Raw genomic sequence first — 57,050 nt, 5'->3', positions numbered from 1 at the left:
CACGTGCACGGCCGCCGCTACGGCCGGCCGACCGCGCTCGCCGTCGACTACGCCTCGGTCGCCACCGGCGTGCTCGCCGCCCAGGGCGTGCTCGCGGCCTGGCTCGCCACCTCCCGGGGCGTACCGGTACGCCGAGTGTCGACATCGGTGGCGCAGGCGGCACTGCTGTCGGTCGCGCAGTACCTCGCCGCCGCGACCGCGGGCGACGAACCGGGCGAACCCGGTGGCCCGCCGTTCACGTCCGCCGACGGGGTCCGGTTCGAGATCGAGACGCTGGCCGCGGAGGACTGGCAGCGGTTCTGGGCCCGGATCGGCGCCGACCCGGCCGCGATCCGCGGCGGGTGGCGGCCCTTCCAGCACCGGTTCGCCACCGCCACCTGCCCGCTGCCGGCCGGCCTGCACCATGCCGCCCACGCGGTGGACTTCGCGGCACTCATGGAGGTCGCGGCACGCGCGAACGTCAGCATCGTCCCGGTGGCCGACGAGTTCCCGGCGGAGCTGCCGCCGTGGCGCCGGACTCCGGTCGGTCGCCCGGCCGCCGGAGAGCTGCCAGCGGCCTGGTCGGCGACCCGGCCGCTGGACGGCGTGGTCGTCGTCGAGTCGTGCCGCCGGGTGCAGGGACCGCTCGCCGGCCACCTGCTCCGTCTGCTGGGCGCGACGGTGATCCGGATCGAGCCGCCCGGCGGCGACCCGCTGCGCGGCGTGCCGCCGGTCGTCGGCGACTGCTCGGCCCGGTTCCTCGCGCTCAACCGGGGCAAGCGCGTCGTCGAGATCGACATCACCACGGCGTCCGGCCGCCGTGAGGTGCACGAGCTGGTCGCGGGCGCCGACGTGTTCCTGCACAACTGGGCGCCAGGCAAGGCCGAGACCCTGGCGCTGGAGGCGGACGCGCTGGCCGCGACCCGCCCCGGGCTGGTCCATGCCTGGGCGTCGGGGTGGGGCGACCGGCTCGGACCCCGGCCACCGCTGGGTACCGACTACCTCGTCCAAGTCCACAGTGGACTCGCCGCACGGCTGGGCCCGGACCGGACGCCGTCGCTGATGACCCTCACCGACGTGCTGGGCGGGTTGGTGGCAGCCACGGGAGTGCTCGCCGGCCTGCTGGCCAGGGCGCGGACCGGGGTGGGGCAGCGGGTGGACTCGTCGCTGCTGTCCGCGGCGGTGCTGTGCCGTGACGCGCCCGCGACGAGCCGCGCGGAGCCAGGTGTCGACATCCGCACCGATCTCGCCGAGCTGGCCGCGGATCACCGGTTCGCCGGTGCCCTGGAGTGGGACGGCTGCTGCCTCGTGCGGGCGCCGTGGGAGTTCGGGTGACCTGGGTTTCGCGGGACGGGCTCGCCGTGCGTGACCTGGTGCCGGCGGACCTGCGCCGCCAGTGGGTCGAGCGGGGACACTGCCCGAACCGGGACCTGTACACGCTGTTCCGCGGGCACGTCGACGCGCACCCGGAGCGGGTCGCGGTGGTCGACGGCTCCGTCGACCACCCCGGCGAGCTGACCTACGCGGCACTCGACGCACGTGTGCGCCGGCTCGCCGCGACGCTCGCCGCCGCGGATCTCGGGCCCCGTGACGTCATCGCGATCCAGGTGCCGGGCGGCCGGCACGCCGTCGTCGCCGAGCTGGCCGTCGCCGCGCTCGGCGCACTCGCCCTGCCCTATCCCGCCGGACCGGGAACCCGTGACACCGTGTCGCTGCTCGGCCGCTCCCGGGCCCGAGCGGTGATCACGGGGACCGCCGACCTCGCGGCACAGGTGCGCTCGGTTCGGCACGAGCTGCCGAGGCTGCGGCAGGTACTCGTGTTCGGCCCGGCGCTGGACGGCACGCGGTCGCTGGATGAGCTGCCGACCGACTCGTCCTGGGCGCCGGAACCCGTCGACGCCGAGGCGCCGGCCCGCGTGCTCGTGTCGTCCGGCTCGGAGGCCGAGCCGAAGATGGTGGCGTACTCGCACAACGCGATGTGCGGCGGGCGGGCCAACTACCTGCGCGCGGTGCGCGGCGCGAACCCGAGGGACCTGGTGCTCGTGCCGCTGGCGTCGTCGTTCGGCTCGTTCGGTGTGCCGTCGACCATCGCCGCCCACGGTGGAACCCTCGTGCTGGCCGGCACTTTCGGCACCGCGGGGGCACTGCGCACGATCACCCGGCACCGGCCGGCCCACGTGTTTGCCGTGCCGACGATGCTGCGCCGGATGGCCGAGGCGGCACCGTCGCCGGGGGAGGACCTCTCGTTCCTGCGTGCGGTCGTGGCCAGCGGGGCCGACCTGCCCGCCGCGACGGTCGAGGCCTGCCGGCGGCGGTTCGGGTGTCCGGTGATCAACGTCTACGGGTCGTCGGACGGTGTCAACTGCCACACCCGTACGCCGGGAGACGGGGTTGGGGTGCCGGACCCGGCGGTCGCCGACGTCCGCGTGATGGACGGGGAGATCCAGGCGCGCGGTCCGATGACGCCGCTGTGCTACGTCGGTTCCGCCGAGCTCGACGCCAGGTACCGGCTGCCCGGCGGCTGGGTGCGCACGGGGGACCGCGGCGCGTTCGACGAGCGCGGCACCCTGCACGTGATGGGGCGGCTGCGGCAGGTGGCCGTCCGGGGCGGCCAGAACATCAGCCTGGCCGAGGTCGAGCGGCACCTCGGCACCCACCCGGCGGTCGCCGAGGTGGCCTGCGTGGCGGTCGCCGACCCCGACCTCGGCGAGCGGGTGTGCGCATTCGTCCAAACGCGACGGTCCGGGCCGACGCCGACCCTGGCCGAGCTCGTCGGCTTTCTCGAACGCACCCGCGGGCTGGAACGCCGAAAGCTGCCCGAGCACCTGGTGATCGTGGCCGAACTACCGCTCGGCCCGACGGGAAAGGTCTGCCGGCGCACGCTCGCGGACCGATCCACCGCGATTTTGGGAGGGCGTGAGGCCGCGGTCACCTGATCACCGGCTCGGTGCCCGGCGTGCCTTGAGGACGATGTCGTTGACGTGACCGGAGCCCGGCGGTGCGGGTGAGACACGCGGCCGGGTCTCGTCGACCTGGACGGTCCAGGTGTCGTCCAGCAGCTTGGCGATCTCGTCCGGCCGGTAGAAGTCGTCCGGGTCGATCGCCGGGTCCGGGTCGTGGTGGTGGCGCGTGCCGTCGAGGTCATGCCCGGCCACGAGCAGCGTCCCGCCGGGCGCGACCGCGGCGAGCAGGGCGCGCAGTGCGGCGGGTGCGGTGCGGGGGAGCGGGAAGTAGAGCGCCGACACGAGGTCGAAGGCACCGGCCGGCGGCCCGTACCGGGTGACGTCGCCGTGCGTCCAGCACACCGAGACGTCGCCGGCCGCGGCCGCCGCCCGCTCGAGCGCGACCCGCGAGATGTCCACGGCGGTCACGAGCCAGCCGCGACCGGCGAGCCACAGCGCGTCGGCGCCCTCGCCGCAGCCGAGGTCGAGTGCCTGACCGGGCGACAGGTCGGCGACCTCCGCGACCAGCACGCCGTTCGGCGCACCGCTCCAGAGCTGGTCCTGCTCAAGGTACCTGTCGTCCCAGAACCGTTGGTCCATGACGCACACGATGACCGTCGCCCGGCGACTCGGCAACATTCGTTGCCAAGATGGCAATGGCCCGTGGCTCGCGACACCCGCCAGCTGAAGCTGGCTCGACCATTCGAGCGGGTCCGCTGAGCCGGGCGGTGCTCACCCACATGTCAGTCGCGGACGAGCTGGCGCGCGATCGAGGTGATGTCGCTGTTCTCCTGCAGCCGATGGGTGTCCGCCAGCAGGCGCTCGCGCGCCGGCTGGGACAGCACCCGAGCGGACAGGCGGAGGAACTTCTCGTCGAGCTCGGCCGGGGTCTGCTCGCGGAGGTTGCGGACGGTCGCCTGGAGCGAGCGGCCCGAGCGGAGCCGCACGGTCACCCGTGCGCCGCGCGGCCGGGTGGCCTGGAAGTCCTGCTCGATGTCGTCGTCGATGTGCAGCCGCACCCGCTCGCTCAGCGCGCGGATCGCCGGGTCGTGCAGGTTGTCCGGTGTGTACTCGTCGATGCCCGCGCCGCCGGTCACCAGGTGCAGCGCGACGCTGAAGTTGGCGCTGAACTGCGCGTCCGTGAGGTCCCTCGGGTCCCGGATGCGGCCGACGATGTCGTGGTAGGCGTGGCTGTTCGTGCCCACCACGACCTCGTCGACCTCCTCGACCGCGAAGTCGTGTGACACTCGGATGCGTTCCAGTGCCTCGGACATCGGCTGGATGTAGCCGTCCTGCGCGTAGATCTTGTAGTGCGCGTCGAGGAACTCCCACGTCCGCCCGAGGTCGCGGGTCAGCGCCGCGGCGGACTCCGTGTCCACGTCGAACGCCCGGAACAGCCCGCACCCGTCGTCCAGCATGGACTCCGGGCCGGTGAGTCCGGCCTCCGCGAGCAGGGCCGCCCGGATCCCGCCCGCGGCCGCCGCGCCGCCGAACGTCCGCTTCAGGTGGCCCCGGCCCTGGGGCGGCGCCTCCGTGGACCCGATGACGTGCCTCGCCGCCCCCGCCAGCGCCTGGGCACACGTGTCCTCGTCGAACCCGCTCAGCACCGCCACCACCGCGGCGGCACCGAGCGCACCCGCCGTCCCGGTCGCGTGCCCGCCGCGCCGTGTACGCCCGTGCCTGATCGCGAGGCCGACCCGGACCATCAGCTCGCACCCCACGGCCAGTGCCGTGATCACGTCCCGGCCGTCGCTGCGGTGGCGCTCGCCGATCGCGAGCGCGGTGGGCACGGCGACGCAGCCGACCTTGACCCCGGTACGCGCGTGGTTGTCGTCCAGCTCGAAGCCGTGCGCGAAGGAGCCGTTGACGAACGCGGCGCCGGCGGCGGGGATCTTCCCGCCGTGGTTGACGACCGTGCTCTCCGGCGTGCCGCCCTCGGCCGCCGCCACCCGGTGGACCAGCGACGACCACGGCAGCGTGCTCGCGGCGAGCTGCACGCCCCACGAGTGGCGGGCGAGCTCCTTGGCCTTCGCGACGACCTCCGCCGGCAGCGCGGCGAAGGTCGTGCCGGTCGCGAACCGGGCGAGCGTCCGGATCCGGGACACGGCGCTACTCGGCGGTCAGCATCTTGAGCAGGATCGGCGTCAGCCGGTCGCACAGGTCGCGCACGGCCCGCTCGCTCGACGCGGTGAGCCACACCGGGACACCGTTGATCGCGCCGTACAGGCAGCGCCGGACGAGGTCCGGGTCGTCGCAGACGAACTCGCCGGTGCGCAGCCCGTCCTCGATGACGTCGCGGAAGAACTTGTCGTGCTCGCTACGCATGCGCTTGACCTGCGCACGGTACGCGTACGGCCACTTGAGACGCTTGGTGAACAGCTCGGACACGTGCGGGTAGTCCAGCGTCACGATGAGCAGGTGCTCGAGCACGAGCTGCTCGAGCCGGACGCTCGCGGGGGAGTCCTCGTACTTCTCGAGCACCCGCCGCATCCGGGTGGCCGCGTCCTCGGCGACCCGGTCGAGGCACGACGTCAGCAGCTCCTCCTTGCTGCTGAAGTAGTGGTAGAGGCTCGCCTTGGTGAGGTCGACCTTGTCGGCGACCTCCTCCAGGTTGATGCTGTCGTATCCCTTGTCCCGCAGGACTTCGTTCGTCGCGGCGAGGATCTCGTCGATCTTCTTGTTGCGCTTGCGCTCGAGCCTGCTGATCGGCGGCGGCTCCACCTGCTGCGTCATCGTGGTTCCCCATTCTGCTGGTCGCTGTCGGGCGCCCGGGTGAACAGGCATCTTGACAGTCTCGACAGAGTAGTCAATATTCTACTCCCAAGGCGAATATGCGTGAGATGGGGTTGAGATGCCCACTGCGTCAGACGGTCGGGAAGCCGCCCTCGTCGACTTTCTCGCCCACCTTCGATTCGACGACCTGCCCAAGGAGACCGTCGACGGCGCGCTCGCGGTGATCCTGGACCACCTGCTGTGCGCCGACCTCGGGATGGACCAGCCGTGGGTCCGCCTGCTGGAGGCCCAGCTCCGCGACGAGCTCGGCGAGTGGTCACCGGCGCCCGCCACCCCGACCGCGGCGATCTACGGGACGGCCGACCGGGTGCCGGCCCGGGTCGCCGCACTGGTCAACGGCACCGCGAGCCATGGTCTGGAGCTGGACGACATCTACCACCCCGGACTCATCCACCCGGGCTCGTGCGTGGTGCCGGCGGCGATCGCGACGGCGGCCGGGCCGGCCAGCGCCGAGCGCGGTGGGCGGGACCTGGTCACGGCCGTGGTCGCCGGGTACGAGGCGATCCGCCACATCTGCGCCGCGGTGGGCACCAGGCACAGCTACCTCGGGTTCCACAGCACCGGGACCATCGGACCGTTCGGCGCCACGGTCGCCGCGGGCCGGATGGTCGGGCTCGACGCCGCCGGGCTGGCGAACTCGATCGGGATCGCCGCGTCGTTCGGCGCCGGGATCAAGGCGTTCCAGAACGGCCCCGGGATGATCAAGCGGGTGCACGCCGGCCGGGCGGCCGAGTCCGGGCTGCTCGCCGCGGGGCTCGCCGGCCGTGGCTTCGAGGGACCCGACGGCGCGCTCGCCGGCCGGTTCGGCTTCGTCGAGGTGTGGGGCGAGGAGTCCGAGAGGGACGCCGACCGGCTGGCCGCCGGTCTGGGCGAGGACTTCATCGTCGAGAAGGACGTCTACATCAAGCCGTTCTCCACCTGCGGCGCCATCCACGGCGTGCTCCTCGCCGCGGCCGACGTGCGCCGGGAGCTCGGCGACCGGGTCGGCGAGCTCGAGCGGGTCGTCGTGGGCAGCGCGCGGCGGGTCGCGGAGCAGAACGCGATCGACACGCCGACCGACCCGATGACGGCCCAGTACAGCGTGCAGTACGGGGTGGCGCTCGCCCTGCTGGGCGAGATCGACGACCTGCGACGGTTCCAGGACCCGGGCACCTACGGCGATCCGCGGGTGCGCGCGCTGATCGACCGCACGAAGGTGGAGGTGGACCGGCGGGCCGAGGAGGCGTACGTGCGCACCACCGACGGCCGGGTCACCTGCGTGCTGCGCGGCGGCGAGCGGTTCGAGGTCTACCGGTCCGCCGGCCCGGAGGTGAGCTCGGGCTTCGGGACCGTCGAGGCGAAGTGCCACCGCCTGTGGGAGCGGCGCCGGACTCCCGAACAGCGCCAGAACGTCGTGCACGCGGTGCTCGGCCTAGCCGATGACGGACCCGTCGCCGACATCGTCACCGCGCTCGCACCGACCGCATGAGCACCGGCGGGAGCCCGTTCGGGATCGGAGAACCCATGACCACAACCGAAGTCGCCGACATCGTCGTCGTCGGGTTCGGCGGTGCCGGCGCGGCCGCCGCGATCACCGCCCACGACCACGGCGCCAGTGTGCTGGTACTGGAGAAGGCCGAGGACGGAGGTGGCAGCACCGGGGTGTCCGGCGGGAACATCCGGCTCATCAACGATACGGGTGGGGCCGTCGAGCACTTCTCCGCGCTCGTCGGAGCGGGCACGCCGCGCGAGTCGGTCGAGGCGTACGTCGCCGGCCTTGGCGAGCTCATCGGCTGGCTGGCCGAGTGCGGCGCCGAGCTGGTCCCGCACGACCAGTACTCCGACCAGGCACTCGCCGTGGTCCGGCCGGGCAGCGCCTTCCCGGACGTGCCACACGCCGAGGCACTGGGCTCGCGGGTGCAGGTCGCCCGCGCGCCCGGTGTCACCGGCGGCGAGGCGATCTGGGAGGTGTTGTCCCGCAACGTCATCAAGCGCGACATCCCCGTCCGCTACCACGCCCGCGTGGAACGCCTGTGCTGGAACGACTCGCACGACCGCATCGTCGGCGTGGAGGTCCGGAATGGACGGTCGACGCGGCGGGTCGAGGCGCGCCGCGGTGTGGTCCTCGCGTGCGGCGGGTTCAACTACGGCCACGACGTCCACCGGGACCTCTTCGGCACCGAGCTGCCCGCGTACTCCCGACCGGACCGCAACACCGGAGACGGCATCCGGCTCGCCCAGGACGTCGGCGCCAGCATCTGGCACCTGACGGCCATCGCCGCCCGCTTCGGCTACAAGTTCCCCGAGTACGAGGCCGGGTTCACCTGCCAACCCCCCGCGCAGGGGCTGTTCGTCACCGACCAGGACGGCCGGCGCTACTTCGACGAGGCCGGTGTGGACATGCACGCGGCCGGCCGGTGCATGCTCGAACGCGACACGAAGACCGGGCGGCTGCGGCGGATCCCGAGCTACCTGATCTTCGACGAGACCACCCGGCTCGCCGGCCCCATCTGCGTGATCACGAGCGGGAACAACCGCGGCTTCGAGTGGAGCGAGGACAACTCCGCGGAGGTCGAGCGCGGCTGGATCCAGCGGGCCGGCACGCTCGCCGAGCTCGCCACGAAGCTCGGCATCCCACCGGCCAACCTCGAGCGGACCGCGGCCGTCTACAACGAGACCGCCGTCGCGGGTGGTGACGAGTTCGGCCGCCGGCCCGAGTTCATGGAGCCGCTCGCGCCGCCCTTCTACGGCGTGGCGCTGTACCCCGTCCTGCTCAACACCCAGGGCGGACCCCGGCGGAACGCGCGCGCGGAGATCCTCGACGTGCGCGGCCGCCCCATCCCGGGCCTCTACGGGGCCGGTGAGCTCGGGTCGATGTGGGGCCCGCTCTACCCGGGCGCCGGCAACCTGAGCGAGGCGCTGATCACCGGCCGGAACGCGGTGCGCAGCGCGCTCGGCTGAGCCGCCCGCACCGCCACACGAGCAGTCGGGGTAGGAGAGCCATGTCCGCGACCAGTCAGATCGTCGAGTTCGCCCAGGACTTCCGTCCGGACGACGCGCCCGCGAGCACCTACGAGCGGCTGACCGTCCTGGTGGCCGACAACGTCGCCGCCGGCCTCATCGGCGCGCGCCAGCCCTGGCACGGCATCGTGCGCGGACAGCAGAAACACCTTGGCGGCACGGGGTCCGCCGCGTCGTTCGGCACCGGCACCCGGTTCGACCCGTCCCGGGCCGCGCTGGTCAACGGCGTGGCCATCAGCGGGTACGAGTTCGAGCACGCGCACGAGGGCGGGCACCCCGGGGCGACGGTGTTCCCGGCCCTGCTGGCGCTCGCGCAGCAACGCCGTGCCAGTACGGAGAACCTGCTCCGCGCGCTGGTCATCGGCTATGAGCTGGGCCTGCGGACCGGGCTTGGGCTGACCGCACGCGCCGAACGAGAGCGCGGGTTCCACCGGCCGGCGATCGGTGGCGTCATCGGGTCCGCGATCGGCACGTCCGTCCTGTTGGGACTGTCTGCCGAACGGATGGTGAACGCGGTCGGGATCGCCGCCTCGCACGCCTGCGGGATCATCGCGTTCACCCAGAACGGCTCGATGACCAAGCGCCTGCACCTCGGCCGGGCGAGCCAGCTGGGCCTGGAGTCCGCGCTGCTGGCGGAGGGCGGCTTCACCGGGCCAGACGCCGTCCTCGAAGGACCGTACGGGTTGCTGGCCGCGTTCTCGCCGACGCCGGCCCCGGACGCGATCGTGGAGTCACTGGGCAGCCGGTGGCACCTGGAGGACTCACTCGTCAAGCAGTACAACTGTCACGGCGAGTGCCAGTCCGCGGTGGCGGCGGCCCGGCGGTTCGCGGAGTCCCGGCCGGTGGACCTTGGCTCGATCGAGAAGGTCGTTCTGCGCACGTCGTCCAACGGCGGTGAGCCCCGCTATCACGGCGTCACCGGCACTACGGCACTCGACGCCCAGTACAGCCTGCCGCTGATGATCGCGCTCGCGCTCGCGACAGACCCACGCGGCACGGACGAGTTCTGGACGCTGCTGGACAAGGATCCCGCCGTGCGCGAGCTGGCTTCCCGGGTGGAGATCGTGGCCCAGCCGGAGCGGTTCGGGGTACGCGCGATCGTCGGAGGCGGCGAGCTGGAGTTGCATGTGGACGGTGAGACCCACGTGGTCGTCACCCCACCGCGGTCGATGCCGGAGGATCCGGCCCGCAGCCGGGAGATCGTGGCGGGCAAGCTCGACAGCTGCCGTGCCGGCGTCGGTCCGGACGGGACGGACGCGGTGTTCCTGCGCATCGCGGACGACCTCGTGGGCGGCACCCCACTGACCGACGGACTCGACCGGCTGGTGCGACTATGAACGCGCCGGCCACCGACGTGGCGGTCACCCGGGAGCTCGCCCGCTACGTCGTCGGCCTCGGCTACGACGACCTGCCGGCGGACACCGTCGACGCCGCGAAGGACGCGGTGCTCGACCAGTTCGGCATCATGCTGTGCGGCTCGACGCTGCCCTGGGTGCGGCCGATCCACGACCTCGCCGCGGTCACGGGCGGCCGGGCCGAGAGCACAGTGGTCGGGCAAGGCACCCGGTTGCCCTCGATGGACGCCGCGATGGTGAACGCCGGGTACGGGCACTCCTGCGAGTTCGACGACTCGGGCTACCACGGCGGCTGCCACCCCGGCGCGCTCGCGGTGCCGGTGGCGCTCGCGCTGGCCGAGGCGGGGCGGTTGTCCGGCCGGCGGTTCCTGCTAGGCGTGGTGCTCGGATACGAGGTGTTGTACCGGATCGGCCGGGTGATCACCCGGCCCGTGCTGGAGCGCGGCTTCCACCACCAGAGCGTGGTCGGGCCGTTCGGCGCGGCCGCGGTGGCCGCGAACCTGCTCGGCCTGTCGGACGAGCAGGCGCTGCACGGGCTGTCGATCGCCGGCAGCCACGCGTCCGGCACGATGGAGTACGACCAGCGCGGCGGGGAGGTCAAGCGGTTCCACTCGGCGATGGCCGCGCGTGCCGGGATGGTGTCCGCGCTGCTCGCCCGGCACGGGCTCACCGGGCCGGACACGATCCTGGAGGGCAGGCGCGGCATCGCGCGGTTGTTCGGCCACGTCGAGGACACCACGGGCATCCTCAGTGGACTCGACGACACGAGCTGGTTCGCCGTGCAGGGCAGGCTCGTCAAGCTGTACCCCAACGTCGGCACGCTGCAGACGTCGATCCAGGCCATGGCCGGGCTCATGGCCGAGCACCGCTTCACCCACGCCGACGTGACTCGCGTGGATGCCTGGGTCAACCCCCACACCGTGACCCACGGCGGGTCGATCTTCGAGCCCAAGGACACGATCGCCGCCCAGTTCAGCATGGCGTTCGTCCTCGGTGTGCGGCTGGTCCACGGCCGCAACGAGCTCGCCGACTACATGTCCGCCGCCGTGCGGGAGGATCCGCGGGTCGTCCGGATAGGACGGTTGCTGCACATCCACGGCGACACCCGGTACGGCCAGGCCACCGAAGCGGTCGACTTCGACACCTGGCACGGTGCCCGGATCCGCGTCGAGCTGGCCGACGGCCGGACGGTGGAGGCCGAGGAGCCGTACCGCAAGGGCTCGCTGCGCAACCCGGCCACCCGCGCGGAGAAGCTGGCGAAGTTCCACGGGCTCGCCTCGGCCGTGCTCGACGACGGGCGTGCGGAGGCCCTCGTGGAGGCCTTGGACCGGCTCGACGAGGTCGACGACGTCACCGAGATCATCCCGCTGCTGGTCGGGAAGGAGCGTGCGCGATGAAGGTCTGCCTCACCGGTGACTGCCTGACCACCCGGCCGATGACCGGCGGGCAGCCCGGGTTCGGCACGGTGCACGAGCTGCTCGCTGACGCCGACGTCCGCTTCACCAACCTGGAGATGTCCTTCCCGGGCCTGCCCATGACACCGGCCCCGCTCAAGCCACGCCGCGGGTTGCGCCTGGCCGCCCGGTCCTCGGCGCTGGAGGGCGTGCTCGACGTCGGCTTCAACCTCCTGAACACCGCCAACAACCACATGTGCGACTACGGCACCCAGGGCCTGCTCGACACACTCGCGCTGCTCGACCACCACGGCGTGGCGCACGCCGGCGGCGGCCGCAGCCTGGCCGAGGCACGAACGCCGAGGTACCTGTCGACCGGGGTGGGCCGGGCGGCCCTGATCGGCGTCACCGCGAGCCTCGGCGACATCACGGTCGCGTCGGACGGCGCGGGCCCGATCGCCGCGCGGCCGGGTGTCAACGCGCTGCGGTACCGGACCGAGCTGTGGCTGGAGCCGGAGCTGTTCGACGCCGTGCGCCGCGTCGACCGCGCGCTCGCCACGGACCGGAGCACCCGCCACGACGCGGGGCTGGGCAGCTGGTCGGCGACCGCACGCGAGCGGGACTCGATGCGCTTCCTCGACTACGACGTGGTGTGCGGCGAGCCGACCGGGGTACGCACCTACCCGCTGGACGTCGACGTCGAGGCGATCTGCCTCGCGATCCGCACCGCGCGGCTCGCGTCCGACATCGTGATCGTCAGCATCCACTGCCACGAGAGCAGCGCGCGCGGCTGGAACCAGGAGCCGCCGGCCGACTTCCTGCTGACCGCCGCCCGGCGGTTCGTCGACGAGGGCGCGGACGTGATCGTCGGCCACGGCCCGCATCTCGTGCGCGGCATCGAGGTGTACCGCGAGCGCCCGATCCTGCTGTCGCTGGGGAACTTCTGCTTCACCGACGAGACCGTCGAGTTCATGGCGCCCGAGCAGTTCGTGGAGCTGGGCATCCCGGAGCCGCACACGCCCCAGTCGCTCGTGGACTTCCGCAGCCACAACCCGGACGGGACCCGGCGCGGGCTGTGGGGCGACGACCGGTACTGGGAGGGCCTCATGGCGACCTGCGACTTCGCCGCCGGGGTGTGCACGGTCCGGCTGCACGTGCTGGACCTGCGGCGCGGCGAGGAACGGGTGGCGGTCCGGGGCCTGCCGATGGTCGCGGACCCGGCGAAGGCCAGGTCCGTCCTGCGCCGGGTGCTGGCGCACTCGCCGGCCGAGGTCGCCGAGCGGGTCGAGCTGTCCGTCGAGGACGGCACGACGGTCGGCCTGCTGCGCCTGAAAGCCGGCGGAGGGCACTAACTCTCGGCCCCGAGATCGCCGGAGACGATCCAGCAGCCGCACACGAACAGCGCGAGCGCCGGGGCCAGGAACACCGCGCCCACACCGGTCGCCGCGCCGACCGCGCCGAGCCCGATCGGGATGAACGTCTGGCCGAGCCGGTTGCCGCTGATCCGCAGGCCGAGCGTCGTCGCCCGCAGGTGCTCCGGGGACAGCTGCGCCACCCAGGACGCGGTGAGCGGGGTCCCGATGCCGACGAAGAAGCCGAAGACCGCGATGGGCACCACGAACTGCCACAGCGCGTGGCTCCACACCAGCGCCGCCATCGCCGCCGCCGGCGCGACCATCGTCAGCACGAGCACCACCCGCAGGCCGAGACGCCGCAGTATGGACATCATCCACAGCCGCGACAGCAGCGAGGCGATCCCGCGCAGCGACAGCAGGACGCCGACGGTGGCGGGGGAGAGGTTCGCGGCCGTGCCGATGAGTGGCAGGTACGCGACCAGGATGTCCTGCGCGACCACGATGGTGATCCCGGCCGCGAGCGCGGGGGACATGCCCCGCCGCCCGACCAGCTGCGCGATCAGCCCGAACGACAAGTCGTCCTGCTTGTCCACCGGTGCGGCGCCCACCCTGCCGAGGACGCCGCCCAGCACGGCCGCGAGCACGCCGATGCCCGCGGTGAGCAGGAACGCGAGCTCCACTGTGGACCGGACCGACATCCCGTGCGACACCGAGACGCTCCAGCCGAGCAGGAGCGGGCCGACGATCTGGCCGAGCGAGTTCGCCACGGAGTTGCGCGCGAACTGCCGCCGCCGGTCGGTGGTCGACCCGGCGCTCGCCGCGAAGGCCTGCGCGGACAGCATGACGTAGACGTGCGCGACGCCGCCGACGGCCATGGTGGCGGCGAGCATCGCGAGGTTGGTCCCGTACGCGCTGCCGGCCGCGGAGACGGCCAGCAGCAGGCTCCCGAGCACGATGCCCTGCCGGGTGCCGGTCCGGTCCACCCGCCGGCCGACCGGAATCGCGAACACGACCGCCACGGCGGAGTACGCCGCCACGATGAGCCCCACCTCGCGCACGCCGGCGCCCAGCTCGAGCGCCCGGTAGGTGGAGGCCGGCCGGATGATCGCCTGCCCGCACGTGGACAGGAAGAACGCGACCAGGACGAGCGACTCGGGACCGAGCCTGCGCCGCCGGCCCGGCGTCACGGTGCGACGGTTCTCGGATCCGCCATGCGGCCGGCGAGGTCCGGCGACTTCCGGCCGGTGCGGTAGCGCTTCGGCCGGCGGCCGCGGGCGGAGATGCCGGCCACCACGAGCCAGCCGACGTTGATCGCCGCCACGCAGGTCGCGAACGCCGCCAGGTTGTTCACGCTGCCGGACTGGTACACACCGACCATCACGTAGGAGACGACCGGGTTCGCCCCGGTCGACAGCAGCGTCGAGGCGGACAGCTCCCGGAACGCGAGCACGGCGATCAGCACCCACGCGGCCCGGACCCCGGGCATGACGAGCGGCATCGTGATCCTGCCCAGTGTGGTCATGTCCGAGGCGCCACTCATGTGCGAGGCGTCGTGCAGCTCGTTGCCCACCTGACGCATCGACGCCGAGATGAGCCGGACCGCGTGCGGCACGAAGAGGATCACGTAGGCGAGCCCGAGGGCGAACAGCGTGCCGTAGATCCAGTGCACGTTCACGAGCACGAGGAGCAGGCCGAGGCCGAACACGATGTGCGGGATGCCGAGCGGCAGGTTGCCGACGTAGTCGCCGAGTGTGCCGATGCGTCTCATCCGGAGGATGACGATGGCGTAGCTGATGATCACACCGAAGACGATGGCGGCGGACGCGGAGAACAGCCCCAGCAGGATGCTGTTCCACAGCGAGTCCCGGAACTGGGCCGTGGAGAACACCTTGTCGAAGTGCTCGAGGGACCACTCCGCCGCGCCGATGCTGGGCTGCCAGTGCTTCGTGGACCCGACGTAGATGACCGCGCCCAGCGGCAGCACGATCGCGAACGCCACGTACAGCCAGACGAACGCGACCGCCGGATACCGCCACGGGCCCAGCGCCACCTTGGTCGTGTGGACCGGCTTGCCGGTGATCGTCGCGTACGAGCCCTTGGAGATGACCCGGCGCTGCACGGATACCCCGACGAGCGCGACCACCGCGATGCAGAGGCCGATGACCGACGCGGTGAGCAGGTCCGACGGGTACGACCCGACGACCGAGCGGTAGATCTCCAGCGTCAGCGTGCTGAACCCGTGGCCGCTGCCGAGGATCAGCGGGATGGAGATCTCGGCGAGTGACATCATGACCGTCACGAGGATCGCGCCGGACAGGGCCGGGCGGATCGCGGGGATCGTGATCGTGGCGAGCGTCTTGAGCGGGCTCGCGCCCGACATCCGCGCCGCCTCCTCGTGGCTGCCGTCCATGTTCTGCAGCGCGGCGGAGGCGTAGCTGTAGGCGTAGGGCACCAGGTACACCGCGCCGGCGAGGAAGATCCCCGGCCGGGAGTAGATCGAGAACGGCGGGATGCCGACGCTGCCGAACAACTCGTTCATGAGCCCGGCGGTGGGGGAGAAGAGGTAGACCCAGCCGAGCGCGCCGACGAGCGGCGGCATCAGCAGCGAGATCATCGGGAGGCTGCGTCTGATCCCCCGCCACACGGGAATGTCCGTGCGCTCGATCAGCAGCGCCAGCAGGAAGCCGAGGACCACGCTCAGCGTCACGGTGGCGACGACGAACTGGAGCGTGTTGAGCACGACGTCGCGGAACGCGTCGCGGCGGACCACCCGCAGCAGCGTCTCGAATCCGCTTCCGAGCCCCCGGGAGACCTCGAACACCAGCTGAAGCAGGGGGTAGCCGACGCCGACCGTGAGCCCGATGATCACCGCGGCGGACAGCGCGTGGCTCGGCCGCGGGATGCGCAGGCGGCGGCGCCGCACGGGCCGCTCGGGCGGCACCTGGACCGGTCTGTCCGTCGTGGTGGTCATGCCTAGCCCGCCTCCCCGGAATTAACCCGCGCGGTTGCGTTGGGTTGATCCCGCCCAGTTCGGGACGTTCCCGTGGCTGGGTTGCGTCCCGTTCCCCTTAGGTGCGGTTGACGGCCACGCGGCTCATTCATGCTCCGCGTTACGCGAGGTGTCATGCCATCTCCCTTGCTCGTCTTCGCCAGCGGCGTACCGCCCGGCGCGGCCCCGTGCGGAACCGGGACCGCGCCGGCGCGGGTCACGGCGCGCCGAGCAACTCGCGGACCGCCAGCCCGTTCTCGCTGTTCGGCGCGGACCGGGCCGGGTCCTCGTGCACGAAGCAGTCCGGCATGGGCTCGGTGCCCGGCACGTTGTCCAGCGCGGAGGCGACGCCCTCGGCCGCGGCCGCCTGCCCGTCCGGCGTCATGAGCCAGTTCAGGAGCAGCCGTGCGGCGTTCGGGTGCGGCGCGTTCGTCACCACACCGGCGGTCCGCTCGGTGCCCATGCACGGATCGGGGGTGAAGCCCTCGATCGGCAGGCCCTTGTCGATCAGCGCCTGGCCGCCGTCCTTGGTTCCGCCGAGCGACACCAGCGCCTCGCCCGCCCCCACGCGCTGCTCGGCCTGCTCGGAGGACTCGCTCCACACCGGCTCCTGCTCCCCGAGCTTCTTCAGGAAGTCGTCGCCCAGTTCGTCCTTCGCGACCGTCATCATCCACACGTAGCTGTTGGTGATGGCCGGGCTGTTGATCATCATCTTCTTGCCGGCGAACCGGGGGTCCAGCAGGTCCTCCCAGCTCTTGGGCCGCTCGGCCTCAGTCAGGAGCTCGGTGTTCCACCAGATCTGGTAGAAGGCGGTCGAGGCGATCACCGCGCAGCCGTCGAAGGACTCCTCGGGCCACTTGTGCTCGTCATCGGCGGTGATGTCGTCGGCCACCTCGGTGAACGTGCCCTTGCTGCAGCCGTCCCTGATCTGGCTCGGGCTGCTCGTGGTCACCAGGTCGGCACTCTGGATGCCACCGCGCTGCTCGCTCTCGAACTGCTGGAGCAACAGGCTGGACGTCTTGCGGTTCGGCACCACCTTGATGTTCGGGTAAGCCTTGCCGAAACCGTCCACGATCTTCGCGACGACGTTCTCGTTGAACGCCGTGTAGAAGTTGACGGTGCCTTCCTCCTCCGCGGCCTTGACGACCGCGTCCCAATCACTGAAGTCCTGGTTGGCGGCGGCATCGGCGCCGCCGTCGCTGCCACAGGCGGCCAGCGAGGCGACTGCGAGGACGGCCACGACGAGTGGCGCCCGCCGCCGGACAAGTGGACGGTGTCGTGATGTCATCAGTACCTCATTTCTGCGCATGCCCGTGACACACACCAATTTCGGTGTGCCGGCGTGCAGAACATTTCTGGAACGGACACTAGGAATAGACGTACAGGGAATCCATCGGCAGCCCGAGCATGATGGCGCCGCTGGTGAACCGAGCCTCCTCCGAATCGCTCATCCCCGATGACGTGTCGACCCGAATCGTCACGCCGTTGACCGCGACGAGGCGCACCATCTGGCCGCCCTGGAAACTGGAGTGCTGGAGCTGCCCCTCGACCCAGTGGTAGCCCGCGGCGGGCGCCGTGTCGTCGGACGTCGCCCGCAGGCGCACCTGCTCGGGCCGCGCGCAGATCTCGACCTCGTCGCCGGCGGTCGTCGCCGCGGAATCCACCGCGAGGGCACGCATCTCGCCCAGCGCCGTGTCGACCAGTACCCGCTCACCGTCGGCCGATCGCACGGTGCCCGGGATGAACGTGGCCGCGCCCATGAAGTCGGCGACACCCCGGTCGGTTGGCCGGTCGTAGACCTCCCTGGCCGCACCGAGCTGGACGATCCGCCCGATCCGCATCACCGCGATCCGGTGCGCGACGGTCATCGCCTCGACTTGGTCGTGGGTGACGTAGACGGCCGCGAACCGGAACCGCTCGTGCAGCTCGAGCAGCTCGAACCGCATCTGCTCACGCAACTTCGCGTCTAAGTTGGACAGTGGCTCGTCGAACAGGATCACGCTCGGGTTGCCCACCAGCGCGCGGGCAAGCGCGATGCGTTGCTGCTGGCCACCGCTGAGCTGGCCCGGGTACCGGTCGACGAACTGTCCACAGCCGACCATCGTGAGGATGTCGTGCACCCGGTCGCCGATCTCGGCCTTGTCGACCTTGCGCCGCCGCAGCGGGTAGGCGACGTTGGCGAACACCGTCATGTGCGGCCACAGCGCATAGGACTGGAACACCATGCCGAGATCGCGCTTCTCCGGGGCGACCGCGACTCCCTCCGCGGTGTTCACCACCTGCCGGCCCAGGATCTCCACCGCGCCGGAGTCCGGTGTCTCCAGCCCGGCGATGCAGCGCAGCGTCGTCGTCTTGCCGCAACCGCTCGGCCCGAGCAGGGCCACGATCTCGCTCGCCTCGATCTCGAGATCGAGGTTCGCCAGCGCCGTGACCTTGCCCGCCTGGCTGGCGAAGGTCTTGCTCAGGTTGGTGACCCTGATGCCGACGCCCGCGCTCCCGTTCGGCGACCGCGTGTCGATGTCGGCGGACCCACTGCCGGACCCGAGCGATTCCGGGGTGTGTGCGGAGGTCATGGTCGTCAGCCCATCAGCGCTCTCGGGGGTGCCACCGCCAACGGACCGGCGGCCGGACCGGGCTCTCACGACGCCGCGGCCAGCTCGGCGGCGCCGAGACCCGCGGTTCGCCCGAGGACGGCGCCGGACACGAGGCCCGTTCCGCCGGCATAGTTGTGGTAGAAGATGCCCCCGACGATCTCACCGGCCGCGTACAGGCCGCCGATGGCCGACCCGGCCGCGTCGAGCACCTGCGCCCGGTCGTTGACACGCAACCCGCCGAACGTGAACGTGACGCCGACCGTGACGGGGAAGGCAAGGTAGGGCGGGGTGTCGATCGGCACGGCCCAGTTGGACTTCACCGGCGTGATGCCCTCGGTGGCCTTGCCGTCCAGGCTCGTCGGATCGAACTCGCCCGCCAGCACGGCCTCGTTGAACCGCCGGATCGTCTCCTCGAGACCGCGCACGTCCACCTCGAGCGCCCGGGCCAGCTGCGGGATCGTGTCGCGGACGACCTTGGTGGTCTCCTTCTGGCGGTACTCGCCGAGCAGCAGGTCCCGGGTCTTCGCGTCGAAGATCTGGTGCGCGACCTGGCCCGGTTGACCCATGATCGCGCGGCCGTACTTCGCGTAGGTGTAGGGGAAGAAGTTCGCGCCCTCGTCCACGAAGCGCTCGCCGGCCTGGTTGACGACGACGCCGATGGGGTAGGACTCGCGCTCGTACCCGTGCGGTACCGCGCGGTCGCGCACGAGCGGTGCGTTCGCGTCCCACTGCACGGCGTGGCAACCACTCCAGTGCCCGTACGGGTCGGCGCCGATCTCGAGTGCGAGCCGCAGCCCGTCGCCGCGGTTGTACTCCGTGCCGCGGTGGCGGGCGATGTCCCAGCCGGGTCCAAGGTACTGCGCCCGCATGGCGGGGTTCGCCTCGAAACCGCCGCACGCCAGCACGATCGAGCGGGTGCGGACGGTGCGCTCGGTGCCCGCCGAGCTCACCCGTACGGCGCACACGTGCCCGCGCTCGTCGAGCTCGAGGCCGGTCAGCCTGGTCCGGTAGGAGATGTCCACGCCGTGCTGCTCGGCGAGCTTGGTCATCCCCTCGACGATGCCCTGGCCGCCGTCGACGTACTCGAGGACCGTCCCGCCGAAGAACCGGCGGCGGCCGTCGCGCACCACCGAGTGCCGGCCGTAGGCGAGGTCGAAGCGCATGCCGAGGTCGGCGAGCCAGCCGATGGTCGACCGGGAGCCCGCGACGAACGCCTCGAGCAGCTCGGGATCCGAGCGGTACTCGGTCACGCGGGCGATGTCGTCGAAGTACTGCTGCTCGGTGTAGGGCTCGATCTCCAGCTTGTCCCGGCCCGGAATCGAGTCCGGGGCCAGCTTCAGGACGTCGTCCAGTCCATCGTGGACAATCCGCACGCCGCCGCCGGTGTAGAACGTGTTGCCACCGCGCCGTTCCTCCGGTGCCCACTCCACAAGGAGAACCTTCCGGCCCGCGTCGGCCGCCGCGATCGCGGCGCACATTCCGGCGTTTCCGCCACCGACAACGACAACCTCGGCATCACTGCTGGCCACCGGTGGCCTCCTTCGCGAACGTTCTCGTGTGATTCATCGACATTGATGCGCCCACTCACCGAAGAGTTCTGTTGTCCGGCCGCCGAAGGTCCACGCGAACCGCAGTCTCCGAGTCGACTCGGCTCGCTACCAAGTGGACGTACCGTACTGCCCCTCGGGAAGATTGTCAACTGCGGAGTCGACTTTCGGATGACGATATGGTTACGCTTCGCGGCGGGTCCACAGTGGGTGGCCGGGCGTGCACGACGTGCGGTTTCCGCGGCCAGTGGCGGTGTTGACACCTTTGACGGAGGAGTCGAGAATCAACCCCGCCGATGGTAGACGCGGACTCTTCGATGGGAGCAGACGTGACAGGCGCGGAGCTGACGCTGACCGACGAGGTGCTGCGCTTCGTCGAGGAGACCCGGTTCGCCGACCTCGAGCCACTCGCGGCCGAGCGTGCCGCGGCGGCGATCGCCGACTGCCTGGCGGTGACCTTCCTCGGCGCGGCGTCCGAAGTGGGCACCACGGTGCTCGCCGCGCTGCGTGCGTCCGGGGCGCTGGGTGGTGAGCACCCGCTGCTGGGTACCGGGGAGACGGCGAACGTCCTCGACGCCGCCCTGTTCAACGGTGCCGCGGCGCACGCGCTCGACTTCGACGACATCAACCACCCGGGCCCGATGCACCCCAGCTGCCACCTCGTGCCCGCACTGCTCGGCGCGGACGCGATCGCGCCGGCCTCCGGGCAGGACTGGATCACGGCGTTCGCGATCGGCTTCGAGCTCGACGCCAAGCTCGGCCTGCTGCTCAACCCCCAGCACTACGCGCGCGGCTGGCATGCCACGAGCACGCTCGGGGTCATCGGCGCGGCGGCCACGGTCGCCCGCGTGCTCGGGCTGGACCGCAACCAGACCGAGCACTGCCTGGCGATCGCCGGGTCCGGCGCCGCGGGCCTGCGCGGCAACATCGGCTCGATGACCAAGCCACTGCACGCCGGCGCCGCCGCGCGGTCGGCGCTGCTCGCCGGGCTTCTCGCCCGCGAGGGCATGACCGGGCGCGAGCAGATCTTCGACGTGCCGCATGGTTACCTCGCCGCGTTCAGCGAGAGCCGGGAGCTGCGTACCGAGCTGATCCGCGAGCTCGGCCGCAAGTGGGAGATCACCACCGAGTTCGGGCTCGGGCTCAAGCCGTTCGCCTGCTGCGGGGAGGCGACCTCCGCGGTCGAGGCCGCGCTGTCGATCTTCGCCGAGGCCGGTGGTGCCGAGGTCACCCACGTCAGGGTCGCCACGAACGAGCACTCCACGCGTATCCTCGCGTTCACCGACCCGCGGACGGTCGAGCAGGCCCGGTTCAGCCTCCAGTTCTGCGTCGCCGCCCCACTCGTGCTCGGCCGGGCCGACCCCGACGTGTTCGCCGACGAGACGCTCGCCGACACGCGCGTGCGGGACCTGATGGGCCGGGTCGAGCACGTGGTCGACCCGGTGCACGGTGGTGAGCGGGAGTTCGGCGCGGTGGTCGAGGCGACTCTCGCCGACGGGCGGGTGCTGACCCGCGACATCCCGGTGGTCAAGGGCTGGTCGCACCGCTTCCTGACCACCGACGAGCAGCGCGCGAAGTTCGTCGCGTGCACCCGCGACCGGATGTCCGAACAGGACGCGGGGGAGCTGTTCGACCTGATCGTGAACGTCGCTCGGCTCGACGACACGAACGTGCTGCGGGCGCGCCTGCACGGCGTGCGCTGACGGTGCTGGTCACCGACGCGCAGGTACACGTGTGGGAGCGGTCGACCGGCGTGCCGCCCGCGTGGTCGGTGATGCACCGCGACGAGCTCACCGCGGACCAGCTGCTGGCCGTGATGGCCGACGCCGGCGTGGACCGCGCGGTCCTCGTGCCGCCGGCCTTCGAGCGCGACCGCCACCGCAACCGCACGTGCCTGGCCGCCGCGGTGGCGCACCCGGACCGCTTCGCGGTGATGGGCCGGCTCGACCTCACCGCGCCGGCCGACCTCGACGGCTGGTGCGACCAGCCCGGCATGTTGGGCATCCGGCTGAGCTTCAGCAGGGGAGCGGCGACCCGCCAGCTGCACGACGGCACGGCGGACTGGTTCTGGCCGCGGGCCGAGGCGGCCGGCATCCCGTTGTCGGTGTTCGCGCCGTCGCTGCTCGGGCCACTCGACGCGGTCGCCGGCCGGCACCCGCGCCTGCGCCTCACGGTCGACCACTGTGGACTCGGCATCGGCGCCACCGAGGTCGGCCCGGTGATCGACGAGCTGGTGGGCCTGGCCCGGCACGAGAACGTCGCGGTCAAGGCGAGCTGCCTGCCGAGCAACGCCACGGACGGCTACCCGTTCCGCTCGCTGTACGACCACATCCACCGGGTCGTGGACGCGTTCGGTCCCCGCCGGGTGTTCTGGGGCAGCGACCTGACCCGGCTTCCGTGCGGCTACGCGCGGGCCCGGTCGCACTTCACCGACGAGCTCGACTTCCTCGACGGGGAGGAGCTGGAGTGGGTCATGGGGCGGGGGATCGCGGAGTGGCTCGGCTGGCCGTCATGACACGAGGTCGGTCAGCTCGCCGACGTCGACCAGGTGCTCCAGGTCGTCCACGGTGGTCAGCAGCTCCCGCGCCCGCCGCTCGCCGAGCACGCCGCCGGCCAGCCGAGTGAACTTCGCGTGGATCTCCTCGCGCGACATGGGGTTCTTCGTGGTGCCGCGGGAGTGGTACACGACCGCGGCCCGCTCGCTCCCGTCCCGCAGCCGCACGCGCACCCGCGCGCCGCCGTAGGTGCGCTCGCGCCGGAAGATCTCGTCCATCTCCGCGTCGACACGCAGCTCCACGAGCGCGGCCAGGCGCAGGATGTCCGGGTCGTCGAGGAGGTCTTCGGTCCACACCTCGTCGGGGCTCGTCAGCGCGTCCGCACCCCGGCACAACGCGGTCGCGGTCAGGAACGGCAGGCTGTACTGGGCGGCCATGATCGAGCGCGGCCGCGCGAGGTCGTGCTGGACGAGCAGGCGACTGGATCCGGCCACCTCGACCGCGGCCACGTCACCGGGCCGCGGCGCGCTCTCGGCGAGGATCTTCCCGATCGCGTCGATGACCGTGTGCGAACCGCCCCAGGCCGCGTACGGCTTGAGCTCCCGGTCGGTGATCCGCCACGCGCGGCCGAGCTCCACGGTCAGCTCGTCGAGGTCGATCTCGTCCACGTCGGCGCCGAACACCCGGCAGTAACCGTAGATCCCGTCGAGGACGGACGCGGGCCCGGTGACGCCGCGGCCGGCGAGCTGGGCGGCCAGCACGCCGTGCTGCGCGGCGAGCCCACCGTGCAACCGCTTGACCATCGTGCCGCGACTGTCCTGGCTGAACTCGGTGATGCCCGACGCCATCGAGCCGGCCAGGCCGAAGGCGTCCTGCATGCCCTGGGCGTCCAGGCCGAGTGCGCGCCCGGCGGCCGCCACGGTCGCCCACACTCCCTTGTGGCCCGGCGAGTGGATGCCCGGCCGGGTGCGCACGGCGTACCCCACGCGGATGCCCGCCTCGTACCCGGCGACGACCGCGGCGAGCAGCTCCCGCCCGGCCATCCGGGCCGCCTCCGCGACGGCCAGCGCCGCCGGGACCACCATCGACCCCGGGTGCAGCTCGGCGGTCGGGATCCGGTCGTCCATCTCGATACCGTGCGCCGCGGTGCCGTTGGCGAGCGCCGCGAGCTGCGGGGAGGTCCGGAACCCGTGGCCCCACACCGCGCTCACCGGCGTCCCGCCGGCCTCGCGTGCCATCCCCACGACCATTCGCGTCCACGGCCGGCGACTCGCGGTGAGGCCGACGCCGAGGGTGTCGAGCACACACAGCTTCGCCGTCGCCACGACGTCGGGCGGAATGTCCTCATAGGACAGGTCGGACAGGAAGCGGGCGAGCGTCACGCCCGGCCCGGCCTGGATCGTGGAACCTGTCATGCCGGCTCTCTCCTCGCCTGGGCGTCGCGGCAGTACGGGATGACCTGCTCGCCGAGCAGCTCGAGCATCCGGAGCAGGCTGGCCCGGTCGCTGCCCGGTCCGCCCGCCTGGTAGGAGAAGATCATGTGGGTCACGCCGAGCCGCTCGCGGTAGCCGAGGATCTGCTCGATCGCGTCCTCCGGCGACCCGATGATCCACCGGCCGTCGCCGAACCCGGCTGCGAGGTCGTCGCCGCGGGTCAGAAACCAGCCGCGGTCGCCGCGTTCGGCGTAGCGCCTGCGCATCGCCGGCTCGGCCAGCCGCAGCGCTTCCTCGCGGGTCCGTGCGACGTAGACGGTCCGCACGATCGGGAACTGCGTCGGCGGTGGCAGGCCGGCCTCCCGTCGCTGCGTGGTGAACAGCGCGACCTGCCGTTCGAGGTCGGACATCGGGATGTGGCTGGACATGATCCAGGCGTCGCCGAGCCGCGCCGCACGGCGGACCGCGGCGTCCAGCGAGCCGCCGATCCACAGTGGCGCCATGGGTTCCTGCACGCAGCGCGCGAGCGTCCGCACGCCGCGCACGCGGAAGAACTCGCCGGAGTAGCTGACGTCGTCCTCGGTCAGCAGCAGCCGGTACAGCTCGACGAGCTCGGTGAACCGCCGCACGCGGCCGGCGCGGGGCACGCCGAACGCCTCGAACTCGTAGTCCAGCCAGCCGACGCCGAGCCCGAGCCGGAAGCGCCCGTGGCAGAGCGTGTCGAGCGTCGCGACCTCCTCGGCCAGCGACACCGGGTGGGCCGAGGCGGACAGCAGGATGTTGGTCGAGTACTCGACGGTGTCCTTCAGCTCGGCGGCGACATGCGCGATGAGGTGCAGCGGTTGCAGCCGCCTCGTGGTCAGCGCCGGCCGGTCCGGTGTGGACACCGCCGGGCCGGTCGAGTAGCGGTGCCCGAAGCCGAGCAGCCCGAAGCCGAGGTCACGGGCGGCGTGCGCGCGTTCGAGCGCAGCGGCGAGCTCGTCTGCCGGGGACACGCCGGCCGGCTCGTCGCGGTTGATGCTGACGCCGAACTGCACGGGGCTCTCCCGTCGCGTGTGGACCAGTGCGGTGGCGGCGCTAGGCCGCGGGATCGCGCCGGATGAGCAGCGTGCGCTCGAAGCTCTGGACGGTCGTGCCGTCCTGGTTGAACACCCGGTGGGCGAGCGTCACGATGCCGGCGTCCGGGCGGCTCGCGCTGGCCCGGGCGTTCGCGACCGTGGTCTCGACGGTGATGGTGTCGGATGGCCGCACCGGGTGCACGAAGCGCGCGTTGTCGATCGCGAGCGCGGCGAGGACCGCGCCGAAGCCGAGGTCGTCGGTCATGCCGAGCGCGTAGGTGAGCACGAGCGGGCCCGGCACGACCCGGCCGCCGAACAGCTGCTCCCGCGCGAAGATGTCGTCGGTGAAGACCGGGTCGGTGATGCCCGTCAGCTGGGTGAACATCACCAGGTCGGTCTCGGTGATCGTGCGGCGCCGGGACAGGTAGGTCTGGCCCGTGGCCTCCTCGAAATCGCCGAAGAACATCAGCGCACCCCGCTCTCGATCGGCCCGTTCTCCAGCGACACCGGACGACGGGCGACGAGGAACATAAAGGTGGCCACCAGTATGGTCTCGTCCCGCTGGTTGATCGCCTTCACGTCCACCGAGACGGTCCCGCTGTGCTCGTTGCGGTCGCTCTTCCCGGTCACCGTCGTCGCGACGTGGATGGTGTCGTTGATGAGGGTCGGCTTGATGAACCGCAGCCGGTCCACCCCGTAGAAGGCGAGCACGCTCGCCCGGTCGATGGTCGCGAGCCCGGTGGTGATCGCGAGGGCGAGCATGCCGTGCCCAATGCGCTCGCCGAACGGGCCCTTCCTGGCGAACTCGATGTTCGTGTGCAGCGGATGCCAGTCGCCGCTGAGCGAGGCGAACGCGACGATGTCGGCCTCGGTCACCGTGCGACCCTCGGTCACCGTCTCCTCGCCGAGCTCGATGTCGTCGAACCACCCCGTGATCACGTCACTCTCCTTCCACCGGCACGTCCGATCCGATGTGGACCGTCCCGCGCCGGACGAGCTCGTCGATCCGCTCGCCGGACATGCCGAGGTCCGCCAGGACCTCGCGTCCGTGCGCGCCGAGGGCCGCCAGCGAACCGTCCACCGTGGACATCCGGCCGTCGACCGACACCGGCACGACGCCCAGCCGGTGCTCACCCCAGGGCTGGAGCAGCTCCATCGCGTGCACCTGCGGGTCGCCGAGCAGCTCCGCGGTGTCGCGGACCGCCGAGGCGGGCACGCCGGCCTTCTCGAACCGCGCGGCGAGCTCGGCGGTCGTCAGCTCGCCGGCCAGCTCACCGGCGGCGGCCACCAGCCGCGCGCGATTGCGCACCCGGTCCGCGTTGGTGGCGAACAGGGGCGAGTCACGCAGCCGGCCGTCGTCGCCGAGCGCGTCGCAGAACCGCTGCCACAGGGTGTCGTTGGCGGCACCGACCATGACGAACCCGTCGCTGGCGGGGATTGCCTCGTACGGCGCGGTGTTGTGCTGGCCGGTGCCGAGCCGCCGGGGGACGACCCCGGCCAGGTCGATCGAGGCGAGGTGGTGGAACAGGAACCCGACGGCCGTGCCGAGCAGCGTGGCGGAGACACGCGCGCCGGCGCCGGAGACCTCCCGCTGCCGGAGCGCGGCGATAGTCGCCAGGGCGGCCCACATGCCGGTGCCCATGTCGATCAGACCCGTGCCCACCCGAACCGGGGGACCGTCGGGCTCGCCGGTGAGGTTCATGATGCCCGAGTACGCCTGGATTATCGCGTCGTACCCGGGCCGGTCGGCGAGCGGCCCGACGCCGCCGAAGGCGCTGATCGAGGTGTACACGAGGCGCTGGTTCGCGGCGTGCAGGACGTCCCAGGACAGGCCCAGCCGGTCCATCACGCCGGGGCGCATGCTCTCCACCACGACGTCGGCGTCGCCGGCCAGCTCCAGCAGGACCCGCCGGCCGTCCGGGTCCTTCAGGTCGACGGCGACCGACCGCTTGCCCCGGTTGAGCGCGGCGAACGTCGTCGACCGCCCGTCTGGCGTGAAGGGCGGCCACGAGCGGACCGGGTCCCCGGCCGGGCTCTCGACCTTGAGGACGTCCGCGCCGAGGTCGCGGAGAACGAGCGTGCCGAACGGACCGGCCACATTGGACGTGAGGTCGAGGACGCGGATCCCGCTCAGCTGTTCCAGCACGCGGCCACCTCGATCAGCGAGCGCTCGTTGGCGGCGATCTCGTCCGGGCTCACGCCGAAGTGCGGGCTGTAGAGCTGGACGACGTCGGCGACGGGCTCGTACCGGCGAAGCTGCTCGGCGACCTCCGTGACGGTGCCGAACACGGCTCGCTCGTCGACCAGCCCGTCGGCCGCCGCGGCCACCGCCCGGGCGTCACCGGCGCGGAACGCACGGCGGATCTCGTCGCGCTCCGCGTGCCGGGGGTCGCCCGGGAAGAGCGGGTCGTAGCCCTTGACCGTCGCGTAGAAGCCGACCTGCGCGGCCGCCCTGCGCCGGGCCACCGCGCGATCCTCGTCGACACTCGCGATCACCTGGGTGAGGAACCTCGGCGGCTCGGCACGCGCGGCGCGGCGGGCCGCCTCGATGACGCGCGGCCGGGCGACCGTCTTCAGGTAGGCCGCGGAGGCGATGGGGTGGCCGACGAACCCGTCCGCGGTGCGCCCGGCGACGTCGAGCATGCCCTCGCCCACGCCCGCGGCGTAGATGGGCACGGGCAGCGTCTTCACCGCGTGGTCGAGGTGGGCGAACGACACGGACTCCCACCGGCCCTCGAACGAGAACGGGCCGCCGCCGTGCTCGAGCAGGGCCCGGACGAGCCCGATGCGCTCGCTCATCCGCGGCGCGGGGTGGGCGAGGTCGAAGCCGTACCAGTCGCTGTTCATGCGCCGGGTGCTGCTGCCGACGCCGAGTGCGAACCGCCCGCCGGCGACGGCCTGAACGTCCGCCGCCGCGGTGGCGGTGGCGAGCGCGGAGCGGGCGAACAGCGGGGTGACGCTCGTGCCGACGACCGCCGACTCGGTGACCGCGGCGAAGGTCGCGGCGCGCACGAGGCTGTTGCGGTTGTAGTAGTCGATCGTCCACAAGGAATGGACGCCCGCCGCGTCGGCGGCGCGGGCCACGTGGCAGCCGGCGGTCAGGTCCTCGTCCATGACCAAGACGCCCACTTTCATGCCAGGCTCCCTTCCGGCCACCCCGGGCACGGCTATGAGGCGTCCGTGAAGGACCGCGCCGCCGGGCCGGTGTACTCGCCGTCGGCGACGCGGAGCGAGACGGGGCCGCTCGCCTCCTCCATGCAGTGGGCGATCAGGCCGGGCAGGAACGAGATGGCCGCGAGCCCCGGCATCTCCATCGGAGCGAAGCCGAGCTCGTAGAGCACGCAGCCGAGCATACCGTCGACGTTGACCGGGAACGACCGGCCGATGTGGACCAGGTACTCGTCGCGCACACCGTGGAAGTACTCGGTCCGGCGGCCGAGCACGCCCTCCGCGCGGGCGACCTCCTCGAGTGCGATCGCCCGCGGGTCACCGTCGGGGTGCAGCGGATGGCCGATGCCGGGCATCCGCTCACCGTCCTCGATCATCCGCAGCGCCACCGACTTCATGGCCGCCGCCTCCGAACTGCCGGTGCGGACGGCCTCCTCGACGCGCACGATGATCTCGGCACTGTGCTGTGGGGAGGCGGTGACCGAGCCGATCGTGAGCAGGCCGGCCGCGAGCCCCTTGATCAGGTCGTCCGGAGCGGCGGACACGACGGTACGCGCGGCGAGCGTGGTGGGGGCGTAGAAGCCGTGCTCGAGGATGGCGCACAGCGCGGCGTCGGTGACCCGGGCCTGGTGCTCGTCGGGCAGCTCGCCGCGGATGGTCAGGTAGCAGGCGGCGCCGAACCCGACGTTCTTGATCACGTCGTCGAGCGCATAGCCGCGAACGCGAACCGTCCCGTGCGCGACCTCGCCGACGGCGGTGGTCCAGGTCTGCTTCGGCAAGGCTCGCCCCTCTCCGTCAAGGATGCGGCAAACGTAAGCCGCGCTCGGTCAGTTGTCAACTGCGAAGTTATAATCCAACTACGTGGTAGATACGTCCTACCAGGACACCCACCGGCCGGCGGGGCGTGCGCCGGGGCGTGGTGGCCGGCGTTGTTCACGAGGATGTGTCGACGTGCGTGCCGGGCGCGGCCAGCAACGTGCCGACCCCGCCGGGTGCCGCGAGGTCGGCCGGCACGACGAACGGGTCGTGGCAGGCTCGCGGCGACCGCTGCCGATTGTCGTGAACGCCACCATTTCACGCGGCGATGACCCATCATGTGGACGTTGGACGTCGAGGTCGAGAAAGCACCGGGAGGGCCGTGTCCGGGGCTCCGCGAAACTTCCTGGTGCTGGTATTCGGCTACTCGTGCTCGGCCTACGGGAACTACCTCAACCTGGTCGCCCTGAGCCTGTACACGCTCGTCGTCACCGGTGGGCCGCTCGGGGTCGGCATCGTGATGGCGCTGCGGCTCGGTGCGGGGTTCGGCACCGGCCTCCTGGCCGGACGCCTGGTGAACCGGTTCGACCGGCGCCGGCTGATGATCACGACGGACCTGGCGCAGGCGCTGGCGATGGTGGCGCTCGCGGCAGGCCCGCGTGACACCGGGCTGCTCGTCGGCGTGGCGGTCGTCCTGGGCGCGGGCAACACCCTGTTCACGGTCGCCCTCCGCAGCAGCGTGCCCGAGATGGTCGGGCAGGACCACCGGGTCCGGGCCAACGGGCTGCTCGTCACCGGCCGCTCACTGGGCACGGTGCTCGGCTTCGCCTCGGCAGGCGTCATCGTCGCGGCCGGCGGGTTCGCGGCCGCGTTCCTGGCCAACGCCGCCTCGTTCCTCGTCTCCGGGGCCACGCTCGTGCTGCTGCGCCTGCCCACCCGGGCGCACCCGCCAGCCCCGGACCCTCCGGACGCCGCGACACCGGCACAGACACCGCGCGCCCGCACGGGTCGCTCGCTGCTGGCGCTGGTCGGACCGGTCGTCGTGACAATGATCGCGGTGCGTGGCGGCGACGCGTTCGGATCCGCGTCGCACAACATGGCCATTCCGCTCTACGCCAACCAGCTCGATCCCGCCAACCCGGCCGTCGTGATGAGCCAGTTCTGGGCGTCGTGGGCGGTCGGCACCCTCCTCGCGCACCAGGTAATCCGGCGCTGGGCCCGCGAGCGCGCCCTCGGCGAGCGGGCGTTCGCGCTCGGCACCTGCCTCATGGCGGTGAGCTTCGTGCTGGCGTTCGCCGTGCCCGCCGGGCCGGCGTTGGTCGCCGTGGCGCTCGTGGCCGGGCTGGCCGACGGCTGGACCGAGATCGTCTACACCTCGCGGTTGCAGGCCCTCCCCGACGAGCAACGCGGTCGTCTGTTCGGCCTGTCCGCGACCGCCGAGACCGCCGGCTTCGCCACCGGCATGGTGACCAGCGCCGCCCTGCTCGAGTCGCTGCCCGCATTGACCGTCGTGGCGGCCTTCCACGGTGTCGCCGTGCTCGGTGCCGTGGCGTTGCTGGCCGCCGCGCTCGTCCGCCGCCACGACCGTGACCGCACCACCGAACCCACCCCCTAGGAGAGAGCCGATGCCCGCCAGACCTAACGCGTTGTCCGCCGGCGCCCCGCTCGACCGCACGGAGAGCGACCCGCCGGACGCGTGTTCGGCGCTGCTGCGCGCCGCGGAGCGGCACCCGGGCAACGCGGTGGTGGCCGTGACGTCGCCGGGGAACGAGGTCCGGCTCGGCTACCCGGATCTCCTCCTGCGAGCACGGCGGCTGCTCGGCGGGCTGCGAGCCCGCGGCTGCCGCACCGGCGACCCGGTCGTCCTGCACGGGTTGCCGCTGCCGGACTTCTTCCCGGCGTTGTGGGCCTGCCTACTCGGCGGGCTGCGGCCGGTCACGGTCGCCGAGCCGGTACCGACCGACTCACCGACCGACCCGCCGACCGCCGCGGCGGAGCGCCTCGCCCACGTGTGCCGATTACTCGGCCGGCCGGTCGTGCTCACCGGGCCCGGCACCGTGGCGGCGCTGCGCCACGTGGCCGACCGGTTCGACGCCGGGCGGCCCGCCGCGGTGACCGGCGTCGACGAGTGCGTCGCGGCCGAGCCCGCCGACGACCTGCACCAGCCCGATCCGGACGACGTCGCGCTCCTCATGCTCTCCTCCGGCAGCACCGGGCTGCCCAAGGCGATACAGCTCACCCACCGCGGGCTCGCCGAGTTCGCCGCCGCCACCCGGCGGGTCATCGACGTGCGGTCGGAGCACACCACCGTCAACTGGATGCCACTCGACCACAGCGGGGCGCTGCTCATCTACCACGTGCTCGGGGTGTTCGTCGGCTGCACGAACGTGCACGCCCCGACCGACCTCGTCCTCGGCGACCCGCTGCTGTGGCTCGACCTGCTCGACGAGCACCGGGCGCAGCACAGCTGGGCACCCAACTTCGCCTACCAGCTCGTGGCCGACGCCCTCGACGGGTGCGACCGCGCCTGGGACCTCTCCGGAGTGTCCACTTTGGTCAGCGGCGGCGAGCAGGTGACCGTGCCGGTCGTGTCCCGCTTCCTCGACGCCACGAGGAGGTTCGGCATCCGGGACGACCGCGTGCGACCGGCGTGGGGGATGGCCGAGACCACGACCGCGGTCACGTTCGGCCGGTACACCCCGGCCGCCGTGCACCGGCTGCTCAAGTCCAGCACGGGCGGGGACCTGGAGTGGGCGGGCGAGGACACCCCGGACCGGGACTGCGTCACGCTGGTCGCCGTCGGCCCACCCATGCCGGGCGCCGAGGTCCGCGTCGTCGACCAGCACGGCGAGGTGCTGCCGGAACGCCGCATCGGCCGGCTCCAGGTCCGATCCTGCCGCAACACGCCCGGCTACCTCGGCGACGAGAACGGCACGCGTGCGCTGTTCCCCGACCACGACCGGACCGGGCGAGCCTGGCTCGACTCCGGCGACCTCGCGTTCCTGACCGGCGGCGAGGTGGTGATCACGGGCCGCGCCAAGGACGTGATCATCCTCAACGGGCACAACTACTTCTGTCACGAGATCGAGGACGTGGTGGCCACGGTGCCCGGGCTCGCGGCCGGGCGGATCGCCGCGTGCGGCGTACCCGACGAGCGCACCGGCAGCGAGCGGCTGCACGTCTTCGTCGCCACCGATCTCGCCGACCCGGCGAGCCTGCTCGGCGAGGTCCGCGCCGTGCTGTTCGACCGGCTGCGGCTCTCCGGCTGCCGGGTGGTCGCCGTGCCCGAGCGGGAGTTCCCGCGCACGCCCAGCGGAAAGGTGCGGCGGGCCGCGCTCCGCGAGCGCGCCGCCGCCACCCGGGTGACGATGCCAGTGCGAGCGCCCGGGCGAGAGCGGGGGCTGGTCGCGAAGGTGCGGGAGATCCTCGGTTCGGTGCTCGGCCGCGAGGTCGACGCCGACACGCCGTTCTACGAGCTGGGCCTGACGTCGGTGGGCCTGCTGCGGGCTCGCGGCGTGCTGTCCCGCGAGCTGGACCGGGAGATCGAGCCGACGGCGATGTTCCGGTATCCGACCGTGACCGCGCTCGCCGGCCACCTGGCCGGCCTTCTCTCCGGCCCGGCCGAGCCCACCGGCTCGCCCGCGTCGGGCGGCCGGGTCGCGATCATCGGGTTGGCGCTGCGCTTTCCCGGCGCGAGCACCCTCGACGGGTACTGGGCGAACCTCCGCGACGGCGTGGACAGCGTGCGGCGGTTCACCTCCGGCGAGGTCACCGCGGCCGGCGTGCCCGCCGAGCTCGCGGCCGCGCCCACGTTCCAGCCGGTCGGCGGCGTGCTCGACGACGTCGACGCGTTCGACGCGAGCTACTTCGGGGTGAGCCCGCGTGAAGCCGAGCTGACCGACCCGGCACACCGGCTGTTCCTCCAGTGCTGCCACCACGCGCTGGAGCACGCCGGGTACGCCGGGCCCGGCCGGCGGATCGGCGTGTTCGCGGGCGGCGGCATGAACCTCTACGGCCATCAGGACGCGGCCCGGCCCGGTTTCGTCGACGGGCCCGCGGCGCTGCAGGCCACGATCGGCAGCGAGCCGGACTTCCTCGCGTCCCGGGTCGCCTACCGGCTCGGGCTCACCGGGCCGGCGATCGGGGTGCGGACCGCCTGCTCGAGCTCACTCGTCGCGGTGCACCTGGCGGCGCAGGCGGTGCTGACCGGCGACGCCGACCTGGCGCTGGCCGGGGCCGCCGCGGTCCGTGTCCCACAGGAGGCGGGCTACCGGTACCACGAAGGCTCGATCCTCTCGCCGACCGGCCGGTGCCGTGCCTTCGACGCGTCGGCCGACGGCACGGTCGGTGGCAACGGGGTGGCCGCGGTCGTGCTCAAACCGCTCGACGCGGCGCTCGCGGACGGCGACACCGTGCACGCGGTGATCCTGGGCTCGGCGGTGAACAACGACGGGACCGGCAAGGTGGGGTTCACCGCGCCCAGTGTGCCCGGCCAGCTCGGGGTGATCCGCCAGGCGCTGCACCGCGCCGGGGTGCCGGCGGAGACGATCTCCTATGTCGAGGCGCACGGCACCGGCACGCCACTCGGCGACCCGGTGGAGTTCGACGCGCTCCGCGAGGCGTTCGCCGGGGTGCCGGCCGGTTCCTGCGCACTCGGCTCGGTGAAGCCGAATGTGGGGCATCTGGACAGCTGCGCGGGCATGGCCGGGCTGATCAAGGTCGCACTCATGCTCGGGCACCGCTCGCTGGTGCCGACCATCAACCTGAGCACGCCGAACCCCGTGCTGCGTCTGGCCGGCAGCCCGTTCACCCTGGCCGTGGAACATCGCGAGTGGACGGTCGACGGGCATCCGCGGCGGGCCGGGGTCAGCGCGCTCGGCGTCGGTGGGACCAACGCACACGTGATCCTCGAGGAGCCACCGTCCGCACCGCCCCGGGATGGCCACGGCCGCGCCGTGCTCGTGCCGGTCTCGGCGGCCGACGAGGAGTCGGTGGGCGAGCTGGCCTGGCGGCTGCGCGACCACCTGCGGGCCAACCCGCACCTGGACCCCGCCGACGTGGCGGCGACGCTCGGCGCCGGCCGGCGGCATCTGGCGAGCCGGCTCGCCGTGGTCGGCCGGTCGGCCGCCGAGTTGGCCGACGGTCTGGACGCGGTCGTGGATGCGGGCGTGGAGCCCCTGCCGCCGGTGGGGCCGTTGGTGTTCGCGTTCTCCGGACAGGACGGGGTGCGGGCAGGGCTCGCCGGTGGGCTGTACACGGAGTTCCCGGTGGTGCGCGAGGTGCTCGACGAGTGCGAGCGGGCGCGGCCCGGGCTGCTGGAGCAGCTGCGTGGTGGGGAGGTGCACGATCCGCAGCCGGTGCTGTTCGCGTTCCAGGCCGCGCTGGCGGAGCTGTGGCGCGCGGTGGGGGTCGAGCCGGCCGTGGTCGCGGGGCACAGCCTCGGCGAGTACGCGGCGCTGTACGCGGCGGGTGCTCTGTCGCTTGTGGACGGACTGCGGCTCACGGCGGCACGCGGAGAGGCGATGCGCCAGACCGTGGCGGGCGGGATGGTGGCCGTCAACGCGGAGGCGGCGGTCGCCGAGCGGCTCGCGGCGGCCAGCGGCACGGAGATCGCGGCGGTGAACGCGCCGGGCGTGCACGTGCTGAGCGGTGCGGCGGAGGCGGTGTCGCGGGCGGTGGGGCTGGCGGGCGAGGAGCGGATCGGTTGCGTGCGGCTGGAGGTGGACCACGCGTTCCACTCGGCCCTGGTGGAGCCCGCGCTGGCGGAGCTGGCCCGGCAGGCGGAAGCGGTCGAGTTGCGCCCGCTGCGCGTGCCGATGGTCAGCGGCCTCGACGGCCGGCTGCTGCCGGCCGGCCACCTGCCGGACGGTGACTACCTGTGTCGCCAAGCCCGCGCGCCCGTCCGGTTCGACCTGGTGCTGTCCTCTGTAGACGGCCGGGACGTGCTGGAGGTTGGCCCTGGCGAGGCGCTGACCAGGCTGGCCCGCCGGGCCGGCGCACACTGGCTGACGACCGTCTCCCAGGACGCCGACACCTTCCTCACCGCGCTGGGCACCCTGTACCGCCGCGGCACGACAATCGACTGGACCGCCCTGACGACGACCGGCCGGCGCATCCCACTGCCCGGCTACCCGTTCCGCAAACAGCGCTTCCCGTCGGCACCCACAGACGTGCCCGACGGCACGCCCGACCGTGTTCGGGACTCCGCGCCAGACCAGGCACCGGGCCGGGGCCCGGATCGCCTGGAGGATGTCCGCCGCCGGACGGCGCGCCTGCTGGGGACCGACGTGACGGCCGTGGACCCGGACCGAACGTTCGTAGACCTGGGCGGCGACTCCCTGTCCCTGATGAACCTGACCCGCGACCTGACCGAGACGTTCGGCGTCCGCATCCCGATCAGAACGCTCTTCGGCGACGCCGACACACCACGAAAGCTGGCGGCACTGCTCAGTGAGCGCGCACCGAACACCGCGCCAGACCCGGCCACCGCCGCGGCCGAACCCGTCACTGCCGAGCCGGCCACGCCGACCCCGCACGTGGCACCCGCCGGGCGGTCGAGTGCGGTCGATACGACACCGGCCGTCACCACCGCGTCCGGCGATGGTGAGCTGCAAGCCGTGGTCGAGCAGCAGCTCGCCGTCGCGGGGCAGCTGGTCGACCGCGTCACGGCCCTGATGTCCGAGCAGCTGGCCGCATTCCGAGCGCCGGAGGCCGCGCCCGCGGCGGCGCCGGTCGGCTCGGCGGCGCCTCCGGCCGACTCGGTACCCGCCACGCCGAGTGTCCACACCACGACCGCCCCAGTGCCCAGCCCAGCGCCGAGCGCGGAGTCCGCCGCGCCGACCGGGCCGGTCGTCCCCACACCGGCACCCGTACCGTCGGCCGAGTCGGTCGAGGCTGCGCCGGACGTGGTGCGGGCTGGCGCGGTGGACTTCAGCCTCTACTTCTTCGGGGACTATCCCGACGAGCAGGAGACCGACAAGTACGGGCTCATCACCGCCGCCGCGCGGTTCGCGGATCGGCATGGGTTCCGGGCGGTGTGGTTGCCCGAGCGCCACTTCAACTCGTTCGGTGCGTTGTTCCCCAATCCCTCCGTGCTCGCCGCGGCGCTCGCCGCGCAGACCACTCGGGTCCGACTGCACGCGGGCTCGGTCGTACTGCCCCTGCACGACCCGATCCGGGTGGCGGAGGAGTGGTCCGTCGTGGACAACCTGTCCGGCGGCCGGGTCGGGTTGTGTGTCGCGAGCGGGTGGCACGCGACGGACTTCGTGCTCGCACCCGGCAACTTCGGCCGGCACCGCGACCTCATGTACACCCAACTCGACACCGTGCGGCGGCTCTGGGCCGGGGAGTCCGTGCCGGCCACCTCGGGGTCCGGCGACCAGGTCGAGATCCGCACGCACCCGCGGCCGCTACAGGCCATGCCGCCGATGTACGTCGCCGTCGTCGGAAATCCCGACAGTTACCGGCGCGCCGCCGCGCGGAACCTCGGTGTGGTCACGAACCTCATGACCCAGAGCGTCGAGCGGCTCGCCGCCAACATCGCGCTGTACCGCCGCACCCGCGCCGAGCACGGGCTCGACCCGGCCGCCGGCCACGTCGTCGTGCTCGTGCACACCTACCTCGGTGACGATCTCGACCAGGTGCGCGCGGAGGCGTACGCGCCGTTCTGTGCCTACCTGCGGTCGTCGCTCTCGCTGTTCGACCAGGTCACCACGAGCCTCGGGATGGACATCGACCTCGCGTCGACACCGGAGGACGACGTCGAGTTCCTGCTGGGCCAGGCGTACCGCCGGTACTGCGACTCCCGCGCGCTCATCGGCACGGCGGACGGCTGCGCCGAGGTCGTGACGAGCCTGCTCGCCGCCGGGGCGGACGAGATCGCCTGTTTCGTCGACTTCGGCGTGCCCGGCGACCGGGTGCTGGCCGCACTGCCCACATTGGACGGTCTGCGTACCCGGTTCGCCGAGGGGCGACGAAGTCTGACGGCCGCGCAGCGGCGGATCTGGTTCCTCGACCGGCTCTACCCGAACCAGACGATCTACCACGAGCCCAAGGCAATCCGGCTGACCGGCCCGCTGAACCCCGCCGCCCTCCAGTCGGCGCTCCAGCGCGTCGTCGACCGGCAACCCGCGCTGCGCAGCGTGTTCCGCGACGACGGCGGCGAGCCGTACCGGGTCGAGCTGTCACGGATCATCGTGGACTGTCCAGTGGTGGACGGGTCGACCGAGGAGGAGGCGCTTCGCGAAGCCCTGCGCACCACCGAGGTGTTCGACCTCGGCCAAGGCCCACTGCTCGCCGCCCGGCTCGTCCGGATCTCCGCCGAGCACCACCTGCTCTTCCTGTCCGCGCACCACATCGTGTTCGACTCCTCCTCGACCTCCGTGCTCGTACGTGACCTCGCCGCGTACTACCGGTCCTGGCCCGGCGAGCCCGATGGACTGCCGACGCTGTCGACTTCGGACCTGGACGAGCAGGACGCGACGGACGAGGACGTCGAGTTCTGGCGCGGGCACCTCGCCGGTGCCCCGGAGCTGCGCCTGCCGACCGACCGCCCGCGCCCGGCGAACCGCTCCGGCGCCGGTGGGGCGGTCAGCCACGAGCTGGACGGCGAGCTGGTCGAGCGGCTGGCGGCGTTCACCCAGGCCAACGGCGTCACCTTCTTCATGGCGATCCTGGGTGCCGTCGCCGCCGTCCTCGGGCGGTTCAGCGGGCAGGACGACCTCGTGCTCGGCACCGCGGTCAGCAACCGGCCGCCACGAGCAGCCGACCTGGTCGGCCTGTTCCTCGACACGGTCCCGCTGCGCGTGGACCTGTCCGGCGACCCCAGCTTCACCGGCCTCGCCCACCGGGTCCGGGACACCACGACCGACGCCTACGAGCATCGGGGCGTGCCGTTCGACGAGCTGGTCGGGATCCTCAACCCCGAGCGGGACCCCGTCCGCAACCCGCTGTTCGACGTGATGGTCGAGTTCGAGAACGAGTCCACCGTGGACTTCACGCCCGAGGTCGCCGCGGCGATCCTGGACGTGCCGGCCGATCGGGCACCGTTCGACCTGTCCCTCTACCTCACCCGGCACACCGGCGGTCTGCGGATCTCCGTCGAGTACGACTCCGACCTGTTCACCGCAGCGACCGTGCGGCGGCTGCTGGACCACTTCGAGGCGACGCTGCGGCGCGCGGTCGACGACCCGGCCGTGCCGCTGTCGACACTCACCTCGGCCACCGGCGAGGAACGTGCGGACCTCGCGCGCTGGCAGGGAGATCCGCTGCCCGAGCCGCCGTGCCTGCACGAGCTCGTCGAGAGCCAGGTCGACCGGACGCCCGACGCCACGGCCGTGCTCGGCACGGACGGCGAGCTGACCTACCGCGAGTTGGACGAGCGGGCGAACCGGCTGGCCAACGGGCTGCTCGCGCGCGGCATCAGCCGTGGCGACCTGGTCGCCGTGCGGCTGGACCGCGGACCCGAGCTGATCGTCACGCTGCTGGCCGTGCTCAAGGCAGGCGCGGCCTACCTGCCACTCGACCTCACCCTGCCGCAAGCCCGCGTGGACCTGGTGCTCGCCGACAGCTCGGCCGCCCTGCTACTGACTGTCGACACGCTGCCGGAGGACGGGCCCGCGACCCGCCCGTCCGTCCCGGTCGGGCCGGCCGACCTCGCCTACTGCGTCTACACGTCCGGCTCCTCGGGCCGGCCCAAGGGCGTCCTCGTGCCGCACCGCGGGCCGGCGAACGTGGTCCGCTGGCAGGCCGCGCAGAGCGGTCCACACAGGACGCTGCAGTGGACCTCGCCGGCGTTCGACGTGAGCGTGCAGGAGATCTTCGGCACGCTCGCCGCGGGCGCGTGCCTCGTACTCATCGACGACGAGGCGCGCCACGATCCGGCCGCCGTCGTCGCCGTGGCCCGCGAGCACCGCGTGGAGCGCGTCTTCATGCCGTTCACGCCGCTGAAGTACCTGCTGGAGTCCCGGCCGCGCCTGCCGGACCTGCGGATGGTCGTCTCCGCGGGCGAGCCGATGGTGCTCACCCCGGCCGTGCGCCGGTTCTTCGCCGAGCACCCGGACTGCCTGCTGTACAACCAGTACGGCCCCACCGAGGGCTCGATCATCGTGACCAGCCACCGGGTCGACCCGGCGCGTGCGGACAACCCGCCCATCGGCGCGCCGATCGCGGGGATCACCGTCGAGCTGCTCGACCCGCGCGGCGAGCCGGTGCCGGTCGGCGCCACGGGTGAGATCCACATCGGCGGGCCGGCGGTGGCCGACGGCTACCTCGGCCGCGCCGCCGAGACCGCGGCGGCCTTCGTCGTCGACCCGAGCCGGCCCGGCGCCCGGCGTTATCGCACCGGCGACCTCGGCCGGTGGCGCGGTGACGGGACGATCGAGTTCCTCGGCCGGCGCGACGACCAGGTCAAGATCCGGGGTTTCCGGGTCGAGCCGGGGGAGACCGAGCGCGCGCTCGCCGACCTGCCGGGCGTGCGGGACGCGGCGGTCGTCGCGCGGTCCGGTCCGTCCGGCGAGCCCGAGCTGGTCGCGTACGTCGTGCCGGCGAACGGGACAGCACTCGACGCGCTCGCATCGCGCCTACGGGACGAGCTGCCGCACTATCTCGTGCCGCACCAGTGGGTGGCGCTGGACCGGCTCCCGGTCACCCCGAACGGCAAGCTCGACCGTCGCCGGTTACCCGAGCCCGGCAGCGACGCGGACCCGGTAGGCGCCGAGCCCACGACACCGACCGAGCGAGTGCTGCACGAGCTGTGGGGCGCCGAGCTCGGCCGTTCCCCGGTCCCGGTGGACCGGTCGTTCTTCGCGCTGGGCGGGCATTCGCTGTCGGTGGTGCGGTTGCTCAACCGGGTCGGCGAGCGGCTCGGCCGAGCCCCGTCGATGACCGAGTTCTTCCGCAACCCCACCATCCGCGGCCTTGCGGGACTGCTCGACGGCGGGGACGTGGTCGACACGGCGCCACTCACCACGACGCAGCGCCGGCTGTGGCGCCGCCACCACGCGCTGGCGAACCCGGCCGTCTACAACGTGGCACACCGGGTCGACCTCACCGGCGACCTCGACCCGGAGGCGCTGCGGCGGGCCGTCGAGGCGCTCGTGCACCGGCACGCCGCGCTGCGGATGCGGGTCGCCGAGCGGGACGGCGAGCTGGTGCAGGAGGTCCTCGCGCCGGCCCCGGTCCCGCTCGACGTCCACGAGGTGCGCGACGCCGACGCGTGGTGCGCGGAGGTCGTCGAGCCCCCGTTCGACCTGAGAACCGCGCCGCTGCACCGGATCCGGCTCGGGCGGCTGGGCCCGGACCGGTGGGTGCTCGTCGTCGTGCTGAACCACATGATCTGCGACGGCGTGTCGATGGGCATCGTGTGGCGCGAGCTCGCCGAGCTGTACGCCGCGGCGCGGGAGGGTCGCGAGCCCGGCCTGCCGGCCGCGGTGCCGCACGCCGACTACGCGCGGTGGGCGCCCACGGCGCAGCGCCGGGCCGAGCTCGAGCGGTTCTGGCGCACCGAGCTGTCCGAAGTAGACATCGTGCCGCGGCTGCCGGCTGACCGGCCGCGACCCCGGGCGTTGTCCGGCCGCGGTGCGCTGCACGAGTCGGTGCTGCCGGCCGACCTGGCCCATGGCGTCGAGGAGGTCGCCGCCGCGGTGGGCGGCACACCGTACGCGGTGCTCGCGACGGCCTTCGCCGCATGGCTGGCGCGGGCGTGCGGCCGGACCGAGGTCGTGCTCGCGGCGTCGAGCGCGAACCGCACCAGGCCGGAGCACGAGGACGTGGTGGGGCTGGTCGGTGACGCGGTGCTGGTGCGGGTCCGGCCGGGCGAGTCCGGCCTGGCGGAACAGGTGCGGGCGTTCTCCGCCGGCCTGTACGCGGCACTGGACCACCAGGACCTGCCGCTCGACGACGTCGCCGCCGTGGTGGCGCCCGAGCTCGTGCCTGCGCCCGAGGACTGGCCGTTCCCCACCGTGCGGTTCACGGTGGTCACCACCCCGCCACCGCGGCTCGACCTCGACGGCGTCGAGTCACGGGTGCGCGGTGTCGCGGTGCCGGGAGTGGCGCGCACCGAGTTGTACGTGCGCGTCGAGCCGGGCCCGGATGGGCCGCGGATCTTCTGGGAGTACTCCACGGACCTGTTCACCGCGGCGACGGTGGCCGCCTGGGACGCCGACCTGCGCGCCCTGCTGACCCGACTGGTTCGGCCCGCGAGCTAGCGCCCTCCGCCGCCTCCGCCGGTCATCGGCACCACGGTCAGCGAGGCCCCCGGCAGGATGCCGACCTCGGAGAGCACGCGGTAGTCCCGCTCGGTGCGCAGCTGGCGGCGGGCGGAGGAGGTGCCGATCCATGGCGAAGCACACCGAGTCGAGCTGATCGGTGACGGTCGAGGTCTCGTCGGGGATGTCGATGGTGCTGGCGTGAGGGCGAAGTACGACGCCGCGCTGCCGGACCGGATCCTGCTCTTCCCCAACACGCCGCGGCCGGTCTCGTTCACCGTGCGTTCCTCGACGACACCGCCATCCTGACGGTCGCCATCGGCGCGATCACCGGCGGTTAGTGCGTGTCCGGCTCGGCGGGCCCGCGGCCGTAGGCGATGCCGAACCGCCCGTCGTGGCTGGTGATCGTCACCGAGCGGACCGCGGCGGCGATCATCAGCAGTACGCCCAGGTTCTCGCCCAGTTCCTCGACGTGCATGACGAGTACGTAGATCGGGCCACTCTCGTCCCGCGCGACCAGCAGGCCCTGCACCAACTCCATGCCTATCGCGGAACCGAGCAGCAGGACCAGCCCGGCGATCATGCACCACCGGGGAACGCCGGTGAGGCGCCACGCCAGCAGCCCGAGTGCCACCGCGACGACCGCGGCCACGATGATCCCCGGCACCAGCCAGTACCCGGGGAAGCGCTCGAAGCTCACCCAGTCCCGGCCGATCCGCTCCAGCCGCTCGTGCAGCGAGGTGTGGTCGTCCAGCGACAGCGCGCCGAGCACGGCCGCGCTGACGAACCACGCCCACGCGCCCCGGAACCGCGACGCGACCGCGAGCGCGCCGGCCGCGGCGTGACTCACCGCGGCGAGGACCAACAGTGCCACGCTCCACCACGTCGGGAGGTTGCCCTCGGAGAAGACGTCGAAGTAGACCCGGATCTCACCGCGCTCGGTCGTCAGCGGGTGGTCGATCAGGGCGGGGATGGCCATGCTCAGGACGTTGAGCAGCACCGTCACGCCCAGCATCCACCAGGCCAGCGTGCGCAGCCGCACCGCTCGCGGCCGCGCATCCGTCGGGCGAACGACCTCGGTGCGTTCGACGCCGGTCTCCATGCCGCCCCCAAAAGGTGAACCGGTGGTTGACAGCACCTTAAGCGCCCGGGGCCCAACCGGCATTCGTCAGGCGCGTGTCGGGGTGTCGCGCGGTCACCAGCAGGTCTCAGCCGATCCCGGTGATGATCTCTGCGGCCGGTCCGACACAGAGCGCGCCCCGGAGGGGAGTGGCGTGGTCGAGGCGCGCGACCTGGCTTGCGCCGGCCAGGTTCCAGATCCGTACCGTCCGGTCCGTGCTCGTGGTGACGGCGACCGGTGACCCGTCGAGGTCGGCGTGGGCGGACACGCGGTGACCGTGCCCCGGTGACCGGTGAGGGTGGCGCGCTGCGTGCCGGTAGCCAGGTCCCACACCCGCACCGTCGCGTCGTCGTCCCCGGTGACGGCCACCGCGTGTCCGCCCACGCTGCCGCACGTCATGGCCGGCACCTCGGTGTCGCCGTGCGCGAGCGTGGTGTGCGGGGTGCCGGTGGTGACCGCGAGCGCTCGCCCGTCCACCCGCGCGCACGCCACCGCCGCCACCGGGCCGCGGTAGCCGGCGAGGGTGGCGCGCTGCGTGCCGGTGGCCAGGTTCCACACGCGCACGGTCGCGGCCTCGCCGGCCGTGACGGCGACGGTCCCCTCGTCCAGCTCGCAGCGGGCGACGTCGACGATGTCGCCGTCGTGGCCGGGGCGGGCCCGTGCGGGTGAGCTCGCCGGTGGCCCGGAGGTTCCAGGTTTGAACCGTGCCGTCCTCGCTGCCGGTGACCGCGACCGGCTGCCGTCCAGCTCGGTGCACGCCACCGCGGTCACTGCTTCCTGGTGGCCGGTGAACGTCGCACGCGACGCCGCCGGTGGCGAGGTCCCACACGCGCACCCTCGCCTCGACGCCGCCGCTGAGGGCGACCGGCCGTCCGTCCACAGTGGAGCACGCCAGGGCGTTCACCCCGAGGCGTCCGGTGAGGGTGGCGCGAGCGCAGCGCCGTCTGCACCGAGCCCGGCACCCGGACTAGCGTGTGTCGGCGTCCGGCGCCACCACTCCAGCAGCTCCTGCTCGACGCCCTCCCGCACGTCCTCGGCGCGATAGAACGGATCGCCGACGGCCAGCAGCTCGCCGGGCGGGCGGAACAGGTCGCCGTAGAACGCCATCGCCACGTCGCCGGCCGGCACCGGGTCGCCGCCGGCACGGGTCACACCGCCGGCCACCACGCCCGGAGCAACGTCTGCTCACCACCCAGCTGCGCGGCGACTCCGTGCACGCAGACGACCCGCGCTATCAGACCTTTCGTCCGGCCGCCACCGTACCGGGACGGCTGATCAACTCGCGGGCGGTCGGAACAACAGCACGGCGAGGCCGGCGGCGAGGGCGAGCGCGCCGCCCACGGTGACCGCCGGGAGGCGGGACCGCAGGGCGACGTCCCACGACTCACCCGCCCGGCCGGCGTAGCGGGTCAGCGGGGTGAGCGCGCGGCCGAGCCCGAAGCCGGCGCCGGTCAGGGCCGCGGTCGCCAGGTCCGGTGTGGACAGTAGGAGCGCCGCCGCCAGGACGTACGGGCTGGTCGCCGGAACGTACGTGCGCACGCCCGTGCCGAGCTCGAAGCCGAACCGCAGGGAACCGCGGACCACGTCCCGGTTCAGCACGTCCCGCGGAACCTGGCGGGCGTTCTGCGGCAGCGGGAACCGGACGACGCCCGCGTCACGCAGCACGCCAAGCCCGGCGAGGGCGACGACGAGCGCGTGCCGAACCGGTTGCGGCACGGGCGAGGGCAGGCCGCTGGCCAACCACAGCACCAGCGCACTCAGCATCCCGCCCAGCACCAGGCCGGCGCTGAACAACGCCAGCACCACGCCTCGCCCGGTCCGGCCCCGCCACCCTGGCGAGGTCAGCGCGCTCGCGCTGTTCCTGGTTCAAACCGAGCCCGACAGGGCGTAGCCGGCCAGCCCGCCGAGCACCGCCCAGGCCGCGACCGCCCAGCCGGCCAGGACCACGGCCACGGCGCCGGCCGCGAGGACGAGTTGCGGCGCGAGCGGGTCGGTCAGCCACCGGCGCAGCACTCCCGGCGGCGCGTCCGGTCTGGTCACACCGCACCACCGGCGAGGGTGCGCCAGGTCCGCGGGCCGACGACCCCGTCGACGGACAACCCGTTGTGCCGCTGGAAGTCGCCTGCCGTGGCGTGGGTGTACGCGCCGAAGATCCCGTCGACGGCGAGCTGGTAGCCGTACCGGTTGAGCTGTACCTGCGTGGCGCGCACGTGCGGCCCGCGGTCGCCCGAGCGCGTGGTGACCGCGAGGACCGGCCAGGTCGCGGCGTTCACGGTCCCGGTGACCGCGAGCCCGTGGGCCGACTGGAACTCGCGCACCGAGTCGGTCGTGCCCGAGCCGTACACACCGTCCACAGTGGTCGTGAGCCCGTGGAAGGTCAGCAGGTGCTGGATGCTCGACACCGTCTCGCCGGTGCTGCCGGCGCCGACCGTCGGCCAGGCGACCGACTCGGGGCAGCCGCAGTCGGTGGTCCACCGGCAGATCGAGCGCACCCAGCCGGAGTCGGTGCGGCGGTACCCGTCGTGGCAGCGTCGCTCGATGTGGCACGAGCACGCCCCGCAGGCCTGGTCGTATCGCCACATCCAGCCGTCGTAGCTGCCGCCGAAGCAGGCGTTGGGCCGCAGCCGCCAGGTGACCTGGTCGTTCTTGTGGAACCCGAGGTTGGCCCCGGAGGTCTCGCACGCGTCCGCGAAGATCGTGCTCGGGCCGCAGCCGGGTGAGCAGTCGTCGTCCTCGGCGTAGGACGGGCATGTGGGGTAGATGTCGTACCCGTCGGCGACCGCCCGGCGCACCGAGGGGAAGACGCCGCCGAGCACGGTCAGCCCGAGCACGCCGCCGGCCCGCAGGATGTTCCGTCTGGTCGGCGTCCAGCCCGGACCGGACGGTCGGCGACCGCGCCGCCGCCACCGAACCGGCATGCCGGGGTCGGTACCGCGCAGCGGCGGAACGGCGGGGGTGCTCATGATCGACCTCCAGAGCTCACCGGGGCGAGCAGCTCACCGATCGCCGCCCGGGATCCGACCGGTCCCGCGCCGGCGACCCGGCCGTCGCCGCCGACGAGGACCGCGAACGGGACGGCGACCGCGTCGTAGGTGGCGAAGAGCCGGCCCTGGTGGCCGTGTGCCGCGACCCCGGACGGCACGTCGGGCGCGGGTCCCTCGTAGATCGCGTGCACCGACAGCCCCGTGCCGGCGACCGACACGGATTCGTCGAGCACGTCGGTGCAGGTGTGGCAGGACGGGCGCAGGAACAGCAGCACCGCCGGCGGGCGTGCGTCGAGCCGGTCGAGGTGCGGCGCCGCGGTGCCCGGCCGCGGGCCGACCGGGTCACGCCGTCCCGCGGCGCCGGACGACAGCGTGTGCACCTGGCGGACCAGGCCGGACACGACCAGTGCCAGCAGCAGCAGGGCCACCCAGGTCACGATCAACGCACTGGTCTGGAAGCTCACGAGACCACCTCGGCACGGGCCGGTTCGCGCATGGCCGCGGGCAGATGCCAGAGCAGCGTGCCGAACGTGGCCGCCGCGAGTAGGACCACGAGCGGCTCCGGCCCGAACGGGACGAGCGGCAACGACCCGGCGCCCACCCCCGCGACCGCGGCAGCTGCGGCGAGGCCGGCGAGGACGAACGCGCGGGTGATCACCCAGCGGTCCATCGGCACCTCGACCCCGCCGCAGCCGCACGGCCCGCCGCGCCCGGTCCGGGCGACGTGGCTGCCGTAGCAGCCATAGCCCACGAAGAGAAGGGCGGCGCCGGTCAGGGCGACCGGGAGCGGACCGGTCACCAGCACGACGGCCAGCACCACCTCGGCGGCGGTCACCACGGCCGCCACCGCGCGGACCGTCCGGCGCGGCAGGATCCCGTGCGCGACGAGCGCCGCCGCCAGCGCGTGCGGCGCCCGAAGCCGCTCGGCGACGGCGAGGACGAGGACGGCCAGGACGGTGTAGGCCGCGACGCCGGCTGCGAACGTGAGCATCGCGGGCCTCACCGGGCGCCGAGCCGGCGCAGTCCTAGCCGGTCCACCAGCGCCGGCACGCGGGCGGTGTCGGTGCCGGCGAGCGGCAGCACCGTGGCCCAGATGTCGGTTCCGGCGAGCACGAAGTAGGGGTCGCCGTTGGACAGGCGGTCGGCGAACAACTCGCCGGAGCGGGTACGCGCACCCTGCCACGCGGGCAGCCGGGTCGCCTGCGGTGCCGAGGGGGTCGTCACCTCGAGCAGGCCGAGCGACGGGATCTCCTTGACCACGGTCGCCGGTGTCGCGAGGGCGCTGCCCGCCTCCGGCCGCACGGCCACGCCGTCCTCGTGCTCGGTGATGCCGAGGGTGCGCAGGATGCCGACCGCCGTGGCGGTGGAGGCGGTGTAGAGGTGGCTGATCAGGCAGTGCCGCCGCCCTCGCCACACGGCGAGCAGGAGATCCTCGACGATCCGCGAGCCCGGCTCGGCGCGGCGGGTGTGCCCGACGACCAGCGTCCCGCCGGCGAAGCGCAGCTCCTCGTCGAACCGGGACACGCCGAGCGCCGCGGCCACCTCGTCGCCGAGCCCGGTCGGCCCCGTGACCAGCTCGTACCGCCGGCCGTGCACGGTCACCTCCACCGAGGAGGTGACCGGTTCGCGGAGATCGAGCGTGCCGCTGAGCTCGTACCGCCGGCCGTCGAGAGCCCGGTGCACCACCCGGGTCGCCACACTGGTCGCGCTGGTCACCCGACACCTCCGCACCCGGCTTCGGTACTGACTGACATCAATGCGTTACGTCAGGTGAATCTATTACGAAAGTGCTGAGCCGTCGAGAGTCGGCAGCCGAGCGGGCCGGCCCGTCGGTGCCGCTCGGCGGAGCGCCGAGACGTGGCGATCGCCGTGACGAACGCCTCAGATCAACATGTGCGCGGATGTGCATGAGTTGCGCTGGCATGACCGGTCGATCGCACCGGCCGGGCCTGGCTGGCACGCCCGTGTCAACTTGATTGGTTCCAGAAAGTCGGCCAGACTGCGGCGTGTGCCCACGACTTCGGACTTCGAGCGCATGCTACGCGGGGTCTCGCTGCGTGTGACGCGTCCTCGTGTGGCGGTGCTGTCCGCGGTGCACGACCACCCGCACGCCGACACCGACTCGATCATCGGCGCCGTGCGTACGGGCTTCGGTGGGGTGTCCCACCAGGCCGTCTACGATGTGCTGCGGGCGCTGACCACGGCGGGCCTGGTGCGGCGCATCGAGCCGCCGGGCTCCGTGGCACGCTACGAGGCGCGGGTCGGTGACAACCACCACCACGTCGTGTGCCGGTCGTGCAGTGCCATCGCCGACGTGGACTGCACTGTCGGCATGAAGCCCTGCCTGACCGCGTCCGATGACCACGGCTTCGCGATCGACGAGGCCGAGGTCGTCTACTGGGGCCTGTGCCCCGCCTGCTCCACCGCAGTTCCTGAGCACACCGTTTAGATCCCGGAAGGATTCACGTGGCTGACAGTCCAGACGCCCCTGACGCTGTTGTTGGAGAGATGAACGAAGAAGGCGCCGGCGGGTGCCCGGTGTCGACCGGGCGCTTCAACCACCCGACCGAAGGTGGGAGCAGCCGTGACTGGTGGCCGAACCAGCTCAACCTGGCGATCCTGCGCAAGCACTCCGCCGTGGCCGACCCCATGGACGGGGACTTCGACTACGCCGCCGAGTTCCAGACCGTGGACCTCGACGCCCTCGCGAGCGACGTCGACGAGGTGCTGACGACCTCGCAGGAGTGGTGGCCGGCGGACTTCGGGCACTACGGGCCGTTCATGATCCGGATGGCGTGGCACAGCGCGGGCACGTACCGCATCCACGACGGCCGCGGCGGTGCCGGCGCCGGCATGCAGCGCTTCGCGCCGCTGAACAGCTGGCCCGACAACGGGAACCTCGACAAGGCGCGCCGGCTGCTCTGGCCGGTCAAGAAGAAGTACGGCAGCAAGATCTCGTGGGCCGACCTGATGATCTTCGCCGGCAACCGTGCCCTGGAGACGATGGGCTTCAAGACCTTCGGCTTCGCCGGTGGCCGCGCGGACGTCTGGGAGCCCGAGGAAGACGTCTACTGGGGCCCCGAGCGCACCTGGCTCGGCGACGAGCGCTACAGCGGTGACCGCAAGCTCGAGGATCCGCTGGCCGCCGTCCAGATGGGCCTCATCTACGTCAACCCCGAGGGCCCGAACGGCAACCCGGACCCGCTCGCCGCGGCCCGTGACATCCGCGAGACGTTCCGGCGCATGGCGATGAACGACGAGGAGACCGTCGCGCTGATCGCGGGCGGCCACTCGTTCGGCAAGGCGCACGGCGCGGCTCCCGACACGGAACACGTCGGGCCCGAGCCCGAGGGCGCTCCGCTGGAGGAGCAGGGCCTCGGCTGGAAGAACAGCTACGGCACCGGCAAGGGCCGCGACGCGATCACCAGTGGCCTCGAGGTCACCTGGACGCCCACCCCGACGACGTGGGACAACAGTTTCTTCGAGACCCTGTTCGGCTACGAGTGGGAGCTGGAGCAGAGCCCCGCGGGCGCCAACCAGTGGCGGCCGAAGGCCGGTGCCGGCGCCAACACCGTGCCGGACCCCGAGGACGGGTCGTTGTCCCGCCCGCCGACGATGCTGACGACCGACCTCGCGCTGCGGATGGACCCGATCTACGAGCCGATCTCGCGGCGCTTCCTCGAGCACCCGGACGAGCTCGCGGACGCGTTCGCGCGCGCGTGGTTCAAGCTGACCCACCGCGACATGGGACCGATCCAGCGCTACCTCGGCCCGCTCGTGCCGCGGGAGACGCTGATCTGGCAGGACCCGGTCCCCGCCATTGATCACGATCAGGTCGGCGAGGCGGACGTCGCCGACCTGAAGGGCCAGATCCTCGCCTCGGGACTGTCGGTCCCACAGCTCGTGTCCACCGCGTGGGCCTCGGCCTCGACGTTCCGCGGCAGCGACAAGCGCGGCGGGGCGAACGGTGCCCGGATCCGCCTCGAGCCGCAGCGGGAGTGGGAGGTCAACGACCCCGACACGCTGGCGACGGTGCTGCGCACGCTGGAGGGGATCCAGGAGTCCTTCAACAGCGCGCAGACCGGCGGGAAGCGGATCTCGCTCGCCGACCTCATCGTGCTCGGCGGGTGCGCCGCGGTCGAGCAGGCCGCGAAGGACGCCGGCCACGACGTCCGGGTCCCCTTCACCCCGGGGCGGACGGACGCGTCGCAGGAGCAGACGGACGTGGAGTCGTTCGTCCCGCTCGAGCCGGCCGCGGACGGGTTCCGCAACTACCGTGGGAAGAACCACCGGCTGCCCTCGGAGTATCTGCTGATCGACCGCGCGAACCTGCTGACCCTGAGCGCGCCCGAGATGACCGTCCTCGTGGGCGGCCTGCGTGTCCTGGGCGCGACCCACCAGCAGTCCCCGCTGGGCGTGTTCACGTCGAGCCCCGGGTCGCTGACGAACGACTTCTTCGTGAACCTGCTCGACATGGGCACGCAGTGGCGGGCGGCGGGGACGGCCGAGTCCCAGGACCCTGAAACCTCCGAGTCCTTCGAGGGCCGCGACCACGCCACGGGCGAGGTCAAGTGGACCGGCAGCCGCGTCGACCTCGTGTTCGGCTCGAACTCGGAGCTGCGTGCCGTGGCCGAGGTCTACGCGAGCGACGACGCGCGGGAGAAGTTCGTGCACGACTTCGTGGCCGCCTGGACCAAGGTCATGAACCTGGACCGGTACGACCTGAACTGATCCCGGAGTCCGGGCCGGCCGCACGCCGGCAGGCCCGGACCCCCTCGGGCTCTCCTCCGGTCGGAGCGACCTTGCCAGCGGTGCTCCGGCGGTGGCCGTTCTGGTGCGCCCGTAGCATTCGGGGCGGACGGCAGGCGGGTCGAGCAGGGGAGTCCCAGTGCGGGAGATCGTGGTCTTCAGCGGCAGCGCACATCTGGATCTGGCCGCGGAGATCTGCGCGCACCTGGACGTTCCGCTGGAGCCGGTACGGGTGACGCGGTTCGCCAACGACTGTCTCGAGGTGCAGCTGCAGGCGAACTGCCGCGAGCGCGACGTGTTCATCATCCAGCCGCTCGTCGCGCCGGTGCAGGAGAACCTCGTCGAGCTGCTGCTCATGCTCGACGCCGCGCGCGGGGCGTCCGCCGCACGAACGACGGTCGTCATGCCGCACTACGCCTACGCCCGGTCGGACAAGAAGGACGCGCCGCGCATCTCGATCGGCGGCCGGCTCGTCGCCGACCTGCTCGTCGCGGCCGGGGCGAACCGGGTGCTCGCCATGACGCTGCACTCCCCGCAGGTGCACGGGTTCTTCAGCATCCCGGTCGACCACCTGCACGCACTGCGCGAGCTCGCCGCCTACTTCCGGCGCCTGGATCTGGACAACACGATCGTCGTGTCGCCGGACCTGGGCAACGCCAAGCCGGCGTCGCACTTCGCGAGCCTGCTGGACGTCCCGGTGGCGGCGGGGGCGAAGCAGCGGTTCGCCGAGGACAAGGTCGAGATCAGCTCGATCATCGGGGCGGTCGCCGGTCGCGACGTGATCGTGCTGGACGACGAGATCGCCCGGGGCAGCACGGTGCTCGAGCTCCTCGACCGGCTGCGCGAGCAGGGTGTCCGCTCGATCCGCGTCGCCTGCACGCACGGTTTGTTCGCCGCGGACGCGCTCAAGCGGATCGGTGACCAGACCGACGTGCTGGAGATCGTCTGCACGAACACCGTGCCGATCGCGGAGAGCAACTCGAAGCTGACCGTGCTCTCCGTCGGGACCGCGCTCGCCGAGGCGATGCGCCGGATACACGACGGGGAGTCGGTCAGCGCGCTGTTCTAGAGCGGACTAGGGCGTCTCGCCCCGCTCCGTGACGCGAGAGGTGACGCGCGAGCCGTACGCGGCGTTCGCCTGCTCGTTCGCGAGCCGACGAGCCTCCCGCTCGTGGGCGAACTCGTCGAACTCCTGGCGGTCTCGGAGGCGGCCGAGCGCGAGCACGGCGATCCAGTGCGCGATGCCGATGATGACCAGCGCGACGCCGAGCCGGAACACGACGCTCTCAGTCGGGGTGTCGGCCGGCACGTCCATCGTCGAGATGAGCGCGAGCACGCCCAGCACGACGAAGTGGAATAAGACCGTCACGAGCCTGGTCAGCGACTCCGCTGACGCGTTCGGCGCGGACTGCTGGAGCAACCTGCGGCCGTTGCGGTAGATGATCTGGCCGTCGACGAGCACGAGCACGGTACCGATCAGCAAGAACGTCACGTAGCTGTTGGTATTCATGGCTTGTACCTCTCGTCCGGTGATTCGGACCGGAACCACGAACGGCGAGTAGCCCGCGCGGCGTGCCGTGAAACTCGTTCGCGCGTGCGAGCCGGCGACGCCGCCGCGACGATGGCCCGGCTGTCGGTGCACCAGGTCCGGCGCCTGCCCGTGCTCGACGGTGACCGGCTGGTCGGGATCGTCGCCCAGGCCGACGTGGCCCGGGCACTGGACGATCCGCGGGTCGGTGATCTGGTGCGCGCGCTGTCCGTCGACTGAGCCCGAGACCAGACCCCGACGAACGGCGCTGCCGGCCGGTCACGTTCACCTCATACGGTTTCGATGTCCGCGCCGGCGGGCACTCCACACGCGACCGCACGGAAGGAGCACGACCGATGCGCAGTGAGGGATCGACCGCCCAGGTGACCGCGCACCGGCTCGTCCACTGTGTACTCGACAGTGACGCGGACGGGTTGACCGACACGCTGGAGTCCGTGGTGGAGCAAGGAGATCAGCTCAGGCCATACATCCGCGGCGTCGTGGCGGAACTGATCCAGCTCGGGGCTAGAGCGGTGCGGCACAGTGTCGGCCCGGACAAGCAGCAGCCCGCGTTCGCGGTGGACCTGCGCGACGTCGCCGACGAGCCGGTTTCGATCGACGAACTCGAGCCGCACGCGCGTGCCACGATCCGCGCCCTGCTGGCCGACCTCAACGGCTGTCCGCAGGACGCGCAGTTCCAGCTGGACCTCGCCGTGCGGCAGCTGGATCCGTTGAGCGGCTTGGAAACCGTGCGCCGCGCGCTGACCATGACGATCGCGCTGCTGCAGTGGTCGGGGGAGGCGTGATGCGCCCCGAGAACGGCGCCGGCGACCCGGCGAACGAGGCCGACGTGCTGGAGCAGCAACGGGATCTGACCGAGGACACCGAGGACACCGAGCCGGACGAGGTGCCGAGCACGGACGTCGAGGCGAATCCGGCGGACCTGCGGGAGCAGAGCCTTCCCGTGCCGTCCGAGGAGGAGGACTGGCCCGATGCATGAGGGCGTCGACCCGGGCACCCCGCCGAAGGACACGCGGAACCCGGACGAGGTGGCGCAGACCCGGCGGCGCTGAGCTCCGCCGAGGACTCGACGAGGACCGGCTCGACGCCGACTCGCTGGAGGAGGGCGCCGACCCGCCGGAGCACTGGTCGGCGGCCGCCCGGTACGGCACGACGCCCTACGAGCGGAGCCGGGGCGAGGACCCGGACCGCAGGCTGAGCGCCGAGCGCCCGGACGTCGAGTAGCGCCGTCCCGCGGGGCGCCCTCCGCGCGGTACCCGGCGCCTATGCTGGGCCCGTTTGCCGAGACCGGGGGAGGGCCCTTGCTTTACCAGTTCGTCCGCTATGTCCTGGCACCGCTCGTACGGCTCGTCTACCGACCGCGGGTCGAAGGCCTGGAGAACGTGCCGGCCGAGGGCCCGGTGATCATCGCGGCGAACCACCGCGCGGTGCTCGACACGGCGGTGATCTCGCTCGTCGTCCGCCGGCAGGTCCGGTTCCTGGGCAAGGCCGAGTACTTCACCGCCCGCGGCCTGCGGGGCCGGCTGATGGCCGCGTTCGTCGACGCGCTCGGCTTCGTCCCGGTGCAGCGCGGCAACGCGCACGCGGGCCTCGCCGCGCTCAACGCCGGCCAGACCGTGCTCAACGGCGGCGGCGTCTTCGCGATCTACCCCGAGGGCACCCGGTCGCTCGACGGCCGGCTCTACCGCGGGCACACCGGCGTGGCCGTGCTCGCGCTGACCACCGGCGCGCCGGTGGTGCCGGTCGCGCTGTTCGGGACGCAGATGCTGATGCCGCGCGGCGGCAGGATTCCGCGGTACGCGCGGGTCGGCATCCGCTTCGGCGCACCGATGGACTTCTCCCGGGTGACCGAGCGCGACCAGCGTGCCCGCCGCGCGATCACCGACGAGGTGATGGCCGCGATCCGCGAGCTGTCCCAGCAGGAGTACGTCGACAGGTACCACCGCCGCCCCGACGAGGACCGAGACGAGGGCATAGCCTGACCGGTCGTGGGCTGATCCGGCTTGTTGGTAACTCACCACTTGTAAGCCTTCTGGGTTATCGTTGACCCACGCAGCGCCAAGGAGGTCGGGGTCCATGCGACGTGGTCGGGTTTCCCGCTTGGTTGCGGCATTGGCGATCGTCGCTGGTGGGGTGGTGTGGACCCAGGGGACGGCCGGTGCGGCCGACGTGGGCCTGGCCGCCTTCGCGCGGCAGGCCGCCGGGCAGCGGGTCATCTACTCCTACCCGGGGCTCACCCCGCCGCAGGGCCTGTTCGACCGGATCCGCGCGGGCGAGGCCGCCGGTGTGATCTTCTTCGGCGAGAACGTGTCCAGCCTGCCGCAGATCACCGGCGTCGTGGCGCAGCTGCGCGCGGCCGCCGCGGAGAGCCCGGTGCGCGAGCCGTTGCTGCTGATGACCGACCAGGAGGGCGGTGAGGTCCGCCGGCTGCCCGGCGAGCCGGCCCTGTCGCACAAGGACGTCGGCCAGTCCGCCGACCCCGCCGCGGCGGCCACGAACGCGGGGCGGGGCGCGGGGGAGAACCTCGCGGGTGTCGACATGAATGTGAACCTGGCGCCGGTGCTCGACGTCTACCACGCGCCGGGTGACCTGATGGACCAGTTCGAGCGGTCGTTCAGCATGGACCCGGCCGCCGTGTCGCGGCTCGGTGCGAACTACCAGACCGCGCAGCAGGCGGAGGGTGTCGCCTCGACGCTGAAGCACTTCCCGGGCCTGGGCCCGGCGAACGCCGACCAGAACACCGACACCCGGCCGGTCACCCTGGACGTCCCACTGTCCACTTTGCGCAGTGTGCACGAGGCGCCGTACCAGGCGTCGATCACCGCGGGGGCGAAGCTCGTGATGCTGTCCTGGGCGGTGTACCCGGCGCTGGACCCCGCGCGCCCGGCCGGACTGTCCTCCGTGGTCGTTCAGCAGGAGCTGCGCTCCCGCAACGGTTTCACGGGCGTGACGGTCTCCGACGCGCTGGAGGCCGGCGCCCTGGACGACTTCGGCTCGACCGGCAACCGAGCGGTGCTCGCCGCCCAGGCGGGTGTCGACCTGATCCTCGCCTCGGCCCGCGACGTCGAGCAGGGGGACCAGGCGACCATGGCCCTGGCCGGCGCACTCGTCGACGGCACCCTCGACGGCGATGCCTTCGGCGAGGCGCTGGAACGGATCCGCGCCCTGCGCGCCGGGCTTCCCTAGTCTGCCACCGCCGGCTGCCCGGCCGCGCCCGCGTCAGCCGTGGGTGAGCAGCACGACCGCCACGGAGACCACCTGCTCGCGCGTGGCGAGCAGGTGGTCTCCAGCGCGAGCGTGGCACACCAGCCGGCGGCGACCGCGCCGAGCCCGGTCGCGGTGGACATACGCGTCCGCACCGCGGTGGCGGCGCCGGCACGGACAACACGATGCCGGCCACCGCGCGTTCGGTCGGCCGGTCGCCGAGCAGCGCGAAGCCGGCCAACACCGGGATGGCCAGCCCGCCGACCGCGCTCACCGGGACCACCACGCTCATCGCGCCCCGGCTCAGCCCGGGGTGGAGGAACACCATGCCGATCCCGGTGCCGACCCCGGACAGGCCGCCCCACGCCATGCCGGCGGCGGCCGGCTCACCGGGCAGCAGTGGGGCGAGCAACGCCATCCGCACCAGGCCGCCCGCCTTGTCCGGCCAGCGCCACCATCGCGAAGCTCGCGCGGCGCGACACCAGCCCGCCCGCGAAGTCGGCGGCGCCGTACAGCGCCGACGACACGAGCGCCAGCAGCGCACCCATCAGCGGCCCGGTTCCGCCTCGGCGTCGGCGTTGCGTGCGGCCTCGCCCACCGGGCAGGTCGCCGTCGCGGTGCACGCGGTCCGGTCGCACAGCCGGCACACCAACTCGGTGCCGCCCGCCCGCGCGTATAGCTTCCCGAGCAGCGACTCGAGCGGGCGAGCGAGCATTCCGCGGTCCGCGTCGTCGAGGTCCCGCAGCAGGTCCGCGAGCGGCTCGCCCAGGGCGGTGAGCAGGCGGCCGGCCGAGTCGGAGCCGTGGGCGGTCAGGCGCACCGGCACCGCCCGGCCCGCCGTGCCGTGCCGCCGGACCAGGTCGGACGCGGCCAGCGAGTCCACCATCCGGGCGGCCGCCGACTGGCTGAGCCCGACCCGGCGGCCGAGCTCGGTGACGCTCAGGTCAGGATCCTCGCGCAGCGCGAGCAGTGCCGCCCCGCTCGCGCTGACGGTGTCGTCGCGTGGTGACGGCCGGCGTGGCCTAGCGGTGACGGATCCTCAGCCAGACCACCAGCACGGTGACGAGCACCGTGAGGCCGCCGAGTGGGATGGCGGGGCGGCGGGCGACGGTGGTCCACACCGGCCGCACCGTCCGGGCGACCGGCTCGGGCAGCGTGTTCACCAGCTCCGTACCGCGGGTACGGATCGCCTCGGCCCGGTCCCTCGCGGCGGTCCGTGCCCGGGTCTTCACGTCGGCCTTCGCGCCGAGGGCGGCCACTGTCTCGGCCAGCTCCTGGCGGGTCAGCTCTACGTCCGTCCGCAGGTCCTCGTCGGTCGGCGCCGCGCCGGGCGGGCGCATCCGGTCGTCGTGCCCGCGCCTCGTCATCGGGTCGCCGCCTCCCTGACCACCCGGATGTCCTCCTTCGCCCTGTCCACCACGTCGGACGGCATCGGACTGCCCCTCCTGAGCCGGGTCCTCGCCACCAGCGCGGCCACGCCGGCGGCCAGCAGCAGCACGGCGCCGACGATCATCGCCGCGACCCACGCCGGCAGGACGAGCGCCAGCAGGAGCACGGCGCCGGCCAGCACGGCGGCCAGGCCGTATCCGGCGAGCACGCCGGCGGCACCGATGCTCGCCGCGCCGATTCCGGCGTGTCTCGCCTTCTCCTGCACCTCCCGCACGGCGAGGCGGACCTCGGTGCGGGCGAGGTGGCTGAACTGTTCGGTCAGGTCGCGTACGAGTTCCGCGGTCGACTTCTCACCGGCCGGCTTGTTCGCGCCGACATCCGATATCGAGCTCATCAGCCCTCCTTCGCCTCCCTGGCCGAGGGCTACCCCTGCCCGGGAGGCGAAAACACCCGCCCGGCTACGAGCTGGGCGGAAGGACGCAGAACTCGTTGTCCTCCGGGTCCTTCAGGACCACCCAGTGCAGGTCCGGCTCGTTCGAGACCACCGTCGCGCCGAGGCCGACCAGACGCTCCACTTCGGACTCCTGGCTGCCGGATGCCGGCACGATGTCCAGGTGCAGCCGGTTCTTTACCGATTTCGTCTCCGGAACGGGCTGGAACAACAGCATCGGCTCGTCGCCGCGGCCGATCTCCACGTACTCCGTGCCGCGCGAGTCCGTCCACCGCTTGACCACGGCATAGCCCAGCGCCGCGCACCAGAAGTTCGCCATTGGCGCCGTGTCCCGGCAGTCGATCGCGAGGCAGAACACCCGGCTCACCATGGAACCGACGCTAGCATCGGCCGGCTGGGCACCACGGCGTGCTGTCTGCCGCTCACGGTCCGCCGAGGATTTCTTCCCGGGCACCGATGAGTTCCGCGCGCTGCCGGCGTTACACCGGCAACCGACGCGAGAAGGAGCGAAATCATGAGCAAGGTCGTCGCCCACATGTC

At 72.6% G+C, this 57,050-nt stretch carries 51 protein-coding genes and 1 pseudogene (2 of these 52 cut by a window edge); 21 read left to right on the top strand and 31 right to left on the bottom strand.

Annotation, left to right across the window (positions count from 1 at the left end; translation table 11 throughout):
* Both ACRDTB_RS04495 and ACRDTB_RS04490 read left to right on the top strand, forming a co-directional pair.
* Positions 1 to 1,314: the 3' portion of a CoA transferase gene (locus ACRDTB_RS04495; RefSeq protein ID WP_431428637.1), read on the top strand. 171 nt of this gene lie to the left of the window's left edge; only the last 1,314 of its 1,485 coding nucleotides appear in the window; the start codon falls outside the window, past its left edge; its stop codon occupies positions 1,312 to 1,314.
* Entirely contained in the window at positions 1,311 to 2,915 is a 1,605-nt protein-coding gene (locus ACRDTB_RS04490) for a class I adenylate-forming enzyme family protein (protein WP_431428636.1), read from the top strand. The genes ACRDTB_RS04495 and ACRDTB_RS04490 overlap by 4 nt, the downstream gene beginning before the upstream one ends.
* Here the strand turns inward: ACRDTB_RS04490 and ACRDTB_RS04485 are convergent, their stop codons facing one another.
* The 3 genes from ACRDTB_RS04485 to ACRDTB_RS04475 form a co-directional block, all read right to left on the bottom strand.
* Positions 2,916 to 3,521 (bottom strand): class I SAM-dependent methyltransferase, encoded by a 606-nt coding sequence (locus ACRDTB_RS04485; protein ID WP_431428635.1) that lies wholly within the window; start codon positions 3,519 to 3,521, stop codon positions 2,916 to 2,918.
* A gap of 143 nt (positions 3,522 to 3,664) precedes the next feature.
* Positions 3,665 to 5,026: an MmgE/PrpD family protein gene (locus ACRDTB_RS04480; protein WP_431428633.1), complete on the bottom strand. Its 1,362-nt coding sequence runs from the start codon at positions 5,024 to 5,026 to the stop codon at positions 3,665 to 3,667.
* Positions 5,027 to 5,030: 4 nt separating this feature from the next.
* Complete coding sequence (locus ACRDTB_RS04475; protein WP_431428632.1) at positions 5,031 to 5,654, bottom strand: TetR/AcrR family transcriptional regulator; 624 nt, start codon at positions 5,652 to 5,654, stop codon at positions 5,031 to 5,033.
* Between the two features lie 118 nt (positions 5,655 to 5,772).
* Between ACRDTB_RS04475 and ACRDTB_RS04470 the strand changes: the two genes are divergently transcribed.
* From ACRDTB_RS04470 to ACRDTB_RS04450, 5 genes are read left to right on the top strand one after another with little or no spacing between them, the layout of a single operon-like run.
* On the top strand, positions 5,773 to 7,182 hold the full coding sequence (locus tag ACRDTB_RS04470) for an MmgE/PrpD family protein (RefSeq protein ID WP_431428631.1): 1,410 nt from the start codon (positions 5,773 to 5,775) through the stop codon (positions 7,180 to 7,182).
* A gap of 35 nt (positions 7,183 to 7,217) precedes the next feature.
* Positions 7,218 to 8,654, top strand: a complete 1,437-nt coding sequence (locus tag ACRDTB_RS04465; protein WP_431428630.1) for an FAD-binding protein — start codon at positions 7,218 to 7,220, stop codon at positions 8,652 to 8,654.
* 41 nt (positions 8,655 to 8,695) lie between these two features.
* Positions 8,696 to 10,051: an MmgE/PrpD family protein gene (locus ACRDTB_RS04460; protein ID WP_431428629.1), complete on the top strand. Its 1,356-nt coding sequence runs from the start codon at positions 8,696 to 8,698 to the stop codon at positions 10,049 to 10,051.
* Entirely contained in the window at positions 10,048 to 11,466 is a 1,419-nt protein-coding gene (locus ACRDTB_RS04455; protein WP_431428628.1) for an MmgE/PrpD family protein, read from the top strand. Before ACRDTB_RS04460 ends, ACRDTB_RS04455 begins: the two co-directional genes overlap by 4 nt.
* Positions 11,463 to 12,815: a CapA family protein gene (locus ACRDTB_RS04450; protein ID WP_431428627.1), complete on the top strand. Its 1,353-nt coding sequence runs from the start codon at positions 11,463 to 11,465 to the stop codon at positions 12,813 to 12,815. The genes ACRDTB_RS04455 and ACRDTB_RS04450 overlap by 4 nt, the downstream gene beginning before the upstream one ends.
* On the opposite strand, the gene ACRDTB_RS04445 is transcribed toward ACRDTB_RS04450, so the two are convergent.
* The 5 genes from ACRDTB_RS04445 to tcuA form a co-directional block, all read right to left on the bottom strand.
* Positions 12,812 to 14,005, bottom strand: a complete 1,194-nt coding sequence (locus ACRDTB_RS04445) for an MFS transporter (protein ID WP_431428626.1) — start codon at positions 14,003 to 14,005, stop codon at positions 12,812 to 12,814. The two genes, ACRDTB_RS04450 and ACRDTB_RS04445, sit on opposite strands and share 4 nt — an antisense overlap.
* The gene (locus ACRDTB_RS04440) at positions 14,002 to 15,789 is read right to left on the bottom strand and encodes an ABC transporter permease (RefSeq protein WP_431428625.1); all 1,788 of its coding nucleotides are present in this window, start codon (positions 15,787 to 15,789) and stop codon (positions 14,002 to 14,004) included. Before ACRDTB_RS04440 ends, ACRDTB_RS04445 begins: the two co-directional genes overlap by 4 nt.
* 235 nt (positions 15,790 to 16,024) lie before the next feature.
* On the bottom strand, positions 16,025 to 17,095 hold the full coding sequence (locus ACRDTB_RS04435) for an ABC transporter substrate-binding protein (RefSeq protein ID WP_431428624.1): 1,071 nt from the start codon (positions 17,093 to 17,095) through the stop codon (positions 16,025 to 16,027).
* Positions 17,096 to 17,174: 79 nt separating this feature from the next.
* A complete protein-coding gene (locus ACRDTB_RS04430) occupies positions 17,175 to 18,380 on the bottom strand; it encodes an ABC transporter ATP-binding protein (RefSeq protein ID WP_431428623.1) in 1,206 nt (401 codons plus the stop codon).
* Positions 18,381 to 18,445: 65 nt separating this feature from the next.
* Positions 18,446 to 19,930, bottom strand: coding sequence for an FAD-dependent tricarballylate dehydrogenase TcuA (tcuA, locus tag ACRDTB_RS04425; protein WP_431428622.1), 1,485 nt, complete (start codon positions 19,928 to 19,930; stop codon positions 18,446 to 18,448).
* A gap of 347 nt (positions 19,931 to 20,277) precedes the next feature.
* On the opposite strand from tcuA, the gene ACRDTB_RS04420 reads away from it, so the two are divergent.
* Both ACRDTB_RS04420 and ACRDTB_RS04415 read left to right on the top strand, forming a co-directional pair.
* Complete coding sequence (locus ACRDTB_RS04420; RefSeq protein ID WP_431428621.1) at positions 20,278 to 21,651, top strand: MmgE/PrpD family protein; 1,374 nt, start codon at positions 20,278 to 20,280, stop codon at positions 21,649 to 21,651.
* A 2-nt stretch (positions 21,652 to 21,653) separates the two neighbouring features.
* Positions 21,654 to 22,463, top strand: a complete 810-nt coding sequence (locus tag ACRDTB_RS04415) for an amidohydrolase family protein (protein WP_431428620.1) — start codon at positions 21,654 to 21,656, stop codon at positions 22,461 to 22,463.
* Here ACRDTB_RS04415 and ACRDTB_RS04410 read toward each other — a convergent pair.
* From ACRDTB_RS04410 to ACRDTB_RS04380, 7 genes are read right to left on the bottom strand one after another with little or no spacing between them, the layout of a single operon-like run.
* Positions 22,458 to 23,858 (bottom strand): MmgE/PrpD family protein, encoded by a 1,401-nt coding sequence (locus tag ACRDTB_RS04410; protein WP_431428619.1) that lies wholly within the window; start codon positions 23,856 to 23,858, stop codon positions 22,458 to 22,460. The two genes, ACRDTB_RS04415 and ACRDTB_RS04410, sit on opposite strands and share 6 nt — an antisense overlap.
* Positions 23,855 to 24,913 (bottom strand): LLM class flavin-dependent oxidoreductase, encoded by a 1,059-nt coding sequence (locus ACRDTB_RS04405; protein ID WP_431428618.1) that lies wholly within the window; start codon positions 24,911 to 24,913, stop codon positions 23,855 to 23,857. Before ACRDTB_RS04405 ends, ACRDTB_RS04410 begins: the two co-directional genes overlap by 4 nt.
* A 40-nt stretch (positions 24,914 to 24,953) precedes the next feature.
* Complete coding sequence (locus tag ACRDTB_RS04400) at positions 24,954 to 25,400, bottom strand: MaoC family dehydratase (RefSeq protein ID WP_431428617.1); 447 nt, start codon at positions 25,398 to 25,400, stop codon at positions 24,954 to 24,956.
* A complete protein-coding gene (locus ACRDTB_RS04395) occupies positions 25,400 to 25,873 on the bottom strand; it encodes a MaoC/PaaZ C-terminal domain-containing protein (RefSeq protein WP_431428616.1) in 474 nt (157 codons plus the stop codon). Before ACRDTB_RS04395 ends, ACRDTB_RS04400 begins: the two co-directional genes overlap by 1 nt.
* Before the next feature lies 1 nt (position 25,874).
* On the bottom strand, positions 25,875 to 27,080 hold the full coding sequence (locus ACRDTB_RS04390; RefSeq protein ID WP_431428615.1) for a CaiB/BaiF CoA transferase family protein: 1,206 nt from the start codon (positions 27,078 to 27,080) through the stop codon (positions 25,875 to 25,877).
* Complete coding sequence (locus ACRDTB_RS04385) at positions 27,065 to 28,069, bottom strand: LLM class flavin-dependent oxidoreductase (RefSeq protein ID WP_431428614.1); 1,005 nt, start codon at positions 28,067 to 28,069, stop codon at positions 27,065 to 27,067. The genes ACRDTB_RS04390 and ACRDTB_RS04385 overlap by 16 nt, the downstream gene beginning before the upstream one ends.
* Before the next feature lie 32 nt (positions 28,070 to 28,101).
* Positions 28,102 to 28,881 carry a citrate/2-methylcitrate synthase gene (locus ACRDTB_RS04380; RefSeq protein WP_431428613.1) on the bottom strand — a complete coding sequence of 260 codons (780 nt, stop codon included), beginning with the start codon at positions 28,879 to 28,881 and terminating at the stop codon, positions 28,102 to 28,104.
* Between the two features lie 359 nt (positions 28,882 to 29,240).
* Between ACRDTB_RS04380 and ACRDTB_RS04375 the strand changes: the two genes are divergently transcribed.
* On the top strand, positions 29,241 to 30,473 hold the full coding sequence (locus ACRDTB_RS04375; protein WP_431428612.1) for an MFS transporter: 1,233 nt from the start codon (positions 29,241 to 29,243) through the stop codon (positions 30,471 to 30,473).
* Positions 30,474 to 30,483: 10 nt separating this feature from the next.
* Entirely contained in the window at positions 30,484 to 41,064 is a 10,581-nt protein-coding gene (locus tag ACRDTB_RS04370; RefSeq protein WP_431428611.1) for an amino acid adenylation domain-containing protein, read from the top strand.
* A 337-nt stretch (positions 41,065 to 41,401) separates the two neighbouring features.
* Here ACRDTB_RS04370 and ACRDTB_RS04365 read toward each other — a convergent pair whose 3' ends face one another.
* The 9 genes from ACRDTB_RS04365 to ACRDTB_RS04325 form a co-directional block, all read right to left on the bottom strand.
* Positions 41,402 to 42,166: a hypothetical protein gene (locus ACRDTB_RS04365; protein ID WP_431428610.1), complete on the bottom strand. Its 765-nt coding sequence runs from the start codon at positions 42,164 to 42,166 to the stop codon at positions 41,402 to 41,404.
* A 93-nt stretch (positions 42,167 to 42,259) separates the two neighbouring features.
* Entirely contained in the window at positions 42,260 to 42,955 is a 696-nt protein-coding gene (locus tag ACRDTB_RS04360; protein WP_431428609.1) for a hypothetical protein, read from the bottom strand.
* Between the two features lie 129 nt (positions 42,956 to 43,084).
* Positions 43,085 to 43,336, bottom strand: coding sequence for a hypothetical protein (locus ACRDTB_RS04355; RefSeq protein ID WP_431428608.1), 252 nt, complete (start codon positions 43,334 to 43,336; stop codon positions 43,085 to 43,087).
* 123 nt (positions 43,337 to 43,459) lie between these two features.
* Entirely contained in the window at positions 43,460 to 43,987 is a 528-nt protein-coding gene (locus ACRDTB_RS04350; protein ID WP_431428607.1) for a hypothetical protein, read from the bottom strand.
* 63 nt (positions 43,988 to 44,050) lie between these two features.
* On the bottom strand, positions 44,051 to 44,224 hold the full coding sequence (locus ACRDTB_RS04345; protein WP_431428605.1) for a hypothetical protein: 174 nt from the start codon (positions 44,222 to 44,224) through the stop codon (positions 44,051 to 44,053).
* Positions 44,221 to 45,147 (bottom strand): peptidoglycan-binding domain-containing protein, encoded by a 927-nt coding sequence (locus tag ACRDTB_RS04340; protein WP_431428604.1) that lies wholly within the window; start codon positions 45,145 to 45,147, stop codon positions 44,221 to 44,223. Before ACRDTB_RS04340 ends, ACRDTB_RS04345 begins: the two co-directional genes overlap by 4 nt.
* On the bottom strand, positions 45,144 to 45,632 hold the full coding sequence (locus ACRDTB_RS04335; RefSeq protein WP_431428603.1) for a hypothetical protein: 489 nt from the start codon (positions 45,630 to 45,632) through the stop codon (positions 45,144 to 45,146). The genes ACRDTB_RS04340 and ACRDTB_RS04335 overlap by 4 nt, the downstream gene beginning before the upstream one ends.
* Entirely contained in the window at positions 45,629 to 46,159 is a 531-nt protein-coding gene (locus tag ACRDTB_RS04330; RefSeq protein WP_431428602.1) for a MauE/DoxX family redox-associated membrane protein, read from the bottom strand. Before ACRDTB_RS04330 ends, ACRDTB_RS04335 begins: the two co-directional genes overlap by 4 nt.
* Before the next feature lie 8 nt (positions 46,160 to 46,167).
* Positions 46,168 to 46,884, bottom strand: coding sequence for a hypothetical protein (locus ACRDTB_RS04325; protein ID WP_431428601.1), 717 nt, complete (start codon positions 46,882 to 46,884; stop codon positions 46,168 to 46,170).
* A gap of 292 nt (positions 46,885 to 47,176) precedes the next feature.
* Between ACRDTB_RS04325 and ACRDTB_RS04320 the strand changes: the two genes are divergently transcribed.
* The 3 genes from ACRDTB_RS04320 (at position 47,177) to ACRDTB_RS04310 (ending at position 50,986) form a co-directional block, all read left to right on the top strand.
* A complete protein-coding gene (locus ACRDTB_RS04320; protein ID WP_431428600.1) occupies positions 47,177 to 47,617 on the top strand; it encodes a Fur family transcriptional regulator in 441 nt (146 codons plus the stop codon).
* Positions 47,618 to 47,676: 59 nt separating this feature from the next.
* Entirely contained in the window at positions 47,677 to 49,899 is a 2,223-nt protein-coding gene (gene katG, locus ACRDTB_RS04315) for a catalase/peroxidase HPI (protein WP_431428599.1), read from the top strand.
* 157 nt (positions 49,900 to 50,056) lie between these two features.
* Positions 50,057 to 50,986 carry a ribose-phosphate diphosphokinase gene (locus ACRDTB_RS04310; protein WP_431428598.1) on the top strand — a complete coding sequence of 310 codons (930 nt, stop codon included), beginning with the start codon at positions 50,057 to 50,059 and terminating at the stop codon, positions 50,984 to 50,986.
* Between the two features lie 6 nt (positions 50,987 to 50,992).
* On the opposite strand, the gene ACRDTB_RS04305 is transcribed toward ACRDTB_RS04310, so the two are convergent.
* A complete protein-coding gene (locus tag ACRDTB_RS04305; protein WP_431428597.1) occupies positions 50,993 to 51,427 on the bottom strand; it encodes a hypothetical protein in 435 nt (144 codons plus the stop codon).
* A 96-nt stretch (positions 51,428 to 51,523) separates the two neighbouring features.
* Between ACRDTB_RS04305 and ACRDTB_RS04300 the strand changes: the two are divergent.
* The 6 genes and pseudogenes from ACRDTB_RS04300 to ACRDTB_RS04275 all read left to right on the top strand — a co-directional run.
* Positions 51,524 to 51,685, top strand: a pseudogene (locus ACRDTB_RS04300) (CBS domain-containing protein); the annotation flags it as partial.
* Positions 51,686 to 51,801: 116 nt separating this feature from the next.
* The gene (locus ACRDTB_RS04295) at positions 51,802 to 52,251 is read left to right on the top strand and encodes a hypothetical protein (RefSeq protein WP_431428596.1); all 450 of its coding nucleotides are present in this window, start codon (positions 51,802 to 51,804) and stop codon (positions 52,249 to 52,251) included.
* Positions 52,251 to 52,445, top strand: coding sequence for a hypothetical protein (locus ACRDTB_RS04290; RefSeq protein WP_431428595.1), 195 nt, complete (start codon positions 52,251 to 52,253; stop codon positions 52,443 to 52,445). The genes ACRDTB_RS04295 and ACRDTB_RS04290 overlap by 1 nt, the downstream gene beginning before the upstream one ends.
* Positions 52,442 to 52,690, top strand: coding sequence for a hypothetical protein (locus ACRDTB_RS04285; protein ID WP_431428594.1), 249 nt, complete (start codon positions 52,442 to 52,444; stop codon positions 52,688 to 52,690). The genes ACRDTB_RS04290 and ACRDTB_RS04285 overlap by 4 nt, the downstream gene beginning before the upstream one ends.
* Positions 52,691 to 52,767: 77 nt before the next feature.
* On the top strand, positions 52,768 to 53,448 hold the full coding sequence (locus tag ACRDTB_RS04280; RefSeq protein ID WP_431428593.1) for a lysophospholipid acyltransferase family protein: 681 nt from the start codon (positions 52,768 to 52,770) through the stop codon (positions 53,446 to 53,448).
* A 118-nt stretch (positions 53,449 to 53,566) separates the two neighbouring features.
* Positions 53,567 to 54,652: a glycoside hydrolase family 3 N-terminal domain-containing protein gene (locus ACRDTB_RS04275; protein ID WP_431428592.1), complete on the top strand. Its 1,086-nt coding sequence runs from the start codon at positions 53,567 to 53,569 to the stop codon at positions 54,650 to 54,652.
* Here ACRDTB_RS04275 and ACRDTB_RS04270 read toward each other — a convergent pair.
* The 6 genes from ACRDTB_RS04270 to ACRDTB_RS04245 all read right to left on the bottom strand — a co-directional run bounded on the left by ACRDTB_RS04270 (position 54,649) and on the right by ACRDTB_RS04245 (position 56,880).
* Positions 54,649 to 54,813 carry a hypothetical protein gene (locus tag ACRDTB_RS04270; RefSeq protein WP_431428591.1) on the bottom strand — a complete coding sequence of 55 codons (165 nt, stop codon included), beginning with the start codon at positions 54,811 to 54,813 and terminating at the stop codon, positions 54,649 to 54,651. The genes ACRDTB_RS04275 and ACRDTB_RS04270 overlap by 4 nt on opposite strands.
* Before the next feature lie 243 nt (positions 54,814 to 55,056).
* Positions 55,057 to 55,218: a hypothetical protein gene (locus ACRDTB_RS04265; RefSeq protein WP_431428590.1), complete on the bottom strand. Its 162-nt coding sequence runs from the start codon at positions 55,216 to 55,218 to the stop codon at positions 55,057 to 55,059.
* The gene (locus tag ACRDTB_RS04260) at positions 55,218 to 55,631 is read right to left on the bottom strand and encodes a MarR family transcriptional regulator (RefSeq protein WP_431428653.1); all 414 of its coding nucleotides are present in this window, start codon (positions 55,629 to 55,631) and stop codon (positions 55,218 to 55,220) included. The genes ACRDTB_RS04265 and ACRDTB_RS04260 overlap by 1 nt, the downstream gene beginning before the upstream one ends.
* A 61-nt stretch (positions 55,632 to 55,692) precedes the next feature.
* Positions 55,693 to 56,037, bottom strand: a complete 345-nt coding sequence (locus ACRDTB_RS04255) for a DUF3618 domain-containing protein (RefSeq protein WP_431428589.1) — start codon at positions 56,035 to 56,037, stop codon at positions 55,693 to 55,695.
* Positions 56,034 to 56,453, bottom strand: coding sequence for a phage holin family protein (locus tag ACRDTB_RS04250; RefSeq protein WP_431428588.1), 420 nt, complete (start codon positions 56,451 to 56,453; stop codon positions 56,034 to 56,036). The genes ACRDTB_RS04255 and ACRDTB_RS04250 overlap by 4 nt, the downstream gene beginning before the upstream one ends.
* A gap of 64 nt (positions 56,454 to 56,517) precedes the next feature.
* Positions 56,518 to 56,880 (bottom strand): VOC family protein, encoded by a 363-nt coding sequence (locus ACRDTB_RS04245; RefSeq protein ID WP_431428587.1) that lies wholly within the window; start codon positions 56,878 to 56,880, stop codon positions 56,518 to 56,520.
* Positions 56,881 to 57,024: 144 nt separating this feature from the next.
* Between ACRDTB_RS04245 and ACRDTB_RS04240 the strand changes: the two genes are divergently transcribed.
* Positions 57,025 to 57,050, top strand: the 5' portion of a protein-coding gene (locus tag ACRDTB_RS04240; RefSeq protein WP_431428586.1) for a dihydrofolate reductase family protein. It continues 556 nt past the right edge of the window; the window shows 26 of its 582 coding nt (coding positions 1-26); the start codon lies at positions 57,025 to 57,027; its stop codon lies off the right edge, out of view.

The sequence above is a fragment of the Actinophytocola sp. genome (assembly GCF_050699935.1).
Lineage (GTDB): Bacteria > Actinomycetota > Actinomycetes > Mycobacteriales > Pseudonocardiaceae > Actinophytocola.
Note: the sequence above shows the minus strand (reverse complement) of the source record. Positions and strands in the feature narration are given on the sequence as shown.

Coding starts and splice junctions, on each gene's coding strand:
- ACRDTB_RS04330 (WP_431428602.1), bottom strand. CDS start 46,159: ATGCTCACGTTCGCAGCCGGCGTCGCGGCCTACACCGTCCTGGCCGTC.
- ACRDTB_RS04430 (WP_431428623.1), bottom strand. CDS start 18,380: ATGACCTCCGCACACACCCCGGAATCGCTCGGGTCCGGCAGTGGGTCC.
- ACRDTB_RS04365 (WP_431428610.1), bottom strand. CDS start 42,166: ATGGAGACCGGCGTCGAACGCACCGAGGTCGTTCGCCCGACGGATGCG.
- ACRDTB_RS04435 (WP_431428624.1), bottom strand. CDS start 17,095: ATGACATCACGACACCGTCCACTTGTCCGGCGGCGGGCGCCACTCGTC.
- ACRDTB_RS04285 (WP_431428594.1), top strand. CDS start 52,442: ATGAGGGCGTCGACCCGGGCACCCCGCCGAAGGACACGCGGAACCCGG.
- ACRDTB_RS04400 (WP_431428617.1), bottom strand. CDS start 25,400: ATGTTCTTCGGCGATTTCGAGGAGGCCACGGGCCAGACCTACCTGTCC.
- ACRDTB_RS04385 (WP_431428614.1), bottom strand. CDS start 28,069: ATGAAAGTGGGCGTCTTGGTCATGGACGAGGACCTGACCGCCGGCTGC.
- ACRDTB_RS04440 (WP_431428625.1), bottom strand. CDS start 15,789: ATGACCACCACGACGGACAGACCGGTCCAGGTGCCGCCCGAGCGGCCC.
- ACRDTB_RS04305 (WP_431428597.1), bottom strand. CDS start 51,427: ATGAATACCAACAGCTACGTGACGTTCTTGCTGATCGGTACCGTGCTC.
- ACRDTB_RS04450 (WP_431428627.1), top strand. CDS start 11,463: ATGAAGGTCTGCCTCACCGGTGACTGCCTGACCACCCGGCCGATGACC.
- ACRDTB_RS04370 (WP_431428611.1), top strand. CDS start 30,484: ATGCCCGCCAGACCTAACGCGTTGTCCGCCGGCGCCCCGCTCGACCGC.
- katG (WP_431428599.1), top strand. CDS start 47,677: ATGAACGAAGAAGGCGCCGGCGGGTGCCCGGTGTCGACCGGGCGCTTC.
- ACRDTB_RS04455 (WP_431428628.1), top strand. CDS start 10,048: ATGAACGCGCCGGCCACCGACGTGGCGGTCACCCGGGAGCTCGCCCGC.
- ACRDTB_RS04270 (WP_431428591.1), bottom strand. CDS start 54,813: ATGTCCACCGCGACCGGGCTCGGCGCGGTCGCCGCCGGCTGGTGTGCC.
- ACRDTB_RS04255 (WP_431428589.1), bottom strand. CDS start 56,037: ATGACGAGGCGCGGGCACGACGACCGGATGCGCCCGCCCGGCGCGGCG.
- ACRDTB_RS04250 (WP_431428588.1), bottom strand. CDS start 56,453: ATGAGCTCGATATCGGATGTCGGCGCGAACAAGCCGGCCGGTGAGAAG.
- ACRDTB_RS04460 (WP_431428629.1), top strand. CDS start 8,696: ATGTCCGCGACCAGTCAGATCGTCGAGTTCGCCCAGGACTTCCGTCCG.
- ACRDTB_RS04245 (WP_431428587.1), bottom strand. CDS start 56,880: ATGGTGAGCCGGGTGTTCTGCCTCGCGATCGACTGCCGGGACACGGCG.
- ACRDTB_RS04340 (WP_431428604.1), bottom strand. CDS start 45,147: ATGAGCACCCCCGCCGTTCCGCCGCTGCGCGGTACCGACCCCGGCATG.
- ACRDTB_RS04485 (WP_431428635.1), bottom strand. CDS start 3,521: ATGGACCAACGGTTCTGGGACGACAGGTACCTTGAGCAGGACCAGCTC.
- ACRDTB_RS04470 (WP_431428631.1), top strand. CDS start 5,773: ATGCCCACTGCGTCAGACGGTCGGGAAGCCGCCCTCGTCGACTTTCTC.
- ACRDTB_RS04465 (WP_431428630.1), top strand. CDS start 7,218: ATGACCACAACCGAAGTCGCCGACATCGTCGTCGTCGGGTTCGGCGGT.
- ACRDTB_RS04265 (WP_431428590.1), bottom strand. CDS start 55,218: ATGGGTGCGCTGCTGGCGCTCGTGTCGTCGGCGCTGTACGGCGCCGCC.
- ACRDTB_RS04475 (WP_431428632.1), bottom strand. CDS start 5,654: ATGACGCAGCAGGTGGAGCCGCCGCCGATCAGCAGGCTCGAGCGCAAG.
- ACRDTB_RS04410 (WP_431428619.1), bottom strand. CDS start 23,858: ATGACAGGTTCCACGATCCAGGCCGGGCCGGGCGTGACGCTCGCCCGC.
- ACRDTB_RS04295 (WP_431428596.1), top strand. CDS start 51,802: ATGCGCAGTGAGGGATCGACCGCCCAGGTGACCGCGCACCGGCTCGTC.
- ACRDTB_RS04290 (WP_431428595.1), top strand. CDS start 52,251: ATGCGCCCCGAGAACGGCGCCGGCGACCCGGCGAACGAGGCCGACGTG.